Consider the following 54,664-nt stretch of genomic DNA (forward strand, 5'->3'; position numbering starts at 1 on the left):
TTCACTGCCTGTACTTTGTATTCATGGTCGTATTGCCTGTTTTCTGCCATTTTTGTTCACTCCTTATTCTCTTGATTATATCTCAAATCCTTGAGAATGGGCTGTCAACTTTTTTTATACCACATCACAGTGCATTTGTCAAAGGGGCAGAAACTAAACCGATTAAAGGAACTGTCAAAAATGTATGCCCTCTATGCACCAATCCAAGCCACCTATAAGGAGAGCCAGTCACTCAAAGGATTTGCGAAAATGAAATACGATAAGGAGCATAAGGACAGCTTATCAAAGTACCCCGAATTAAAGGAGCGTATGCAGAGCCTTTTACAGAACGGCGAGAAGATAACGCCGAAACAGTGGAAAGCAGAGATACAGTCTTTGCAGTCTGAATATGACAGTATCGGCAAAGAGCAGACCAAGACCGCCACAGAATTAGCGTATGCCGAGGTAATCAGCTATAACAGGAAGAACCTTGAGAGGGAACTTCAGAACGAGAACCGACAGCATAACAGGCAACAGAGCAGAACGAAACGGAGGGAGGAAGAAATTTAATGGAAATATGAGTGTGATTATGGTATTCTGTTAGAGGTAAAAATCAAAAGTTGCAAAGGGAGTGAAATTGAAATGTGCATGGAATGTTATATTAGTGAAAATAGAATAACACCACTATTAAATCCATTGGATTGCTTAGCAAATCATACACAATACATTTGTGGGACTTGTGGGCGGTGCATTTGTATTGAACATGACCCCAAGCGTGGGTTGCAACGGTGGAATTTCCCTTTTAAGTCGTTAGAGATTGCAAAATTATATTTGCGCACTGCTGATTACAGTATGAAGAAACCATGCGGTATTTATGAGATAAAAAGTGAAAACGGCAGACTTTCATACAAAATCTTTGCGGACAGTGAGGACTTGCTATTATATCTAAAAAAGAACAAAGGAAAAACTTGTGATAAAATGAAACCTATTTTCATTGTTGAAAAATACAAAGAATATGCAAACACGCAAGTAAGAAAACTAACATCTGATGAAATACAGAAATATATGTCAGAGAGATAAATTTCATATTCTCTAAACAACCATTATCACAATCACAACTGAATAAGTAACACAGCGTCAGAGCGTATAGAAAACAAATCTATGCGCTCTATTTTATTGTAAAGGAGCAGATTTATGAGCAAAGACAGCAATACACAGCATAGAGCCACCCGACAGCACCCACCCACAAAAATTATCGTGGAAAGGCACTATGTAGGTACTGAAAAAATGGAAACGGTATTCAAGCGGATAGCCGAGGAACAGATAACAAAAAGGGTTAAGGAGATAGCGGAAAACAGCGTAAATTAGCACTGGAAACGGAAAAGGGAATATAGTATAATAGGAGTTGAGAGGAAGTCCCTTTTCATCAAGGAGGACAAAATGAAAAGGGCAAAACTGAATAACGACAAAATCACTGCTTTATATTGCAGGCTTTCCAAAGACGACGGCACGAACAACGAGAGCATGAGCATCAGCACACAGAAAACCATGCTGAAAGATTATGCAAAGCGCAACGGTTTTCTGAACTGCCAGTTCTATGTTGATGACGGTTACAGCGGTACAAACTACGACCGCCCCGCATTCCGACAGCTTATCGAGGACATACAGGACGGGGAAGTGTCAACGCTCATCACAAAAGACCTGTCACGTTTGGGGAGGAATTACCTTGAAACAGGTACTTATATCGAGGTGTTTTTCCCCAACCATAACGTGCGGTATATTGCAATCAATGACGGCGTGGACTCCATAGACAACGCACAAATGGACATTACACCGTTCCGCAACATCATCAATGAAATGTACGCAAAGGACACGTCAAGGAAAATCAAGAGCGCACTCCACGCAAGGAAAATGCAGGGCAAGTATATGGCTACTACCGCCCCATTCGGTTATCAGAAAGACGAGAAAGACCATAACCACCTTGTCATTGATGAAGTGACCGCCCCCATTGTGGAACTGATTTTCTCAATCGCCGAGGAGGGCGTGGGGCTTCACACTATCTGTAACCGCTTGCGCAAGGCAAAGGTCATAAAGCCGAGTTTCTACAAAAAAGAAATGTTTGAGCGGTACACTGATGAGGAAAAGATGTATGACTGGGACACCGCCTATGTCAGCAAGATATTGCATGACCCCGTTTATGCAGGAAACCTTACCGTAGCGGAAAGACCGACCAAGACCATGCGTTCCAAGAAAAGACAGTATATCCCGTATGCGGAGCGTGAAGTTATCTATGGCACACATGAACCGATTATCGAGCAGAGCCGTTGGAACACCGTACAGAAGATTTTGGAGAGCAGACCGCCCGTTATCGGGGAAAGTTCAAGCGGATATGACAACATTTTCCGAGGGGTTATCAAATGCGCCGATTGTGGGAGTGCCATGCTTGCCAAAGTCGAGCAGAAAAGAAAGCGTAACAACGTACTGGACAAGACTTTCTACTGCTGTACCAAGTACCGCAAGTTTGGGAAAGAGGGTTGTTCATCACACATCATTGAGGCGAGGACGGTTCACGAAGTTGTGCTTGCAGACATTCAGAAACACGCAGGACAGGCACTGACAGACAGGAAAGCTATGGTAACGGATATTGCGGAGCGTCTTAATCTCCAAATGTCAGCGGACAGGGAACAGCAGAAAAAGGAACTAAGGCAATGTAAACAGCGTGTGTCGGAGATTGAAAACCTGTATGCCAAACTGTACGAGGACTTGACAAGGGAACTGCTGACCGAAAAGCGTTTCCAAATGTTGTCGGCACGATTTGACAGCGAGCAGGAAGAACTGACCGCCAAGATAAAGGAACTTGAAAAAAGTGCCATAGCGGACAAAGAACAGTTATCTTCCATTGAGCAGTTTGCGGAGCAGATAAGCGGTTATGCAGGAATAACAGAACTCAATTTTAAGATAATCAATCAACTTATAGAAAAAATTCTTGTTTCTGAACCCGTAGAGATAGACGGGCAGAAAACTCAACGACTTACTATCCATTACAAGTTCATAGGGGCACTGGAAACCCTTGAATAATGGATATTTTCTAAGTCACCTATTCCAACTATCCAACAGACGTCCCGCCTATGACCGTGGTGGGAGGTGTCCCGGCAAAAGTATTGAAACAAATAGATCCGAAAGAGAGGACAAAGCAGGATGAGACGATGGACTGATGGGCTGGCAGTGTTGCTTCTTGCGGTTCTGCTGTCGGGCTGCGGGAGACAACCTGAAGAAGCATATGGAGGGCAGACACAAAGCCTGAAACCGACAGAACAGACAGAAGTTTCGCAACCAGAGGCAGAGGAATCGGCAGCAGAAAACTCAGGGGTAAACGAGAAAGCAGAGGAAAACAATGTTGCAGATGGGAAAGATACAGAGATACAGGAGGGAGGCAGTTCTGTGGCAAAAGAGAATCCATTTGATTTTGAAACGAAAACGGTTACGCTGAACAGCGGATATGAAATGCCCATCTATGGGCTGGGCACCTACAGCTTAACCGGGAAGACCTGTGTGGATTCCGTTACGGCGGCATTGGACAGCGGCGTCCGGCTGATTGATACGGCTTATATGTACCACAAAGAGTAAGCGGCTATTTGTTGTATAGAACAAAAGCCGCCCCTTCTTTAGCAGAAAGCCCAGTATATAGTTACATTTCCATTCAGTACAACGACCTTTTCTATAAGGCTATGCACCAGGGCATAAAGCCCATCACCGTCCCCAGCTTCAATAATACCAGATAGGGAAGCCAGAGCCGCCGCCGCTTCCCCTTTAGACATTTTCCCGGAGCCTTCCGCTTCGGCTTCTTCCAGGCACTTCTGCGCCGCCTTGCGTTCTTCCTTAAGAGCGGATAGGCGGTCTTGTATTTCTTCCAGCCCGACAATTCCCGTCTGATAGAGATTAAGAAGCCTTGTTATTTGCTTTTCCACGTTCCCCAGCCGTTCCCGGAACGCCCCAAGGTCGGGCGGAGCTTCCCCGGCGTTTTCTTCGACCAGCGCATCCAGGGCAGCCGGATCCAGAGCGAGCTTTTTAATTTCATCCAGCACCAGGGCATCCAGATCGGACACGGTAAAGTGTTCCTTACGGTTGGAGCAGGAATCCGACTTAATCATCCGCTTACTACAGCGGCTTACAGAGTAGCATATATATTTGTTGACTTTAGAGGTTTTCCAGCCCCACTGGCGGATAGACATCCGGGCGCCGCAGTCCCCGCAGAACAGAAGACCGGAGAGCAGACCGTCCGAACCAGAGTAAGCCCGCTTATAGGCTTTTTTATTTTGGGATAAGCGGTCATTTACTTTTTGCCAGACTTCCGGGGAAACCAGCGCCTCATGCTTCCCGGAGTATTCCAGGTCATTCATAAAGACCCGGCCGGCATATACCGGATTGCGGAGAATCCGGGAGCAGGCGGAAGCAGCGTCGCAACGATTAAACTTTGTATTGATACCGTACTTTTTTGTATATAAGCACCGACTTCCCCCAGACTGCGACCGGAGCTATACAGCTTATACATATCCTTTACAGCCTGGGAGGTGAAGGGATCCACGATAAGCATCCGCTTTCCATTTTCCTGCAGTTCGGACTTGTAGCCGATAGGCGTTATGCCTGAGTAGTAGTTACCTTCCTTAAGCCCGGCTTGTTTTCCCATTACTAACCGGGCCTTTATGTTTTCCCGTTCCATTTGAGCGAAAGCCGCCAGTATTCCAACGATACACCGCCCGAAGGGCGTAGCCGTATCAAAACTTTCCATGATTGAAACGAAGTTACAGCCGTTTTGTAAAAAGACATCTTCCAGCAGGACGAGGGTGTCTTTTTGGGACCGGGAAAGCCGATCCAACTTCCAGACAATAACTTTTTTCACATAGCCGCCCTGCACGTCTTTAATAACTTGATTGATACCAGGGCGGTCGAGCGTAGCCCCAGAGTACCCCGGATCGGACTGGATACTCGCTAGTTCCCAACCCATAGCTTTACAATAAGATTTAATTTTTTCAGATTGTTCTTGTATTGAATAACCCTCTTCTGCCTGCTCCACAGTAGACACACGCACATAGCCAGCTACAAGTTCTGGTAAATTCATAATAGCACCTCCCTTATAGCATCTTCATAGGACATACCGCTTTTTAGTAAGGCATGAAGCGTTGCATGATCTTCATTTGATAGGACAATAAGGTTATCCGGAGAATTATTTGTTTTGTTTCCATCAATATGGTGGACTACCTCATCAGAACGTAAATACCTTCCGAGCTTCTTTTCGGCTACTATACGGTGTTCATACACATAACCTCTTGCATTTGTTGCGGGATGCCCAGGAACGATAATTTCAACATAACCGTTACTACATATATTGCGCCCACCAGTAAAGCATGAAGATTTTTCGTTCCTTGATCTTCTTGAAATACCATATCTTTTCAGATAGTTTAATATTGTTCTATTGCTTACACTAAGTTCTTGAGCTATGGAGTCTATGCTTCTGCGATTTTTAACATATTCTTCTATAAGAAGCTGTTTAAATTCTTTATCAGTCCTCCCGTTTTTGGTTTGATTAGTTGCTTTGGAATTTTTATTTGTGTCAAAACCATAGGCTTTTAATATTTTTGAAACTGTAATAGGAGAAGTTACACCTATTATGTTGCACATTTCTTTTAGAGTTTTTCCCTCGTCAATATAAGCTTTGTGTAGAATTTCCACAGAAATAGGATATTTTTCCCTATAAACTGCAGCATTATATTTTTCTAACATATACATCACCTTTCTAAAAACGGGCGCAAAAATAGCCCCGCCTTGTACTTGTGTTTTTGGCCGGACCATGCTATAATACATTTGCTCGGAATGTTTATAACATGGCCAACAAGCCGCCCCGTCCCCGTAAGCCACGCCAATGGCTGGGGGCGGGGTTCCTTTTTATTTCAAACTTTCAACGCCGCATTTTGCAGCAAGATAATACATATGCTTGCAAGGCACTTTCCTTTTCTTAAAATCCGGACAGGAGCAGCGACGGAGCGTTGTCCGGTATTTCCCATCAGTAGCACCAGCAAATAAACCATATTTTAATTCGGTATCTATGTAGGTCGGCGTTAATTCACCATAAGCCGCTCTTTCTTTTCGTGCCTGGGCTTTTTCACCTTCTACAAAAGCCCAGCGTTTCCAGAGCTTTTCCGCAGGAGTTTTGATATATAAAATATCTGATAGTATGGGGCTGATTGCAATTATTAAACATATAATTGCAGAGATTATAGCATTAATAAACCCATATGGATTAGGTGTAAATAAACAGCCGGGAACGCAGACAATAAATAAAGCAAATATTGCAAGTTTCCATATTTGGAAAAATCGTAAGTATTTCATTCAGTCACCATCCTAACAAAACTAATTATTTTGCGTAAATAGTCTTTTATTTACGCTTTTTCTTGTAATATTCCAGACGATACAAATTTTTTATATTTGTTTGATTGGATTAGGTCGTCAGAATAATCAACTAATTTTTCTCGCCCTTCAGCATTTAAGCCCTCATAGTTTGCACAGAGAGTTTTTAATAGCGGATCATTTTCTTGTACAACAATAGCTGAGTACGAAGAATTACTCCTTGGATTATCTGATAACCCTAAAAGCCAATCGGTAGTACATCCACACACGTCAGCGACTTTTAAAATATAATCGCTTCCAGGTTCCCTAGAACCGTTTTCGTAATTTGTAATTGTTCTATACGGAATATTGAGCATTTCAGCAAAACTTTTTCGATTATGGCCTATAAATTCTCTGGCTTTTATAAGGCGTTCAGATATAACAGCCATTCCCATATGATTACCCCTCCTTTCGCAGTCAACTTTAACACATTCAAAAAGAAAAAGCAACAATTATTTATCCAATTCGGGTAAAAAACTATTAGAAAAGGCTTGACATTTACTCATAATGGGTATATTGTAAAGATGCGAACTTACCCAAAATGAGTAAATATATAAGAAAGGAGCGAATAGTATGCGTTATAAAAACATTGAAGCAGAGCGAGCAAGGAATGGAATGACAAGAGAAAAGTTTGCCACTTCTTTAGGCGTTTCTGTTAGCACATTAAAAAACTGGCAGAACGGCAAGACGGAAATTCCGGCAAGCAAGATTATTGTAATGGCTAATCTTTTCAACGTTTCTACAGACTACCTGCTCGGACGGACTGCTAACAACTAAAGGGAGGTAGATTTACAGCATGAAGGAAAGAAACGGCTTACGCTTTGGCGGGCGGGGCGGCTTCGGCAGCTATAAACATTCACGAGCAAAAAAGGAGTAACACATGGACAAAGAAAGCATTGATATTAAAACGGCTATCCAGATAGCAAAGATTGTCGTTACGGTTCCAGAGGAACGAATGCCCATTATATGGGACATATTCAAACAGGCCGGGCTTGATATTGGTGGCATAGACGAAATGGCGGAGTGGAAGGCCCTTACAAAACAGGCTTTCCTCATTGATACAGAAAAATTCATAGCAGGCATAACGGCAGGGCTTGAACCAGTAAGCGGCGAATACCGGATCCTGGTAAGCGACTTTAACGAGTATTGCACCAAGCAGAAATTAAGCGCCCGCTGCGTAAGAAAGCATTTGGCAGAACTTGAAGCAATCCGGACAGTAAAGAGCGGCGGCAAAGTAGACTATACCTGCACCGTTTACGAGGCGGAGAAAAACGCAACCTTCCGCCGTTACGTTTGCATTTATTCAGACTGGCGGGAGCGGATTAAGGGAGGCGGGGCGGATTGATTAAACACATTTTAGCGGACGGTACGGAGCTTAAGAGCATAGAGGGGCGGACGATACCGCCCACTGGAAAAACCGAAGCCGTATATAGATTGATTGCGGAGCTTCTTATAAGCTCCAGACCCAGCCGGACGGCAGAGGAACCGAAAGCCAGCCGGGCATAGGGAAAAAGAAGCCAGGTAGACAAGGAGGGATAAGATGGAATACCAGGACTTGAAAAGCGGGATAAGGAACCACTTAAACGACGCCGCCGAAGATTTCTTTATGGTCGGTTATTTCCTTCGGCAGATCAGCGAAAACGCACTTTTCACGGAGGACGGCTATAAAAGTATATGGGACTTCGCAAAAGGGGAGTACGGCTTAAGCACTTCCAGCGCAAGCCGCTTTATGGCGATAAACGCCCGCTTTTCCATTGACGGCGGCGAACATATGGCGGAGAAGTACATCGGGATGGGCGTAAGCAAATTACAGGAAATGCTGGGGCTTCCCGACGAGGAACTGGAGAAGGTAACGCAGGAAACCACGGTAAGGGAAATAAGGGCGCTGAAAAAGAAGCAGGAGGAACCGAAGTCTTTCTTCGGGCTTCCGAAAACAGTATACCCGGAAGGATCCTTACTTTCCACAAAAGGATGCGGCGACGGGAAATACACTTGTTTCAGTTGCGTCCGCCCCTGCGGCATACGGCAGGAAGAACGCTACTGCAGAACCGCCCCACTGGGGAACCCGTTTTCTTGCACCCAGATGAGCGAAGAAAAGCGGCTGGACATTGAAGCCGGGCTTTTCAGCGAGAAATGCCAGCACCTTCACCCGGAGCTTGCACCGATACGGGAAGGAGATAAGGAGCCGACGCCCTGCTGCCTTACTTGCGAACATAAAACTTGTTATTCCCGTTGCGACGTCGCAAAGAAAAAGGACGAGGACGAGCGGAAGAAAGAGCAGGCAGAGCTGCAGAAATGGCAGAAGGAATCCGAGGGCAAAAAGCCGGACATGACGGAAAAGGAAATAGAAAGCCTTTACGGCTGGCTGGGCATTAAGCCGGGGGACAAGATCACCGGAGCATGGCTGAAAGAACAGCACGGCAGATCATACCACGGCGGCGGCTACGGCGGAGATTACTTTAACTGTACGCCCCGCGGAGTAAAGACAGACCAAAGCAAGGAAATGACCTGGGCGGAGGCGGCGAAAGCCCTTAAGGAGATTCAGGAGAAAAAGAAGGGGCTGGCGGACCTTGCAGAACGTAACGCCGCATCACAGAAGTCGCTCCGGGAAGCACTTAAGGAAAAGGAGCAGCAACGCAAGGAAGAAAAGGCGGCAGCGAGGAAAGCAGCCAGGGAGGCGGCGAGGCAGACCACGGCAGAGCCGGAGGATCCGAACATCATAGACGGCGATTTTCGGGAGGTTGAGAGCAGCGAAGAACAGCCCATCACCACCCAGGAGCCGGAGCCGGTACTTTGCGACACTTGCGAGCATGAGGGAGAGTGCGCAGGCAAAAAGACCCACGAGAACGGCTGCATGGGGTACGAGGAAAAGGCCCAGGAGCTGGAGGCCGAAGCAGAACCGAACCCGGAGGAATACGCCCGCTTTGATGTTGAGTCAATTCTTAAGAAAGAAAAAGGCTACCTTGACGGAGGCCGCGAGGCAGACTGCCCGGCGAAGTTCATTAAAGAGCATAAGATCCTGGTTGACGCCTTAACCCTTTTACTTGAAAAGATGGACGCCGAAGGAGGTGCGGAGGATTGACGCGCAGAGAATACCGCAGACGGAGAAGGCGGAGGGCGCGGCGCCGGTACTTGATAAAGCGGATAGCAATAAGCAGCGCCTTTCTATTGGCAACCGGAAGCGTGTTCTTTTCAGTATACGCTGTGACGAACCAGGAGCGCCCAGCATTGGAGGAAACGGAAGCGGTCGGGGAAATGCCCACCATAGCGCCGGAAGCGCCTACAGAGGCGCACAGCGAGGCGCAGGAGGGGAAGGACTTAGGCTGGACAGCCGCCGAGGAATACAAGGCCGCAAGGATGGCCATGGCGGAGGCGGAGGGCGAGGACACCGAAGGGAAAGCGCTTGTTATTCTTGTAATTTATAACCGGCAGCACTCCGGGAAGTTCCCGGACACCGTAGGCGGCGTTATTTCCCAGGAGAACGCCTTTACTTCCTACCATAACGGCAGGTACGACCGAGTAAAGCCGGATGCGGACTGCTGGGCGGCGCTTGACTTGATACAGATCCAGGGCTGGGACGAAAGCCAGGGGGCGCTATACTTCGAGCGGACGCCGGAGGACGAGGAAAGCACCTGGCACAGCCGGAACCTTGAACGGCTTTTCATACACGGGAACCATACATTTTATACAGAGAAGGAGGCGAAAGCAAATTGAAGATGGCCATGAAGGAAGGGCAGATCCTTATAAAAGACGCCGATAACACACAATTCACGATTATTAAAAGCTGGGGCAAGATGAAGTGGAGCAAAGCAGAGCGTATGTTTTACGGCCCGGCAGAGATTGAGCTTTTAAACAAGCTGGCCGGAATAGTACGGCTTCCGGGACCCATTGAGGCGGAGCGGCAGCGGCTTAATATTATCTCCCAGGCAGTAGACGCGGAGCGCATGAAGCCGGAGCCGGAACCGCTTTACAAGTACCCGGTAAAGTTTCCCCTTTACAAGCACCAGACCAGGGCGGCAAACATGGCTCTTATTACTTTCGGATTAGTACCGCCGCCGGAGGATAAGGAGGGCGGTCATGGAAGCATTAAACAGTAAAGAGCGCAAATTTGCGGAAGAAAACCACGGGCTTATATATTCTTTCTTGAATTACTACCGGCTTTCCGAAGCGGAGCATTACGACATATGCGCCATAGCTTACCTGCAGGCGGTAAAGGATTGGCACAGAAAGCCGGGGCTCCGGGACAAGTATAAGTTTTCAACGATTGCCTTCAAAAAGATGGAGTCCGCAAAAATAAAGAAATACCACGCGGACCGGCTGAGGGACTCTTACATATTATTCAGCCTTAACGACCTTAACGCGGAGGGTAACGAGTACCTGGGACAGATTGCGGATCAGCGCGACGCCATCCGGGAGATTGAGGACCAGCAGAACATAGAGAACCTTTTAAACGAGGTTATGCCAGCACTTACGGAGCGGCAGCGAAAGCACCTTATAAGGGCAGTAAAAGGCGAAACGCCCGTAGAGATTATGCGGGGCGGCCATACGGCAATAACGGAATTTTGGAAAGACAGAGAGCGCATAAAAAAGGCAGTATCCGCAGTTTTTGTGCGGGGGGGTATTGAGGCGTGGGGCGGGCGGGTGTTGTTGAGCTATTAAGGCTTTAAGCCTTGATATAAATAAAAAACGAAAAGGAAGGTATAAGCAGAATGAGCAAAGTAAAAGTATTGATTGAACACGAGGACGGCCACAAACAGGAGCTTAACGGCGATACGGTTATCTGCTTCACGGTAAGCAAGACCGGGGAGTTTTTGAACGGGAAGGCGCAGTTTATAGACGCGCAGGCAGCATTTATCGGCAGAGAAATCCCCGCCCCGATTTACCCGGACACAATAGGGAGCCTCGTCGCTTCCACGATTGAGAAAAGCAGCGGAAACGCCGTAAGGGCGGGCTTCAACCTTCACATGGTGGCGCAGATTTTAGAGGCGAAAAGTAAAGAGGTTAAAAGCGGACTTACGGAGCAGGAGAAAAAGGATGCCATCGACAAGACCGTGGAAGAAATTTTAAAAGCCGTCATATTTGGCAAGTAAGGAGGAAAGCGGATGGCAAAGAGGCAGCAGGCCGCCGCCCAGGGTAAAGGCTTCGGGCTTTTGTTTGAAATGGGCTGCGGCAAAACATTAACAGCGATTGCAATCGCGGGGGCAGCATACGAAAAGGGAGCCATTGAAAAGGTTTTAGTGGTTGCGCCTACTTCGGTTTGCAGCGTATGGCCGAAGGAATTTAAGGACTACGCGGACTTTAAATACAAAGTAAACGTACTTTTGGGCGACAAGAAAAAGCGCCTGCAGGAGCTGGAAGCCCTTAACAATTTTCCTTTTAAGGCGCTTAAGGTTGCGGTCATAAACTACGAAAGCACATGGCGCGAGGGATTGTTTGAGGCGCTTCTTGATTGGAAGCCGGATATGGTTATAGCGGACGAGAGCCAGCGGATCAAGACGCCCGACGCCGAACAGAGTAAGGCCATGCACCAGATCGGGGACATAGCGAAGTATAAGCTCATTCTTTCCGGTACGCCGGTACAGAATGACGCTATAGACCTTTTCAGCCAGTACAGATTTTTAAACCCTAACATTTTCGGCTATAACTTTTACGCCTTCCGGGGGCGCTACGCCATTATGGGCGGCTTTAACCGAAAGCAGATTGTAGGCTATAAGGACTTAGATCAGCTTATCCAAAAGGAGCATAGCATAGCTTACCGGGTAACGAAGGCGGAAGCCCTGGACCTGCCGGAGCAGACATTTTTAACGCGGTATATTCAGCTTGCAGGGAAGGAGAAGCAGCTTTACGACAAGATTAAAAAAGACAGCTTCGCAGAGCTGGAGAACGGCGGCATGATAACGGCCCCGACGGTACTTACAAAACTTTTGAGGCTACAGCAGTTTACCGGAGGTTTTATCCAGGCGGACGAGGGGACGAAGCCGGAGCTTGTATTTAAGGGGAAGCTAAACGCCCTGGAGGACATTTTAGAGGATTACGTTATAGGCGAAGGAAAGAAGCTGGTTATTTTCTGCCGGTTCCGCCCGGAGATTGACTTAATACAGAAGCTCCTGGAAAAGAAAAAGATACAGTACCGCAGCATATACGGCGACATCAAGATCGACGACCGGGGGCCGATTGTAGCGGACTTCCAGAAGATACCGGAAATAAAAGTATTCCTTGCACAGATTGACACCGCCGGGCTGGGGATTACCTTAACGGCAGCCGACACTTGCGTCTATTACAGCGAAAACTTTAATTACGCAGCGTACAGCCAGAGCCTAGCCCGTATTCACAGAATAGGGCAGAGGAACACCTGCACATATATCCATTTGGTAGTAGAGAAAACCGTAGACGAGATTATTTTAAAAGCACTTGCAAAAAAAGAAGATTTAGCAAAAACAGTTGTAGACAACTGGAAGGCTTATTTTTAGGAGGCGAACAAAATGCCAGCATTTAAAGATTTAACCGGAAAAAGCAACGGGGGAGTTACGGCTCTTGAAGTTGCGGAGAAGATCGAGGACCGGCTGGAGGAAAGCGAAGTAACCACGCTTTATGAATTTTTGGACGAATTATCAGAGCTTGAAGAAAAAAAGGAGGACTAAAAGTGGCAGATATTTTTTTATTGATTGACGAATACAAGGAGTTGCTGGACGAGAAGGACAGACTGAAGGACGCCACCACGAAAAACAATAAGATCCTGGAAGAAAAGCGCAAGGAGCTGGCCCAGGCCATGATCGATGCGGAAAGCCCGAGGATAAGCCGGGGCGGCTTCCTTTACAGCTTGCAGGATAAGACCAAGTACAACAAAATCGGCGGCTGCGACGAGAACGGCTTTTTTGAAACATTGGAGGAACATGGGCTGGGGGATATTATTAAGCGTACCGTAAGCGCGCAGACCTTGAACGGAGCTATGGCGGGACTTGTGGAGGAAAACGACGGGAAGCTGCCGGAGGACTTCGAGGAATTTATTAAGCCCTACCAGTATTACGACGTAGGCAAGAGGAAAGAAACCAATAAGGCGGCAAAGAACGCCAAGCAGAAAAAGGAGGGATAGGACTCATGACGGATTACGAGCAGATGGAAATTGACGTAAGACTGGAGTCAGAAAAGGACCTTAAGACCAACGTAGGGAAGGTTATTAAGTTCTTTTACGACAAGCGCCGGATGGAAGCCGAGGAAAGCGGCTGGCCGCTTAAGCAGGTAAAAGGCAAGCATGAGGGCTATGGGATTGCGGCGGAGGCTTTCAGCAAGATCGGGGCGAAGATGAAAGCCCTTGACCGGGGAATGAAGGACTACCTGGCATTATTGCAGGTAAAGGGCGAGGACGGCGTGAGCATTTGCGGCGATATTTACGCCCAGGCGCTGGAGCTTGCCATGGAAGCCATAGGGATGGCGGCGGACGCCACCCGGATATTAAACGACCTTTATTACGGCTACGACAGCCGGACACCGATAGAGCAGGCAATAGCCGAAATGAAAGCCCAGGACGACCAGGAAGGGGCGGAGTTTGAGGAAGCCGAAGAATCCCAGGGCGGGGAGGAAAACGGCGACGGTGAGCCGCAGGAGGAAGCCGAGGGGTACGACCCGGACGGAAAACCGGGAGAAGATTAAGGAGGACATGAGATGGCTTTAAAAGTAAATGAGATTGTAAAGGTTGAGGTGGAAGCCAGCGACGGCCAGGTCTTGAGAGAGGGCGACGCTATTATGCTTCGGGTAAGCAGACGGACCCCGGAGGACGTAGTCTGCAGGTTTGCCGGACTTTCAAACGGCTACTTTGTTACCACCACCCTGGACGGACAGCACGAAAACAAGTACCGCCAGGCAAGCATTGAAACCTGTTACCGCATTAAGGAAGTAGAGAAGATCCCGCCCCAGGAACTTAATGGAACGGGCAAGGAAGCAGCAGACACAGCAGCACAGAGCGCAGCCGCACCGACTATGATGCCGGGCGCATAAATAAAAGGAGGATATAACACCATGGCAGAAGCTAAAGCAAAAAACGAATTGGCAGTAGTAGACAACTTCGACCTGCAGACCATTAGCGGAGATTTGGCGCAGGCGATAGCGGAGGAAATGGACGGGCTGGGCGCCCTTCCTTTTGACCGCGTCAAGATCCCTTCCGGCGGCGGGCTTGCGTTTGAGCTTCCGGGCGAGGACGACGAGAACCCGGAAAGCGCAACGGAGATCGTAGGCGTTATTTTGGATCACCACCCGGTCAACGCATACTGGCGCGAGAAGTTCGCCGGAGGCAACGAACAGCCGGACTGCTCAAGCTACGACGGAAAGCAGGGCATAGAGAGGGAAACCGGGGAAATTAAGGACTGCGCCTCTTGCCCTTATAACCAGTTCGGCAGCGACGACAAGGGGAAGGCTTGCAAGAACGTACACCGGGTATTCATTTTGAGGGAAGGGAACCCCGTACCCCTGGTGCTTTCCTTACCGCCGACCAGCCTTAAGTATATGCGGGACTATATCGCCAAGCGGGTGATCCTTAAGGGCTTCCGTTGCTGGCAGGCAGTAACCAAGATCACGCTGAAGAAAGAAAAGAACGCCGCCGGGATTGCGTACAGCCGGGCAGTATTTACCTTCGTAGGGAAGTTAAGCCCGGAAAAGGCAAAGGAAGCCGAAGCCATGAAAGACTGCGTAAAGCAGCAGTACCGCCAGCTTGACGTAGAGGGCGCAGACTACAATACAACCGGAGGAAATACCCAGGACGGACCGACAGCACCGAAAGCCGACGAAGCGGGATTTATGAACGTGCCGGACGGGATCGACGAGGATCTGCCCTTTAATTAAAGGCAAAGGCTGGGGGCGGGGCGCTCCCCCCCAGTTAAAAAACGGTTGGAGGATAAGCGCATGGACAAGGTATATATAATTTCACGTTATAGAGCGTTCACGGAAAGCGGGATGGAATTTAACCGCAAGGTGGCGAGGTATTTCTGCAAAAAGATTGTTTTAGAGGGGAAGATCCCGGTCGCCCCGCATTTATTCTATACGCAGTTCCTGGACGAGAGCCAGGAGAAAGAGCGGCAGATCGGGCTTGAAATAGGGCTTAAGGAGCTTCGAGAGGCTGACGAGTTTCTTTTAATTATTATAGGCGGCTGGATAAGCGAAGGGATGCGGCGGGAAATACGCCAGGCTACAAGGGACAGGATGCGCGGAAGGGTAGTATATATGACCCGTAAAGAAATTAAGAAGGTGATAGGATGAACGCCGAACAGCTTAATATAGACGACTTCGTCAATTACGAAGCGGAGTACAGAAGCGTCATAAAAGGCGCGAAGCCCAGCGGCAGCAGTTTAGTCGGCCGCTGCCCCTTCCACGACGACAAAAAGAACAGTTTCAGCGCAGACCTAAAAACCGGACAGTGGCACTGCTTCTCAGAGGACCGCGGGGGAAACTTCGTAAGTTTCTGGGCGGAGCTTCACAACGTAGACACCAAGGAAGCATATAAGCAGATTTTAGAGAAGTACGGAAAGCTGACCGAGCCGGATCCGAAGAAAAACAAGCCAGCCAAGCCGAAAAATAAAAGCTACACCCTTGCAGAGTATACCTTTAATAAGCACTTGCCGGAGGACTTCTTAAAGGACACCTGCGGCATCAGCACCGCCAAAGACAAGGACGGGACGCAGTACCTTAAAACGCCATACTTCAACGAAGAAAACACAACGCCGATCTTTCGGAAGCGTTACGGAGATAAGGAGTTTAGGTGGAGCTGGGGCAGCGCCGGGAAGTTGATTTTATACGGCGACTGGCGGCTGCCGGAGATACGGAAAACCGGATGGGCGGCCCTTGTAGAAGGGGAAAGCGATACCCAAACTTTATGGTATTTGAAAGTTCCGGCACTCGGATCACCAGGGGCGGCGAACTTCAACGCCCGGATGGTTCCGAAGTTGCATGACATTAAGCTATATATACACCAGGAACCAGACCAGGGCGGCCAGACGTTCCTCGCTAAAGTTTGCCGGATATTGAAGGAGGAAGAATTTTTAGGCGAGGTTTACACCTGGAGCTGCAAGCAGTTCGGAGTCAAGGATCCGTCGGAGCTTTACTTAAGGGACGGAGCGGAAAAGGCATCCGAGAAAATACAGAAGGCCATAAAACACGCCCAGAAGCTGGACCTTGACGACCTGGCCGGAGCGATACCGGAAGCCATAAAGGGTGCGCCCGCGAACCTTCGCCAGCCGGAGGGCTGGATCTATTCAGAGAAGGGCATAAGCCACATAGACGAAAAGAAAGCGATACCGACTATGGTCTGCAGAACGCCGATCATATTAACCCAGCGGCTTAAGAGCATGGAAACGGGCGAGGAAAAAATAGAGATTGCATTTAAGCGGGACGGGCAGTGGAGCCGGGCTATATACCCGCGTTCTACTATATTCACTTCCCGGAATATAACCGCGCTTGCAGATTTGGGATGCACCGTAACCAGCGAGAACGCCAAGCAGGTCGTGAGCTTCCTGGCCGCATTGGAGGCGGAGAACATAGACATTATACAAAAGGCGGATAGTACGTCCACCTTCGGCTGGCAGACGCGGGGGCGCTTCCTTCCAGGACACGGGGACGACATAGTGCTGGACATTGAGCCGTCCTTAAGAGGTTGGGCGGCAGCTTACCACACCGCCGGAACCTTTGAGGGATGGATCGCCACCATGCAGCCGCACCGGAGCCGGGACAAGTTCCGCTTTATATTGGCGGCCAGCTTCGCCGCCCCGCTTCTAAAGATTATTCAACAGAGGATATTTTTTGTATATAACTGGGGCGGATCCAAGGGAGGAAAGACCGCAGCCCTTAAGGCGGCGCTTTCCGCCTGGGGCGACCCGGAACGCCTTATGGTAAATTTCAACGCCACCCAGGTCGCCCTGGAGAGGATGGCGGGCTTTTATAACGACTTACCGCTCGGCATTGACGAGCGGCAGCTTGCAGGGCAGAAGCAGGAGAACCTGGAAAAGATTGTTTACATGATCGCCAGCGGAACCGGAAGGGCCAGGGGAAGCAAAGGCGGCGGACTGCAGACGCTTAACACATGGCGCACCGTAGCCCTTGCCACAGGCGAGGAACCTTTAAGCACCGACACCACGCAGACCGGAGTCAGTACCCGTGTACTGGAGATATACGGCGGCCCCTTCGACGACGAGAAGTCCGCAAGCCTTATGCACCAGCAGGCGCCTACAAATTGCGGCTGGGCCGGCCCGGAGTTTATAAGCCGCCTTTTGACGACGGACGAGCGCACCATAACGGATCAATACGAAAAGATGGTAGAAGAAATTTACGCAGCAGCAAACGGAACCAGCGGCGCACATATAGCCGGGATAAGCGCGGTCGCCCTTGCGGATGCGATTATAGATACCTGGATATTTGGGAACGAAGCGGACGAAAACCGGAACGAAGCGGAACAAAACGACGATTTACCGGAGCAAAACGCCGGAAATTGTAAAAAAACGCTTGAAATACGGAACGAATCCTGGGAGAGAGCCGTCCGGATGGCAAAAGCGATTATACAGGAGCAGCTCGCTGCAGGCGTAAGCGACGTAAACGAAAACGCTACCCAGTTTATAGTAGATTGGATATTGAGCAATCGCGCCCAGTTCGGGGACAAGGCAATCGGAACGTGCCTGGGCTTTATAAGTTCAGCACAAAACAAGGCTTATATATTTCCTTCTTTGCTTAACCAGGCATTAACGAAAGCAGGGTACAGTCCCAGAAAAACCATGAAATATTTAGCAGATAAAAATATTATTGCTTCCCAGCCAAAAAAGAACGGCGGGAGAGAATACAGTATTTCAAAATGGTTTGACAACAGATCAAGCCGCTTTGTTGAATTTGATATAGGGAGATTTTCAAAAGCTATTGACCCATTAGACGAGGACGAGGCGGCAGAAGCCGCAGGGATTGAGGAAAAACCGAAAGCAGACGAGTGGCAGCAATTAGACCTTGATACAAAGTCACCTTTTGAGGAAGAAGAAACAGAGCTGCCATATTAAACTATACCTTTTCCCTATCGCCTAAAAAATAGGCGATAGGTTAGGCGATAGGTTAGGCGATATGTAAAAAATACCGAAAACAAGCGGCTTTTTAAGCCTATTATATATATTCTTACGCCCTATCGCCTATTATATAGGCTTATTGCAAAAGTAAAAAGGTAAAGAAAAAATAACCTTTTACAAAAAGTGAGGGTATATTTCCGAAAATTAGGCGATAGGCGATAGGAAATATATTAAAGCCCCATAAATAAAAGATTTTATTCATGTCGCCAAAGAAAAATAAAAAGGCGATAGGAAGAATAGGCGATAGGAGGTGAGCGGCTACGGAAAAAGCAGAAAAAGCCCTTGAAAAAGCGGCGGCAACGCTTGAAAAATACCGGAAAAATAAAACGCTTGTCCCGCCGGAGGAATTGGCCGGGAAGTATAAAAAGCCCTTCGAGAAATTAAAGCAGCAGCTTAAGGAGGAATTAGAGGAATATTTAAGGCTTTTCGTTCTGGACGGCTTGCAGGTACGAAACGACGACGAGGGGCAGCAGGTCATAGCTGAAATTAACCAGGCATTTAAGGAGGCACAGATCGGCAGGCAGGTCGGGCGGGCAGCTTTCCGGGAATTTGACTTAGAGAAAATAAAACGGATTGCCGAAGAACACCGCCGGAAAGTAGGGGGGATATATAAAGCATACTTTGACCGCCACACTTGCCTCTACGCCGCCGGGCCTTCCTGGGACCCGGACAATCCACAGCCGCCGCTTATTTACAACGATATTGTGGATAAGTTCTACGACGAGGCGGCGGGCGGGTGGATAAGCAAAGAGAAGCCCCCAGGGGCGGCAATATTGATTTTCATAAAAAGTGAAAATAAAACAACCGAGCAAAAGGAGGATAACGATGAACACACAGGAGAACGTAAAGAGGTTTGAGGGACTTTTAAACCAGGTAGAGAGGGAAGGGCTGGCGCAGCTTTTGGAGTACATCCGGGAAAAGAGCGACTTTTACACGGCCCCAGCTTCTACCCGGTTCCACTTAAGCACCGAGGGCGGCTTATTGCAGCACAGCCTCAACGTGTACGATTGCTTACAGGCAAAGAAGGAAAACAGTACCTGGGCTTGCATTTTGGAGGATGCCGGGAAAGATGCCCTTATTCTTTGCCCCTTGCTTCATGACCTTTGTAAAACGCATTTCTACAAGATCGATTATAAGAACCAAAAGACCTATGACCCGGAGAAGGTAAAGGCGGCGGAGCGTTGGCAGGTAAAGAAGGACAACGCTGGGGCTTTCATTTGGGAATCGGTTCCCTGCTACACCGTAGACGATCGGGTGCCATACGGACACGGGGAAAAGAGCGTTATGATGATTGAACAGTTTATGAGGCTTACCGGCCCGGAACGCTTCGCCATCCGCTGGCACATGGGATTTTCAGAACCGAAGGAGCTTCACTTACAGCTTACCCAGGCTATGAGCAAATACCCGCTTATACTTGCCCTTCACGAAGCAGACCAGGAAGCAAGCACACTTTTAGAGGGCGAAAAGGATAATAAGGTGCTTACCAAGGCGCAGGCAGACGCAGGAGAAAAGCCATGGGGAGGCGACGGCGGATCCGGGTGCGACTTCCAGGAGGCTGAGCCGTTAGGAGGTGCGGAAGATTGAAAGCTATAACAGTTTGGCAGCCATGGGCGCAGCTTTTAGCTGAAGGAAAGAAGCACGACGAAACAAGAAGCTGGCGGACAAATTACCGGGGCGAGATATTGATCCATGCGGCGAAGAAACCTTATTCACAGACCGAACGGCTCATGACCGCAGAAAGCCGGAAAAAGATAAGAGATACCCTCGGATTAGGTTTTATAAATTGGCGGGAGAAAATACCGACCGGAGTCATAATCGGCAAGGCGATTTTAAGGGATTGCAAGCTGATAGATCAAGCATACCACGACTTCATAAAGGAGCTTTGTCCGGAGGAATTTCTTTACGGCGACTTCACGGTCGGCAGATACGCATGGAGGCTGGAGGAACCGGAGATATTTAAGAACCCGATACCAGCCTCCGGAAAGCAAGGCTTATGGAACTTCGACGGAAGCATTTGGATCCGCAACGGAGAATTATTCATAAAGGAGGCAGAGCATGGAAGGGAAAATGGAAGGATTGACTAAAGAGCAGATCATAGAGAACCAGAAGAAAGAGCTGCAGACGCTGGCAGCCCAAAACTGCATTTTAGGAAGCCAGGCGAAAGAAGCCCAGAAGATAGCGGCGCAGCTTAAGGAAGAATTGCGGATAGCGCGGAGCGACAATGAAACCTTGAAAGAGGCCATTGTAAGCCGTTTTGTTTCAGATTGGGGAGGAAAAGCATGAACAGAAATAGAAAAGGCGTTATGCCGGAGATTACCAGGGAGATGTATAAGAGCATTAAGAAGTACGACCGCCAGCAGTTCACGGCGTTCTGTACTGACCTTTACGGCTTCGGCTTCCAGGACGGCAGAGAGAGCGTCCCAGGCGTTGACATTACGGCAATTATGAAAGCGATTGAAAATACCAAGGGGATTGGAGCCAAAAAACTGGCAGACATAAGAGCCAGCATAGAGGCGGTATTTGAGGAATCCGGAGAAGATAAGAAGGAGGGATAAAGTGGATATTGAACAGAAAGCGGAAATGCTTACTACGGCTTATATTCATTCCTACAATTTGGCATTGAAGGAAGTAAAAAATCCGAACCTTGCGGCACAGATAGCAACGGCGGTCATTATGGTAATTGACTTGAATACACCGAAGCAGCAGGCAATAAACCCCTTAGAGTTATTATTTGCACAGATGGCGGCCGCAGCCCAGGAGCGGACCAGGAAGGAAGAAAGTGAGGTAGACGACCATGACGGAGCAGAAAATGAAGCAGATTAACGCCTGGCTTAAGAAGGTAAACAAGGGCAAGCTGGAGATGCAGGAAAAGATGGTTATAGCCAACGCCACCATGGAGATGTTGGAGAAGTTGGAACCCATTTACGACAAGTACAACGGTAACAGTTGCGACGTCGCAAGAAAGTAGAGGCTTTGATGATTGATTTTGAACAGTTTAAAACCAAGGCGGAGGTCATTAAGTACCTTAAGGCTACGAAGGATATATCCTGCCAGACGACCGCACAGGCGGAGAAGTACCTGCGGGCGCACTTGCCAAAAGAAAGTTATTACCAGGATAAGATCATAAAGCACATAAGGGAACTTATACCCTCTTCCTTCGTTTGGAAAGCGGCGGCCGGACCATACAGCCGCCAGGGGATCCCGGATATTTGCGCCGTAGTAAACGGCCGGTATTATGGCTTTGAGGTAAAGCGGCCATTTATAGGCGTTCTTTCCAAGATACAGGAGCGCACCATACTGCAGATAAGGGCGGCAGGCGGGAAAGCCTACGTTGTTACATATCCGGACGAGGTAACAAGAATATTACAGAAAGAGATCGGAGGGACACCATGAGCAGAGAAGCGGAGCTTATAAAAGAGATTGACAAACATATCAAGAAAGCGGGCGGCCTTTACGGTTTGGAGCTTCCCGACAGCGACCTGCGGATCATACAGGCGGCGCTTGTTGAAAAAGAAGTCCGGATGAGCCGGATCGAGGCTGGGGACGTTGTAACAGATAACGGCTACCACCAGGAAGTCGTTATAACACGCATTGACAAGCACGGATATTTTGAAGGGTATTATGTAGCCGACGGCGTAACCGTAAAGGGGCTGGAAATTAAGAACTTTGTTAAGATTGCAGACAAAAGCGGAGAGTGGAAGTCCTGCAGGGGCGGCGTATACTTTCAGCGCAAGGGAGGCGATCCGCCAAGTGAGGAATAGCGAAGGATATAAGGATCCGACCGCCGGAGCAGCAATCGCCAGCGTGAGGCGGCAGGAGAAGCGGCGAAGGAAGGAGGAAAAGCATGAACAGAAAACAGGCGAGGGCAGCCATGCGGGGGAAAGCGAAGGGACCGAACTTAAACGACCCCAGGCAGGCGCAGGCAATGCTTGAAAATTTACCTATTGCCACATTGGTGGCCGGAATTAACAATAGCCTTGATATTCTGCAGAAAAGAGGCATACCCATTTCAGACTGGGACCAGAAAAAGCGGGAATTATACAGGCTTAAGGTTTTCGGCGGCAAGGTTTACTTTTTAGCGGCTGAGTTAGACAGATCCGAGCAAAAAACGAATAAGGAGAACGAAGCCGATGGATCAGAAAAGCAAGCAGCGGAAAAACGGACAGAGCGAGGACAAGGAAACGCTTAAGGAGTATTTAAACCAGTATTACACCGGACGCATTAAGCGGTCACAGCTTGAAAGACGGCTTAAAAATATCCGGGCGGAAATGGATGCCCCTATAGGCGGCTACGGATATTCCCCGGTAAATTACGGAGGCACAAACAAAGTCGGATCCGGCGCCGCTTCCTTCGTTTACCGCATGAGCGAGATTGAAACCCGGATAGAGGACCAAAAAAGCCGGGTAGAAAAAGCACTTTTGAAAGTCATGGATATTATGGACTTTTTGGAGGAAAACAGCACGGAGCGGATGGTATTGGAGCTTCGCTTTATTGATTGCAAAGGCTGGGCGGCCATTGAGAAGGAGATGCACTTAAGCCGAAGCTCACTTTTTTCCTACCAGGACAAAGGGCTGGATAAGCTATTGACCTATAAGAAAGTACGCCAGATTTTAAGGGAGTATAAAAAAGAGGTTTGAAATATAGCCCCCCTATGATACCCCCATATAATACCCCCGTATTTTCGCCCCATTTTTACAAGGCGAATTTTACGAGGGTATTTTATACCCCTTCATTTGGCACAGCACAGAGAAAAGCGTACATAGAAACATAACCCCATACAGCCCACAAGCCCAGCATTTACAAGGCTTCGCAAGTTTTTTAAACTTCGGACTCTTTTGGACTATTAAGTGTGCTAATATAGTAGCATGGACACGGAATAAAAAAGCATACCCCCATATAATAAGCCTATAATAAGCCCAATTTTTAAAGCTATACCCCCATATAGCAGGGCATAATATAGGCTTATTATATTGCATACATACAAGCACAGCACCACGCCACAGCGCAAGCACACAAGGGCAAGCACCACAGCCCAGGGCATAGGCGCACATAGTACCATAGCACAGCGTAGGCACAAGCACACATAGCACAAGCAAGCATTGAAGCAGAGAGGGCAAGGCATACAGCACCACACCGAAGCAATGAGAGCAAAGAGAGGAGGAGGCAGGGCAAGCCCCTGGCTACGCTGTTCGGCAAGCCTACCCACGCAAAAGACAAAAGGTACTTACCAAGCCATAAACGGCCTGCGGGGCGGGGAAGGCGCAGTATTTTCGGCGCTGAAATCGAAAAAAAATTTTGCTTTTCGTTACGCGAAGCATAGGAAGGAGGGAAAACGGAACCATGGAGCTGATAAAACGGAACCTTTCAGACCTTAAACCGGCGGAGTATAATCCGCGTAAAGCGCTGACACCCAGCGATCCGGAATACCAGCGCATAGCCGCCAGTATAGAAGAATTTGGGTACGTTGACCCGATTATTATAAATTCAGACAATACCATCATAGGCGGCCACCAGCGCCGCACGGTTATGCTTGATTTAGGCTATACGGAGGCGGACTGTATTCTTGTTGAGATGGACAAGACCAGGGAAAAGGCGCTTAATATTGCCTTGAACAAAATAACCGGCGAATGGGACGAGGCAGCCTTAAAAGATTTATTGATTGATTTAGATAAGGCAGACTATAACGTGAACCTTACCGGCTTCGACGGCGACGAGATCGAAAAGCTCTTTGCAGCCGTTGAGCTTACCCAGGAGGCAAACGACGACGGCTACGACCCGGACGAGAAGCTGAAGGAGCTTACGGAGATACGGACGCGCCCCGGCGATATTTGGCAGTTAGGCAGCCACCGGCTGATGTGCGGCGACGCTACGGACCTTTCCGACGTTGAGCGGCTTATGGAGGGCGCAGCGGCGGACCTTATCATCACCGACCCGCCCTATAACGTAGATTACGAAACCAAAGACAAGAGCCTGGAGCGTTCCTATAAACGGAATAAGACCAGGACCAGCAACGAAATCCAAAACGACAAGATGAGCGATAACGCCTTTTACAGTTTTCTGTACAAGGCGTTTTGTAATTTCAACGAAGCAGCGCGGCCCGGCTGTTCGGTTTACATTTTCCACGCCGACAGCGAGGGTATAAACTTCCGAACCGCCATGAGGGAGGCGGGCTTTTACCAGGCGCAGACGCTTATATGGGAGAAAAACCAGTTTGTTATAGGCCGCCAGGATTACCACTGGCGGCATGAGCCTATTCTTTACGGTTGGAAGGAAGGCGCCGGTCATTACTTCGGAGGCGGACGCGGGCAAGATACGGTTTTCATTGAGGACGACATAGACTTTACCGCCATGAAGAAAGCGGAGCTTGTCGCCTACATTGAGGGCATCCGGGAGAAGCTGCAGCAGGACACAACGGTCTTGTACGAGAAGAAACCGGCCCGCAGCGATAAGCACCCGACCATGAAGCCCGTCGCCCTTTTCGGGCGGCTGATTACTAACAGCAGCAAGTACGGGGATAACGTGGCTGACTTTTTCGGAGGCAGCGGGACGACGCTGATCGCTTGCGAACAGCTAAACCGGAGCGCGTACCTTATGGAGATTAACGAAAAGTATTGCGACATTATTATTGACCGTTGGGAGGAATACACCGGTCAGAAGGCCGTAAGAGTAAGGGAGGGCGGAGCGTAATGGCAGAAGAAAAGAGCAGCGGCGGCCAGTTCGTAAAGGTTGAGGTCATAGCGCAGATTTTCGGCGTTACCGTCCGGAGAGTACAGCAGCTTACCCAGGAGGGCGTAGTTAAGACTACGGAGATCCCAGGGGAGGGCAGGCGCTACGAGCTGGTGCCGACCATTAAAACATATATTCAGTATTTGAGCGATAAGGCATACGGCAAGGGAAAATCCGAAAAGGAAACGGAGCTTAGGCAGCAGAAGCTGGAGGCGGAAATCGCTTTAAAGGAGAGCCAGGGCGAGATGCACCGCATGAGGGCGGAGATCGCCGCCGGGAAATATGTTGACGTTGAGGAAGTGGCGCTGGATTACCAAAAGTTTTTCGTTACGTTTAAGCGCTTCGCGTTGAGTATTCCTTCCCGGCTTGTAAGCATGATCAGCGACAGCCTGGAGCCGTTGGAGGCCCGCCGCGTAGAAAAGGAGATGAACGCCGAAGTAAAGCGTATGCTTCGGGCTTTTGTTGTTTCCGGTTGCGTACCGGAGGAACCGGGGGAGAAAAAGGCAAGAAAGAACCGTGCAGAAGCCTAAACAGCTACGCATAAGAAAATACGATTGCAAACAGTACCAAAAAGCCGCGCTTGAATACTTGAACCCCCCGGAAGAAATGACAGTATCCGAGTGGGCGGAGCAGTACCGGATGCTTGACAGCAGGACCAGCGCGGAACCAGGCCCATGGAATAACGAGCGGACGCCGTACCTTGTAGAGATAATGAATGAGCTTCTAAACTACGAAACGGAAGAAATTATTTTTTGCAAGTGTACCCAGGTAGGGGGGACGGAGGTCGAGCTTAATATGTTAGGCTACACGATCCAGCAGGACCCGTCCCCGGTTGAAGTTGTTTACCCGACGGAAACCATGGCGAACAGCGTATCAGAAAAAAGAATAAAGCCCATGATTGAAAGCACTTCGACGCTTTATAAAAAGTACGATAAGAACAGCAGCAACCTGGAGCTTGACTTTGATGATATGTTTATAAAACTTGTTTGGAGTAACAGCCCTTCCGGCCTTGCTTCTTTTGCCATGAAGTACCTTTTTTTGGATGAGGTAGACAAGTACCCAGGAGCCAGCAAGAAAGAGGCGGATCCGATCAGCCTGGCAAAAGAGCGTACAAAGACTTTCCGAAACAGCAAAGTCTATATGACCAGCACACCGACCATAAGGACGAACCACATCTGGAAAGCCAAGGAAGGAGCCGACGCAGAAAAGCATTACTTCATACCTTGCCCGCATTGTGGGGAGTTTATAGAGCTTCACTTTGACAACCTTAAGTGGCCCGGAAAAGATAAGGATCTTGTGGACGCATACGGAGAGGATGCCATAAAGGAGAAGCTGGGGAACTTTGAGCCGATAGACGACTCGGAGGGTTTGAGCGACGCAGACCGGGCGGAGTTTGCTTTTTACGTTTGCCAGGAGTGCGGATGCGTAATCACGGATGCCCAGAAGCAGCAGGCAGTAAAGAAGGGACACTGGGAGGTCGTAAGACAAACAACCCGCTTTGTAAAAAAGGTTTGTTTCTGGATAAATACGCTTTATAGCCCCTTCGTCCGGTTTTCCGAAATTGCGAAGGAATTTATGGGCAGCAAGGCGGACCCGGAGAAACTACAAAACTTCGTAAATTCCTGGCTTGCAGAACCATGGGAAGATACCAAGCTAAAGACCAGCAAGGACCTTGTTATGGAGCGGCAGACGGAGCTTGCAGAGTTTACCGTGCCGGATTGGGCGAAGCTTCTTACCGGAGGCGTAGACGTTCAGCAAAACTGCGTATATTGGACCATAAGAGCCTGGGGCGACTTCTTGACAAGCCAGAACGTAGCACACGGCCAGGCTTACAGTTTTAAAGAGGTTGAGCAGATTATGAACCTTGAATATAAGACAGAGTCCGGAGCCGTTGCAATAGTAAACCTATGCCTCATAGACTCCGGCTACGACGCCGACAGCGCATACGATTTTTGCGCGCTAAACGCGGAGTGGGCGCTGCCGGTAAAAGGCGCCAGCAACCCCATGCAGAACCATTTTAAGATCAGTACCGTAAATAAGGACAGTTCCAAAGCTTACGGCATGAATCTAATAATAGTTGACGGCGGGAAGTACAAGGATATGATCGCCGGGAGGATGAGAAAGCCAAACGGGCGCGGGAGTTGGATGGTATACCAGGGCTGCGACGAGGAATACGCCGCGCAGGTTACGGCGGAGCATAAAATCCTCGTTAAGAACGGCAACGCGAAGCCACGCCTTGAATGGGTGCCGAAGCACAGCCACGCCGACAACCATTATTTAGATGCCGAAGTATACGCCATGGCAGCAGCCGACACCCTGGGCGTCCGGATGCTTCATTTGCAGGGCGAACAGCAGCAGGCCCAGCCAGAAAAGAAGGAGCAGTACACGCCGGAGGAAGAATGGATCAGCCAAAACGAGAGCTGGCTATAGGAAGGAGGAAACCGGGTGGAACAACAGATGACAGCGCAGGAAATGCTTACCGAAGTAAATAACGCTATTTACGCTATTTGCGTAGGAGGGCAAAGTTATAAAATCGGTTCCCGGCAGCTTAACCGGGCAGACCTTAAGACGCTTTACGACATTAAAAATGACCTTACGGCGCAGGTCGCCGGAGATACGCCGGGCTTTTTGGATGATTGCTACGTCGCAGTATTTGACCGGAGATAGGAGGGAAAGAAGTGGGAAACGTATTAGACAATATAATCGGCTTCATTTCTCCCGCAGCCGGAGCCAGGAGGGAGGCGTGGCGGCAGTATTTAGACGAACAGCGCCATTATGACGCCGGAAGCTACGACCGCCTTAACGCCGGGTGGGTGGCTTACAATCAGAGCGCGGAGCAAACGGATCGCTACAGCAGGGACACGATCCGCGCAAGGGCGCGGGACCTTGAGCGAAACAGCGACATGGCTAACAGCATAATCGGAGCTTACCGCCGGAACGTAGTAGGACACGGCTGGACGCTTCGGGCAAGGACCAGCAACGAAACCCTTAATAAGAAGATCCAGGAAGCCTGGGCGGAGTGGTGCAAGCGTAAAAATTGCGACGTAACCGAAACGCAGAGCTTTAATCAGATGCTTAGAATGGCGGAGCGCCGGAAGAAAGTAGACGGCGGAATCCTTTTTAAGAAATGCTATACCGGAGGCGGCCTGCTGCCCTTTAAGTTGCAGGCGTTGGAGGTTGACGAGCTGGACACCGGCAGAGTAGCGCCGCATAACCCGAAATGCCGCGTTATTGGAGGAATAGAGCTTAACACCTATAACAAGCCGGTCGGCTATTGGATAAGGCAGTATAACGTAGACGGCTTCGGGCAGATTGACCCCGTATATGTTCCGGCGAAGGATATTATTTATTTCTTCACGAAAGACCGCCCCTCCCAGGTTCGGGAGATGAGCGACCTGGCCCCGACCATTACCAGGGTAAGGGACGCGAATGAGTTTATGACGGCGGTAAGCGTAAAGGAGCGCATAGCCGCCTGCCTTGCGGTTTTCGTAAAAAAGATTATTCCTACAACGGGAAACTTTGCAAGGGGAATAAACCAGGACAGCAGGCCGCGTGAGGACTACGACGGGAAGCGGATCAGCCCCGGCATGATAAAAGAGCTTAACGCCGGGGACGAGATCCAGGTCGTAAACCCGACCGGGCAGGCAACGGACGCCGCCAGCTATATCAAGCTGCAGCAGCGGCTTATAGGAGCCGGGCAGGGCTTAAGCTACGAAGCCACGAGCCGCGACATGAGTCAGAGCAATTACAGCAGCGCCCGCCAGGGAATTATTGAGGATGGCCAGACCTACATAGAGGACATAGAACTGCTGCAGGAGGTTGTGATGGACGAAGTATACGAAACCTTCATAATTTCCGGCGTTCTTTCCGGCTTATTCAATATCCCCGGATTTTGGGAGGATAAGCAGAAATATTTTAAGCACGAATGGGTGGCAGCACCGAAAAAGTGGATAGACCCCAGCAAAGAGGCCATGGCAACAAAGATCGCGTTGCAGACCGGCCAAAAGACATACCCGCAGATCGCGGCGGAGAACGGCAAAGACTGGAAAGAACAGATAGACGAAACCGTCGCCGTTTTGGAATACGCCAGGGAAAAAGGCTTAGAGATGGGAGGTGTTATATTTGACAGAACAGAAGCAGACCTTACTCCTGCAGACGAAAAAGACAAGCAGGACCCGGCAGCCGTACCAGCACCTGCAGACCAGGGCGGCGGAAACCAGCCCCCAGGGCAGCCGGCAGAACAGCAGCCAGGGAACCAGCCGGCAGAGCAGCCGGCAGCCGGCGACGGACAGCAGGAGGGAAAATCAAATAAGGGCGTTTAGTACGGCAACCATACGCGCCATGGAAGGCGAAGGGAATGAGCGGAAGTTCATTCTTTCTTTTTCTTCAGAAGAACCATACGAGCGTTACTGGGGGAAGGAGATTTTAGACCACAACCCGGCAGCCGTTGACCTTACCAGGCTTAACAGTATAGGCGTCCTTCTTTTCAACCATAACCGCGATAAAGTTATCGGCAGAATAAACCGCGCCTGGATTGAAAACCAGCGGGGCATGGCTGAGGTAGAATTTGACAGCGACGAAGAAAGCGAGGTCATTTTTCAGAAGGTAAAAAGCGGGACGCTCAAGGGCGTTTCCGTTGGGTATAAGATTGGTGTGATTGAGGAAGTCATGCCGGGGAAGATATCCACCGACGGACGTTTTAACGGTCCTTGCGACGTCGCAAGGGAATGGATGCCCTACGAGATAAGCGTAGTAAGCGTCCCAGCAGACGCTACCGTGGGAGTAGGGCGGGAGCTTAAAGGGAATCCGCAGGCTCCGGAAACTTTAACTTGTTTTGAAGCACAACTTCAAATAAATAAAAACAGAAAATAGGAGGTACAGAGATGACACCGAAACAAAGACGAGAAGCCGCCATGCTGAAGCAGCAGGCCATTGTGAACGCCGCCAAGGCAGACGGCAACCGTGCGCTGACGGCGGAAGAACAGGCACAGTTTAACGCTCTCCAGAGGGAGATTGACGAAGCCCAGGCAGAGATCGACGCACAGGAGAGAGGGCTGGCAGGAGGAACCGGAGCGGCAGCAGCACCCCCGGCGGCGAATCCCCAGCAGACGACACCACCCCCGGCAACCGCACCGCAGACAGTACCTGCAGATGGACAGCGGAGCGCAACCGAGGCGGAGCGTAACCGGGTAACGGAAATTATGGCACTTTGCCGGGACTTCGATGTGGATCCGGCGGAGCATATCCGCAACGGTTCCAGTTTGGATCAGGTACGCAGTTCCATCCTTGACGGCATGAGGCAGACCGGAAGCCCTGTGGGCGTACAGGTCACCAGGGACGAAAACGAAACTTTCAGACAGAGGGCAACCGACGCGCTTATGCTTCGGGCAGGCGTACCCGTAGCCACCCCGGCAGACGGAGCGAATGAGCTTAGATCCATGAGCCTCCGCGACCTTGCTATTGAGTGTTTGAGCAGGGACGGGCGGGACACTATGCAGCTTTTGAGGATGCAGCCCGACGATATGTACGGCGAGCTTTGCCGCCAGTTCTACAACCCTACGGCAGCCTTTCCGGCGATCCTTGACAACACGATCAGAAAGAGCATTGTGCAGCTTTACAACGCAGTGCCTACGACCTTCCAGGCATGGACCACAAAGGGCAGCTTGAAGGACTTCAAGACCACAGCGGATCACGAATACGTGATCGGAGGTATGGGCGACTTCCTTCTGGTTCCCGAAAACGGCGAGCTTAAGCCGGATAAGCCCAGGACGGAGCTGCTGCCGAACCGCAAGCTGGACACCTACGGGCGGACATTCAGCATGACCCGCCAGGCGTTCATCAACGACGATATCGGCTTTTTAACGGAGGTTCCGGGGCTTTACGCAGCAGCGGCAAAGAAAACCATTGATAAGCAGGTCTATAGCTTGCTTTACAATAATGCCCCGATTTTCGACGGCGTAAACCTTTTCCATAAGAACCACGGGAACCTGATCGCAAAGGGCGGCAAGCCTACCCAGGCTTCGATCCAGGCTATTATCCTGCAGATGCAGCACCAGCGCGACCAGTTCGGGGAAGCTATTTACATTACCCCGCAGCATATTATTGTGCCTGTTGGCTATGAGTTTGAGCTGGCGGTCATTCTTCACAGCACCCAGGTAGTAGGCAGCAATAACAACGATATCAACCCGCTGTACAACTACCCGATCAATATTATTCAGACCCCGGTGCTTAACGCCCTGGCAGGGGATAAGGAAGTGCCGTGGTTTATGGTTGCAAACACCGCCAGCGCAAAACATATCCAGGTGGACTACTTGAACGGGCAGGAAACCCCGACCGTAAGAAGGATGGAAACGCCGGGTGTTTTGGGCTTCCAGTGGGATATTTACCTTGACTGGGGAATCGCCGTAAGGGACTTCCGCGGAATTGCAAAGAACCCTGGAGAAAAGATCGCAGCAGAATAAGAGATAAGGAGGATTAAAAGCCATGAGTAAAGCCGCATATTGGCAGAGAGGGGAAACCCTCGACTATAAGAACAATACGGACACAAAGATCGAGGCAAACACGGTCATTTCTTTCGGTTCCCATATTGGCGTCGCCGGGACGGATATCCTCCCCGGCGAGCTGGGATCGCTTGTAGTTACAGGCGTTTTTGAGATCGACAAGACCGCAACTGGAGCCATTGAGATGGGAACGGAGGTATATTTTGACGGGACCGGCATCACCGACACCAAGGGCGACGACACGCCGCTGGCAGGGTATGCGGCTCAGGCAGCAGCCGCAAGCGATACCGTTATCCTGGTAAAGTTGGGCGGCTGATGAAACAGCTTATAGCCGTTTTCCCCATACTTTTTGAAAGCCAGAACTATGAGCCGGGCGACGAGCTGCCGACACATAACGCCGGGCTTGTAGAAGTATGGATCGGAAACGGAACGGCGATATGGAAGGACACGGAGGAACCCAAAAAGCGGAGCGCAAAAGCGAGGCAGACAACCGCCCCCGCAGGGCTTCCCGGTGATGCTTACCCTTCCGCCGGAGCGGAGCAGGATTTAGTGGGAAAACCGCCGTCCAGGAAAACGAGGGGCGCACAGCCGGAACCGACCAAAGGAAGGAGGAAAAGCAGTGCGTAAGCCGCTGACATTTAAGGAGCTTCTGAGGCAGGACGTAAAAACGGTATTTCTTAACCCGGCAGAGTTTGGAGAGGAACACACGGTCAACGGAAAAACAATGCTGATCATTATTGACGATAACGAGCTTACGGAGAGGGAAAAGCGGATGAAAAGCAACATGGACGGCATATACAAAAAGCAAACGCTTGTATATGTCAGCGCCTTAGACTTCGGCCCGCTTCCGGGAGTAGGCAAGCCCGTCAAGATAGACGGCGCAACCTTTATCGTTACCGACAGCTTGAACGAGGGCGGCGTGTATTCCTTGCATTTGGAGGCGAATAAGAGTTGATAGAAATAAGCTACGACCGGAATATGCTGGAGCAGGTTGAGCGGAAGTTAGGGCGGATGAAAAGCGAAGCCCCGAAAGCACTGAAGAACGCACTTAACCAGACAGCCAAGCAGGCACGGAAAGACCTGGCGGACGAGGCACAGAAAACCTATACCGTAAAAACCGGGCGCTTCAATAAGGCCATGAAAATAAAGAACGCCACCCCAGCGAGGCTGGAAGCGACCATAAAGGCAACGGGCAGAGTTATGGGGCTTAAGGATTACAAAGTAAGCCCGGCCACCATGAGAACCGGAGCGAACCGTCCGGACGTAGTAAAAGCGAAGGTACTTAAGGCAAGCGGAATGAAGCCCCTGGAGATGGGAGGGCTTAAGGCTTTTGTTACCAAGTTTTCCAGCGGCCATGTAGCAGTAGCCCAGAGGCGCGGAGCCGCAAGGCTGCCTATTAAGTCCTTTTCCGCCAACTCTATCCCGGTTATGCTGGGGAACGAAAAGCGGGTATACGGCATAGTAAAGCCGCATATTAAAGACAACCTTAAGCAGAACGTAAATGCACAGGTTAGGAAGATATTAGGAGGATAGGCATGGTCGCAACATTTCTGCAGAGCGAGCTGGCGGACGAGCTTAAGAAAATTCTTTCAGATCTTCGGCTTAAGAACCCCCAGGGGGAAAGAGTCAGCATAAATATTTTTGAACAGCTTCTGCCTATGCCGGAGCCATTGGATCAAGGAGAAATAGCCCCGGAGCTTTTGGAGAACGGGCTGGCGGAAGAACAGACCGCCCCGGATCCGTACCCTTATATTTTGGTGCGGATTGCAGACGGGGAGATCGAGGACGAGAACAGCGCCCAGAAAGTAAACCTTACCCTGCTTATTGGAATTTACGAACCGGACTACGACAAGCAGGGACACAAGGACATTTTAAACATAATAGCCAAGATTTATGAGAGGTTCGCAAAGTTCCCGGTACTTAACGGAAAGTATACGATACAGTACCCCATTTTGTGGACCCTGCAGGACGAAGAATCCTACCCCTTTTATTTTGGGGGCGTAAACCTGGCTTTTGAGATTGCAGCAGTAAGAAGGGAGGATCCATATTCATGAGTGAAGCAAAGAAACCGACCGGAAAAGCGAAAGCAGCACCGGCCGCACAGGAAGCGGAAATCGTGGTTTATATTGGCCCGGACATTCCCGGAGCGAAACAGTATACCACATATAACGCCGGACTGCCGGATGCCCTTAAGGAGAAGATCGTAGAGCATCGGGTATTTGAAAGCCTGGTCGTTCCGGTTGAGCGGCTGGCAAAGGCAAGCGCAGAGCTGGCGAAGGAAGGGAGCGCATTAAACATCCTTTACCAGAAGGCCAGCGCATTAAGCAAAAAATAAAGAGAAAAGGAGAGATAAAAGATGGCTTACAACCATGGTGTAAGAATTTTAGAAAACCCTACGAGCCTTACAGCCCCGATCCTCGGTACGGCGGCTTTCCAGGTAGTAGTAGGCGTTTCCCCGGTCAATCTGGCCGAGGATCCCTATAAGGCTACCAACGTAGTGAAGCTGGCTTACAGCTTCCCGGAAGCCAGCGCAGCGGTAGGGTATTCTAACAATTTGAAAGATTACAATTTGAACCAGAGCATCAGCGCGACTTTTAAGAAGTTCGCAGTTGCGCCGATCGCATTGATCAACGTCCTTGACCCGAAGAAACATAAGGACAGCATACCGAAAACGACCTGCCAGGTGGGCGACTTGCAGGCAACCGTAAGCATTGAGGGAATACTGCTTGATACCCTTGTCGTAGAAGCCGGGGAAACGACGCTGCAGGCGGACGTAGATTATATTACAGGCTTTGACGACGACGGCTATGCGGTTATTACCCTTCTGGAGTCCGGAGCCGGGGCGGAGGCTACAACCTTAAGCGTTTCCGGGGATAAGATCGACCCGTCCAAAGTAACAAAAAATGACATTATAGGCGGCTACAACGTAAGCACCGGGAAGGAGAGCGGCCTGGAGCTTGTACGCCAGGTTTACCCGCTTTTCGGCATGACTCCGGGGCTTCTTACTTCGCCGGGATATTCCAAGGACCCGTCGGTCGCTTCGGTCATGGCGGCGAAGTGCCTTAAGATTAACGGGCTTTTCACTTGCGAGTGCATCGTTGACCTGGACAGCACCGCAGACGGGGCGACGAAGTATACGGACGTAAAGACCGTAAAGGAGAAATCCGGCTTTGTAAGCGAACATATGTCGGTGGTATGGCCGAAGGTAAGAATCGGGGACGAAGTTTACTATTTCAGCGCCCTCTATTCAGCATTGATCGCCTACGTTGACGCAAGCAACGACGACGTGCCGAACCTTTCAGCCAGCAATAAAGCAATCCCCATCACCGGGCTTTGTTTGGACGATGCCGCAGACAGCGAGATCGTAATAGACCAGGAGCAGGCGAACCTGGTAAACAGCTTCGGAGTTTCCACGGCGATCAATTTTAACGGCTTCCGTTCCTGGGGGAACAACAGCGCAGCGTACCCCATGACGACGGATCCGAAAGACCGCTGGTTTTGCTGCCGCCGCTTTTTCAGTTGGTGGGGAAACAGCTTTATTTTAAGCTATTTCCAGAAGGTAGACGACCCGACGGATCCCCGGCTTATTCAGAGCATATGCGACGCAGAGAACATCCGGGGCAATTCCTACGTTGCACAGGGCAAGTGCGCTGGCGCACGGATTACCTACAGCGAGGACGAGAACCCGATCACGGACATTTTAAACGGGAAAATCCAGTTTCACCAGTACCTGGCGCCGTACACCCCGGCGGAGGATATTCTGAACGTATTGGAGTTTGACCCGACCATGCTGGAAGCAGCTTTAGGAGGTGAATAAAATTGTATAACATTCCTTCAAAAATAAATTCTTTCAACGTATACAAGGACGGCACGAAGCTGGTCGGCATTTCCGACGAAGTAACCCTGCCGGACTTTGAGAGCTTAACGGAAACATTAAGCGGCCCCGGCATTTTGGGGGAGATTGACGACCCGACCGTCGGGCATTTCCAGAGCATGGAAATGGAGATCCCTTTCAGGACCATGGACAGAGATTTATTTATTCTTTCGGACGATATTTCCAGCGTTACGGTTACTTTGAGAGGATCGATCCAGTACACCGTAAACGACAGCGGGGCGACGGCTTTTAAGCCTATGCGTATCGTAGTCCGGGGGAAAAACAAGGGGCTTACAGGCGGTAAGGCGAAGCAGGGAACCGGAACCGCAAGCAGCATTAAGCTGGAGCTTCTTTATATTTTGATTGAGATTGACAACATTACCGAGATCGAGCTTGATAAGCTCAACTTTATTTATAAGGTTCACGGTAAAGACTTATTAGAGAAAGTGAGGAAAATGTGTTAATGGAAAAGGATAAGAATTTAACCCAGGTAAACCAGGCGGCAGAGGCAGAGGCGGCAGCAGTTGAGGCAAGGAAAAAGCAGGAGATGGAGGACAACCCTTTCCTGGTATTCTTTAAGAAGCCTTTTACCTTCGAGGGCGTAAGCTATGAAAGCGTTGATTTGAGCGGGCTGGAATCTTTGAGCGCAGCGGACATGATCGCCGTAAACAAGACCATCGAGCGCGGAGGAACGGTGAACGTATTGCCGGAGATGTCCCTGGAGTACGCCTGCCTTATTTCCGCCAGGGCTTCCGGTAAGCCCGTGGAATTTTTTAAGGCGCTTCCGCCGAAGGAGGCACTTAAGATCAAGAACCGGGTAACAAATTTTTTGTACGGCGAGGACTAAAGCCAACAGACGGCTCCAGCCTTCGGAAATTAACCATACACCTATCAATTATTCTGCGGACAGGCTTAGACGCATTGGAAAGCCTGTCCGTTTTTGAGTTGATAGAAATAGCGAAGGAGGTGACGGAGATTTATGGCAGCGGGCGGCGGTAAGGAAATGGAGATCGCTATAAAAATAGCGGGCAAGGTTGAAAGTTCGTTCAAAAGCGCATTAAGCCAGGCCACCAAGGGGCTGGGAACCATTACCAAAACGGTCGCTTCCGCCACGGCGGCGGCAGCCGCAGCCGTAGGGGCTATGGGCATAGCTGCCATAAATACCGGTCGGGAATTTGAAGGAGCCATGAGCCAGGTCGCCGCCACCATGCTGATTGACAAGACCACGGCGGAGGGGCAAAAGGCTTTTGAAACATTGGAGAACGCCGCCAGGGAGTGCGGGGCAAGCACAGCCTTCTCAGCAACGGAGGCGGCGGAAGCCTTGAACTATTTAGCCCTTGCAGGTTACGACGCGGACAAGGCGGCGACGGCACTGCCGACCGTCTTAAAACTTGCAGGGGCGGGAGCCATGGACCTGGCGGCCGCCAGCGACATGGTAACGGACAGCATGAGCGCCCTGGGCATTGAGGCGACAGAAGCGAACCTTACGCAGTTCTCCGACCAGTTGGCACAGACAGCCAGCAAGGCGAACACCAGCGTCGCCCAGTTGGGCGAGGCTATTCTGACTGTAGGAGGAACGGCAAAAGGACTCGCCGGGGGAACGACGGAGCTTAACACAGCCCTCGGAATTTTGGCAGATAACGGACTAAAAGGAGCGGAAGGAGGTACACACCTTAGAAATATTATATTGAGCCTGCAGAACCCGACGGACAAGGCGGCGGCTTCGCTTAAGTCTTTGGGTGTTGACGTATACGACGCCCAGGGGAATATGCGCGGCCTTAACGACGTATTTAAGGACTTGCAGGGAGCCATGGCCGGGATGGATAACGCCTCGAAAGATAGCATTTTATCGACGCTATTCAATAAAACCGACCTTACGGCAGCAAACGCCATGCTTTCAAATTGTACGGACCGCTTCGACGAATTAAGCGCAGCAGTGGAGAACAGCGCCGGAGCTTGCGAAAATATGTACGCTATTCAGCTTGACAACCTTAACGGAGATATTGACATTTTAAAATCCGGGCTTTCCGATTTGGGAATCAGCATATACCAGGATCTTAACGGACCTTTAAGGGAAATGACCCAGTTAGCCACCAGCATGGTCGGGGAGCTTTCCGAGGCGTACAAGAGCGGCGGCATGGAGGGCATGGTCGGAGCAGTAGGCGGCTGCATGGCCGAGGTAGTAAACACGATAGCGGACTACGCCCCGCAGGTAGTAAGCATGGGCGTGGACCTTTTGGAGAATTTCATAAGCGGGATAACGGACAACTCCGGGACATTGGCAGCAGCAGCGGCAGACGTTGGGGCTGTTTTTATTAACGGCTTATTTTCGTTGGTTCCGCAGGTTATACTTGCAGGCATTGATATAATAGTCCAGCTTGCACAGAGCATCACCGCACAGCTTCCCCAGCTTATAAACAACGGAACGCAGGCAATCGTAAACTTTGTAAGCGGCATTATACAACGGCTGCCGGAAGTTATATCGACGGCCCTTACGCTGGTGCAGACCCTTGTAAACAGTATAGGGCAGAACGCCCCCATGCTTACAAACGCAGCTATTCAGCTTATAGGGAATTTAGTTTTAGGCATAGTTTCCATGCTTCCCCAGCTTATACAGATGGGAATCCAGCTTATTTTGAGTTTGGTGCAGGGGATAATTGCGAACCTTCCCCAGCTTTTGCAGATGGGCGTCCAGATTATTATAAGCCTTGTTTCCGGCATAACGCAGATGCTACCCATGCTTATCCAGGGCGGCATACAGCTAATAATTTCACTTATCCAGGGAATTATAGCGAATTTGGGGAACATTGTGCAGGCAGCCGTCCAGATTGTAATAACGCTGGCGGCAGGATTGATCCAGGCAATACCGCAGCTTATAGCAGCAATACCGCAGCTTGTCGGGGCGATTATTGATACGATTTTAAATACAAACTGGCTTGACGTTGGAATCCAGATTATAAAGGGATTGATTGATGGAATACTCAGCACGGGAAAGAGCTTGTGGAGCGCCATAAAAAGCCTATTCACGGGCGGAGAGGTTGACATCCCGGACACTTCCAGCCAGAGCGCGGCAGTTGTAAACAGCTATGCATCCGGTATTAGCAGCAACGCCGGAACGGTAACAGCAGCGGCAAACAGCATGGCAACAAACGCTTTCAGCACCATGGACACCACGGGCGCGACAGCAGCCGGAACCCAGGCGGGGACGGCCTTCTCTACGGGCTTAACAGAGAGTATGGCGGCGGGCGGCCTTGATACGGCGGCTTTCAGTGCCAACATGACCAGTATGGGAACGGACGGAGCGGCAGCGCTAAACACCAGCCTCACCGCCGGGCTTGCTACCCCGATAGACACAAGCGGGCTTTTAGACGCGGGGGCGATCAATACAAGCATGACGGCAGCAGGAACGGACGGAGCGGCAGCCTTAACGCTCGGCCTCAATACGGGGCTTTCCGGGGCGACAATAAACACCGGAGCGCTTGCGGTTGATACTTCCGGCCTTACCACTACCATGACGGCAGCAGGAACGGACGGAGCCGCAGCGATAGGAACCGGCATGACCGGAAACAGCCAGGCAGTAACCCAGGCAGCAACGACCCTGGGGACGGATATAAACACCGCTTTAGACAGCGGATGGCAAAAAGCCAACACAAACGCACAGACGGCAATGCAGCGCCTTGCAACGACCGTCACGGATGCGGCCCGCTCCGCAGCGAGCGCGGTAAAAGCAGCATTTGAAAATATGACCATAACGATCCCGAAGCCAAGAATACCGGTTATAAGCGTTTCAACGAACTCGGTATCCTACGGGGACGGCGGAAGCGTAAGCGTACCGCAGTTTTCCGTAAATTGGAACGCGCTGGGCGGCATTATAGACCAGCCGACAATATTTAACACGTCCGCAGGAATGCAGGGCGTAGGAGAGGCGGGACCGGAGGCAATTCTGCCGCTTGATACATTATGGGCGAAGATGAAGGAAATCTTAAACGAGGCCATAGCGGCCAGCGGCGGAGCTTCCCTTATTGACGCTTTCATAGAAAAGCTGAAGGGCATAGGAACCGGAGGCGGCGGCCAGGGTACGCCGGAGCTTGCAGGAGCAGGCGGTCCGACAATTCAATACAGCCCGGTCTACAACCTTTACGGGAGCGCCGGGAAGGACGAGATCGCAGAGGCCGACAAGTTGAGCCAGGCAGAATTTAACAAGCTGATGAAGCAGTACGAGAGAGATCAGCAGAGGCGGAAATTATAGGAGGTGGCAAAGTTGGCAGCAACATATACCACGATACAAGGGGAAACCTGGGACCAGATAGCATATAAGGTATACGGCGGCGAGGAATACGCCGCTTTCCTTATGGCTAACAACTACCCTTTTTTGGATATTCTTGTATTTTCAGCGGGAACCGTTCTTAATACTCCAGGCTTGCCGGAGGACGAGGACGGGGAACTGCCACCGTGGAGGCTCGGAGCAGAGGACGACGAGGACGGGGACGAGCCGGACCCTTACGACGACTTTAACGACGAGGACGAAGCGGAGGACGACGAATGACAAAAGAAACACCCAGGCAGGCAAGCGTAAACGTAACATACCAAAAAAAGGTAAAATCCAAAAAGGCGGGCGGGGCAAAGAAACGCCCCGCTTCCGTCATGGCGGAGTATAACGAGGGCTTTTCTTATACCGATCCGGCATCCGGAGAAAGCGATACTATAAGCATAACCTTAACAAATATAGACTTGCGCTGGGCAAACAAGTGGATGCCAAAAAAAAGCGACAAGTTGACAGCTAAAATCATTGAAAAGAGCTGGGACAAGCAGGGGAAAAAGAAAACTTTCTATTGCGGCAAGTTCTGCCTTGACGATTTGAGCTACGACGGCCCGGAGTGTACCTGCACGATTGGCGGGCTTTCCGTACCGGAAGGAAACGCTTTCAGAAGCACCGGCAGGAGTAAGACCTGGAAGAAAGCGACGCTTAAGGAAGTGGGTACAGAAATAGCGAAAAAGTACCACCTTAAGCTGCACTATACCGGCGGGACAATTAAGCTCGGAACCATAGAGCAGAGCAACGAACCCGACAGCAGCTTTTTAAAAAAGGTTTGCGAAGATTACGGGATGGCCATAAAAATCTATAGCGGGAAAATTGTTATTTACGACAAGGGCGCCTTTGAGGCGAGAAAGCCCGTTGCAACCTTGAAGCCCGTAGACCTGCAGGACTGGCACTACAACACCACCCTGGTCGGGACGTATACCGGCGCCCGCATAAAGTACACTTCCGGCAAAGACGACAAGGAGATGAAATGCGTTGTCGGCAGCGGGAAGCGCATACTTAACATTAACGAAAAGGTCGAGAGCTTGCAGGAGGCGCAGCTTAAAGCCTGCGCCAAAGTAAACGCCGAGAACGAAAAGGCCGTAACGATGAGCGTTACCATCATGGCGAACAACCGGATCGCAGCGGGAAGCACGATACGGATAAAAGGGCTTTACGAGCTTTCCGGGAAATACTTTGTTGACAAGGTAACGCACAACATAGGGCCGGACGCAGCATACACCATGAGCCTGGAATTGCACCGCTGCCAGAAGCGCATAACGAAAGCGACGGTTATGAAGGAATACCAGGGGCAGAAAAAGGCAGTTGCTACAAAGAAGGCAACCGCGCCGCCAGCAGCAACGGAAGCGCTCGCCGTGGGCGATAAGGTTATCGTAAACGGCCCGGCATATTGGGGCGGAAACGGCGGCAAGGCGAACCAGTGCAGCAACATGACGATGTACATTACGCAGATTTTAGGAGGCGGCTATAAATACCAGTACGGCGTGGCAAAGCGTAAGGGCGGGACCCGGTACGGCTGGTGCGATAAAGGCAGCCTTAAGAAAGCATAAGGAGGCGGGAGGCATTGAGCGACGGAGGAAACAGAATCGGAACCGTAAGCAGCGTAGACGCGGACACGGGAATGGTAAGCGTTGTCTTTGAGGACCGGGACGGCGAGGTTACGGAGCTACTACCCTACGCCACCTTTAACGAAGAATATAAGCTGCCGCAGTTGGGCGCGAAGGTTGTCGTTATTCACTTGAGCAACGGCGGGGAGATGGGGATCATCTTAGGGACCTATTGGAACGAATACAACGCAGCAGGGAACCCCGGAACCTTCCATAAGGACCTGGGCGGCGGCGCCTATATAAATTACAAAGATGGCGTATTGACGCTGGCGTCGGAGCATACCGTCATAGCTTCTTTAGACGGCAGCGAAACACACCAGGGCGCAGACGTTGAAACAATTCTTCTGAAGCTACACGACCACGAAAAGAGGATCGCAGCTTTAGAGAAGGCCGTAGGAGTAGGGAAGGGGGTAGTTGAATGGCCATAGGACACATCGGGAAAACGGTTGTATTTGAAACCAGCGACCGGAAAATCCTTAATTTTACAAAGATGCAGCGAACCGTAAAGGGGCGCTGGGCTTCCCATTCCCGCATAGGCAAGAAGCCGAAAAAACAGTTTTTAGGCCCGGACGCCGATCAATTAACTTTCAGCATTACATTGAACGCGGAACACGGAGTGCGGCCACGAAAGACCATAGAAAACATAGAGAAGCTGATCCGGACGGGGAAGCCCCAGACCGTAGTTATTGGCAGTAAAAAAGTCGGTTCCAACAAATACGCCATAACGGAGATCAGCGAGAGCTGGGAAACGATTTTAAACCGGGGCGAAGTTGTAAAGATTACCTGCGACATTACCCTGGAGGAATATTTATAAGGGGAAGGAGGCGGGCGGATGTTTGGCACACCGGAAACAGTTATAATCGGCTTCGACTACCTTAACGCAACGGAGCTGGAAGAAATGCAGCGCAACCTTGATCTGCTTTACAGCACCAGGGCCGGCACTTGCCCCGGTGATCGTAACTTCGGATTAGAGCAGACCTTTGAGAGCTGCCCGACCAACGTGGCGAGAAATTTATTTGCGCTGGAGGTCATAGAAAAAACGGAGATTTACGAGGATAAGGCGGAAATATTAAACATTGAGTACACGCAGGCAGAGGACGGGAACCTGACCCCGAAAATCATAATCGGGCCGAAAGACCCAGAGGACACCGAGGATGCAGACACGGAAGAATCGGAGGAATAAAGGAGGTGGCAAGGATTGTCGGATATTCTGAACACGATAGATAATTTACCGGATATTTCTTTCATAGACGGATTGACGCTGGAGAACATCCAGAGCCAGATGTTAAGCGACTTCGTGGCGAAGTACCAGGAGATCACCGGGAAGAAAATACAGCTTTCCAAGTCGGACCCGAACCGCATTATTATGTTAGGTTGCGCCCAGCTTATATACCAGGGCTTGCAGAACATAGACAAGGGCGGAAAGATGAATTTTCTTAAGTACGCCTACGACGATTATTTAGAGAATATGGGGGCGCTTAAGAAGGTTACGAGGAACCCGGCAAAGTTCGCCCAGGTTCCGGTCAAGTTCACGCTTTCCGGGAAAAGGGAGGCGGCGACCAGTATCCCCCAGGGAACCAGGGTAACGGCTGCCTACGAGGTTTACTTTGCTACGATTGAATACGCAGAGATACCGCCGGGGGAAACGGAAGTCACGGTCATGGCGGAATGCACAGAGGCTGGGACGATAGGGAACGACTTCGCTGCCGGGGAGCTTACCACCCTGGTGGATCCGATAGGCTTTATTTCCAAGGTTGAGAACACGCAGAAAAGCACCGGAGGGACGGAGGTAGAGTCAGACCAGAACATGGCAGAAAGAATTTACCTGGCTCCTTCCAGCTATTCTACAGCCGGCCCGGACGACGCTTACGAGTATTGGGTGAAGGACAGCAACCCCTTTATAGGGGATGTTAAAATAACCAGCCCTACACCGGGCTTAGTTGATATCCGCTTTGTTATGACAGACGGAACCGTCCCGGACGATACCACCATAGCAGCAGTAACGGCGGCGGTAAACCAGAGAGGAAAGCGGCCGCTTACGGACCAGGTACAAGTAAAGCGTCCGGAAATTGAAGAATACGAGATAGACGTGACCTATTACATAAACACCAGCGACAGCAACGCGGCAACGGCTATCCAGGCACAGGCAGAAACCGCCGTAGAGGATTATAAGCTGTGGCAGGCTTCCAAGGTAGGCCGGGACATAAACCCGGATGAGCTTATAGCAAGGCTGAACGACGCAGGGGCAAAAAGGGCGGAAGTCCGGGCGCCAGCGTTCCGCGTTATAGGGGAAACGGCGAAAGCCCAGTGTACAGGGGTAAATATTATATACGGAGGGCTTGAAAATGATTAGTTATTACGACGGGCAACTAACAGACATCATGCCCGGAAACATAACCAAAAAGCCGGAAGTAAAGGCGTTAAGCTACGCCTTGCAGCAAGCCTGCCGTCTTCTTTACCGATACAGCCGGAGGCTCTATATTTATTCCAATTTGGACGAGCAGCCGGAGGAAGTTATAGACCTTCTGGCTTCGGAACTTCGTACCCAGTATTACCGGAGTACGCTGGACATTGACACGAAGCGGCGGCTTGTAAAAAATACGCTTATTTGGTATATGAGCGCAGGAACGCCCCAGGCAGTAGAGGAACTCGTGGGTGTAGTATTTGGGGAGGGCGAAGTAAAAGAGTGGTACGAGTACGGCGACAAGCCCTATTATTTTAAGATTGTTACCAACGCAATACTTACACTTGAAATGAACGATTTTTTTTCAATTATGATCCGGCGGGTAAAGAATACCCGGTCACACCTTCGGGCGATTGATATACACCGGATTGTAAATCACGAGCTTTTCTCTGGGGCGGCAGTTTTCCCAAACTATAAGCCGCCTGCAGTAATTGATGGTTACGCCGTAGACCGGGAAGCAAGGCAGACCATACACGCCGGGGCATTGGCATCCCAGCAGAGCCGCCCTGCGCCGATTTGGGACGGCTTTAAGACTGAGGGCGGAGAAATTACCGCCGGAGTATTTGCAGGGGCAGCAGGAGCCACCAGGACGCACCAGGCGGCCATTGTGGACGGTTTTAGCTTCGAGGGTAAGGAAGTCATAGGCCAGACGTTTATAGGGGGTGAAATGGCGGCCACAGAGAAGCAGGCAGCCATCCGGGAAGGATTGGAAGGAGCCGCCTCACCAGTAGAAGGCCATGCTTACACTGGATCCGCAGCGAGGGCGGAGGCGCACCAGAAACCGCCAGCAGTCCGGGAAGGTTTTATCGTCCAGGGCGAAACAGTAACAGAGGCTATTGTAGCCGCCACGGCTTCAAATAGTAAATACAAGAATACCGTAAAAGAAGGAGGAACCAAGAATGCCACAACCATTTAACAACGCGGTCATGACCAACGCAGGGGCGAGGCTTCTGACCAGGGCGCAGGCCGGGGAAATCAAGATAGAGTTTACCCGGATCGCAGTAGGCAACGGCAATTATACCGCAGCCGAAAAGACGCTGGATGCGCTGCAGAAGCGGACAGCCCTTAAATCGCTTAAGAACAGTTATACCCTTTCGGATATTGACGTATTCAGCGATTACAGCGTGAAGGTAACGGCGCTTATTACGAACCAGGACCCAGTAACCGGGCAGACCCTCGTAAACGCCGGGTATTACATTAACGAGATGGGCTTATTTGCCAAGGTAAAGGACGGAGCGGACAGCACGGAAATCCTTTACAGCATCACCACCACAGCCGGGGACAACGGCGACTTTATGCCGCCCTATAACGGATATAACCCGGCGCAGATCACCCAGGATTATTTTGCAACCGTAAACAACAGCGCAGAAGTTACAATCGTCAGCACCGGAGCCGCCCTGCTTGCGGAGGATGCGAACAAGATAAGGGACGACGCCACGAAGCAGAAGTATAAGCTGGGGATTGATAACGGATTGATTTATATACAGGAGGTAGACGAGTAATGGCAGGAGAAAAGATTTATATTGCAGACAAAGAAACCTTAGACAAGGTTTATAACATTTTGGCATCCGATCCGGTATACGGCTTCATTGAGCATAACGACATCTTAAGCCCGTCCGCCCGGATTGAGTACATCGGGCTTAATAAGAATTATTCCCCGCTTGCAAGGAATAAGGAAAACGGCAGCATGGTTCTGAACAGTTGGGCGGACTTCCCGGTCATTAAAGCAAACAAGCCTTATATGGTTCGGGCAGACGGCACACCGGATTACAGGCTCAAGGAAACGGACTACACCCAGAGGGAGGACGGCGGCTCTTCCGACGTTGCAAACAGCAGCTATAACGGCGGCGCTTTTTCCTGGCTTATGAAGATTTACAAGAACGAGGAAATGGTCGGCAACGACCGGATCGTGCGCTTTTCCCTTACCGCCCGCGACGGCTACGAGCCGGTGGGCTTCATTGACCCCAGCAATAACGAGCTGGGGGGCGTATGGCTGCCCATGTTCTACGGTTCCATTTTGGGAGCGGACGGAGCTACCCCGAAGATGGTAAGCCTTGCAAACTTGCAGCCGACCTATAACAACACCACGGACAAGGAAAAGACAGCTATTACCAATTTCAGCAGCCGGGCGGCGTTCCTGGGCGGGCCGATTGTGGAAACCATTATCGACCTTTTGATCATGTTCGCAAAAACAACGAACTTGCAGGAAGCCTATGGGTACGGAAACTGCAGCGGCTACGACGCCAGCCAGTCCCCGACCTACGGAGTAAAGCGGAACGCCGTAGTGGGCGGCGGGCAGTTCTACGGAACCGACGATAAGCTGAGCTTAAATAAGATTTTCCACAGCATAGTCCTGGGCAGCTACCAGCAGTGGATGCGCGACCCTTACGAAGTAGTTGTAAACGGGCGGGTGAAGGTAAGCAAAAATTACACCTACGATCCGACCGGGGCAAAGTATACGGATACAGGGATCACCGTACCGGATAACAAGACCTGGGACACGAACCACAACGCCCTGGACTACCCGGCCCATTTCAGAACCGTACCGGGATACGGCAGTATCCCGGCTTTAGGAATGGACGGAGGGAGCAGCGCGACCGGAGGCTGTGACGGGCTTTGGAGAAAAGACCCGAAGCAGACGTTTACGGGCGTCTGCCGACGGTTCGGGCATTGCAACTTTGGGCTTTCTTGCGGACCACGGGCGCGGGATTGGTACAACAGTGTCACGGCTGCGAACTGGTACTTCGGCGCCGCCGATCTTCTTTTACCACCTGTCGGCGTAGCCGTTTAGGGGGTCTGGGGGTGCGAAGCAATTCCCCCAGGAGATACCGGAGCTTTGAAGCAGCGTAAATTATAAGCAACAAAATATAAGGGGATAGGGGCGGCGTCACCTGGGGGCGTCTGCCTACGGTTCGGTAATTGCAACAATGGGCTTAATTGCGGACCACGGGCGCGGAATTGGAACAACAGTGTCACGAATGCGAACTGGAACATCGGCGCCGCCTTTTTTCTATTCATACGGTTCATTAACTTAAAGCCGCCCTTATTCCTACACCCCTGGGCGTTGAAATACGCCTTAACCGCCATTATTGGAAGGGTAAGTGGTAAATTAACTTGATACAGGGCGCACGGTAAAGCGGTCGCACCTGCCGTGCGTAGAGGATAGAAGAAAAAATATTCTTATAGGAGTATTGTTTATGCGGAAGAAGGAGCTGTGGCAGAAAGTAGAAAAAGCCGCAACGGAAAGAGGCGTTAAACAGTACAAATATTTGTATCGCCGTATGCTTGACGAAAACATAATAAGAAAAGCATACAAGAAGCTGCGGAAGGGCAAAACGAAGCGAATAGAGATACAGAAGATAGACGCCGATCTTGATAACGAAGTCGCCGCCATGCGGCGCATGATAGAGAATACGAAGCCGCCAGACGTTCCGGTGGAACACCCGGAGCTGGCATATAAGCCGAAAAAGCGCAAGCCGAAAATCATAAGGGAAAAGGGCAAAACCCGGAAGATATTTATGCCGGAGATACACGAGCAATGGCTGCACCATATAATCGTCCTTATTTTGGAGCCGATTATAACAGCCACGGCTTACCCATATTCCTGCGGCAGCTTCCCGAAGCGGGGCGCACATTACGGCAAGAAACGGCTTTTAAAAATTATCCAGGGCGGAAAGAATATCCGGAATTTTGCGAAGATTGACATCCGCCATTTTTACGACAGCATACGGCTGGACATTCTTATGCGGGAGCTTCGCATAAGAATAAAAGACGAGCTTTTTCTATACATTGTGGAGCTTTGCTTACAAGGCTTTAAGAAGGGAATACCGCTGGGCTTCTACATTTCCCAGTGGCTGGCAAATTATTTGTTGGAGCCGCTGGATCACTTCATAACGGACAAGCTGGGAATACCGAACCTTATCCGCTATATGGATGATATTGTTTTAGGACACGACAACAAAAAGAAGTTGCACCAGGCAATAGTAGAAATTAAGAAATTCATAGGGCGGAGGTTCCGGCTGAAGCTGAAGCGAAACTACCAGGTCTTTAAGTTCAACTACCAGAAGAAGAACGGGAAGGTCGTAGGGCGCGTTATTGATTTTATGGGCTTCCTTTTCTTCCGCAACCGGACAACGATGCGGAAAGCTATTATGCTTTCAGCCACCAGGCTGGCCAGCAAGCTACACGCAGCAAAGGAAGCCGGGAGGGGATATTTTAAGAAACACTTAGAGGCAATGTTAAGCTATATGGGCTGGTTCAGTTGTACGGACACTTACGACGCATACCAGGACTATATAAAGCCTTACATAAAAGTAAGACAGCTTAAGAAAATTATTTCAAAATTGACAAGGAGGGCAAACAGAAATGAAGCAGTGGACACAGGAACGAAGCGCAAGCCGGCCGGCAGAATTGCAGCTTGTGGCGCCTGATACTTTCATCCAGCGCCGGAACATTCAGCAGGAGGAACACGAAGCCACGGAGCAGGCGGCAGCCTATACGGACTTCGTATGCGAGAGCCGGGAGATCAGCGTCGGAGAGTACGAGATGCTTAAGAGCATAGAGGAAATCCGGACGGACGAGGCAGTGAGCGCAGCTATTGACGAGTACACGATGCAGCTTATGGAAGGAGGGCTTTTATAATGGCTTCGATTTTAGTAAACAGCCTTAAGAGGCTTTATGCAGCAGGCAGAGTCACCAGGGAACAGATCGGGGAACGGGTAGAGAAGGGAACCATCACCGAAGCCGATTACCAGGAGATCACGGGGGAGGAATATGGAGAATAGGAGCAGCGGCCCGCTGGAGATAGTAGAGCAGCAGAACGCCATTATAAGAATCCAGAGCGGCGTTATTGACGAGCTTTTCTTGCTTCTTATGCAACACATAAGCGCAGAAGAAGCGGACGGCCTTCCGTGTATTGCCAGGATTAACCAGGCGGCGGAAATCCGGGCGGGAATCGGCTTAGACTAATATTTCTACACTAAAAGGCAAAAGGCCCAGGAAACGGCGCAGGACGCGCCGTGGAAGGGGCTTATTTTATTGCAAGAAGGGAGGGCAAAAGCATGGACACACCCATCACCAGGGCAGAGCATCAGGAATTTGCAAAACGGCAGGACGAGGAAAACAAGCGGCAGAACAAGCGGATCGACGAGCTGGAGGAAACCGTGCGCCAGATTGGAACGCTTACCGCTTCCGTTGAAAAGCTGGCCGTAAGCATTGAGAGCATGGCGAAGGAGCAGGAGCAGCAGGGAAAACAGCTCCGGGAGCTTGAAGCAAAGGACGGCGAGATGTGGCGGAAGATTGTAGGCTACATAGCAACCGCCATTGTCGGCATTGTTATCGGCTTTGTTTTCAAGCAGATCGGGATGTAACAGGGCAACCGCGCCGGAAGGTTGGGAAACCCCGGCGCAAAAAAAATAAACCTTAAAGGAGGACAACACCATGAAACAGATTAACTGGGTAAAGAAACTTACAAGCCGGAAACTTTGGACGGCGGTCGCTTCCTTCGTTTCCATGATGATCCTGGCAACGGGCGGAGCCGAGAACACGGCGACGCAGGTAACGGCACTTATTATGGCCGGTGCTTCCGTTATTGCCTACATTATCGGGGAAGGATTGACGGATGCGGCAAACATTGAGGGCGAGGTCGGGATCGAGGTCCAGGAGGATACCGAGGAATAGGAGGCAGACCATGGGCATTATTTGGGGAGGCGTAGAGCGTGAGCTTTACGCCTTTTACAGTAGCAAGGGACTTTGTAACAATGGCATTTTCGGGCTGTTCGGCAACTTTTACGCAGAGAGCAGGATGAACCCGAAGAACCTGCAGAACAGCTTTGAAAAGAAACTCGGCTTTACAGACGAGAGCTACACGGCAGCAGTTGACAATGGAAGCTATAAGGACTTCGTACACGACGGTGCAGGCTACGGCTTACATCAATGCACATTTTGGAGCCGGAAACAGGCTATGCTTGCTTTCCACCAGGCAAAGGGCGTATCCATTGGCGACACCTTGACGCAGGCGGAATTTATTTACAAGGAGCTTTCCGAGAGCTTCCCGGCAGTCCTTAAAGTTCTTAAGACAGCCGCCAGCATCCGGGAGGCTTCCGATGCCGTACTGCTACAGTTTGAGAAACCGGGGGATCAGAGCGAAGCCGTCCAGAAGAAGCGGGCGGGCTATGGCCAGGAGTACGAAGCTCTTTACCAGAAAGAAGGAGGGAACGAAGGTATGACAGAGGCACAGGCAAGACAGAAGGTCGTAGGCATTATGCAGGGCTGGATCGGGCTTAAGCGTTCCGACAAAAGCCACGCCCCGATCATTGACACATATAACGGCGATAAGCCGCTGCCCAGGGGGTACAAGGTTACTTACACTGACGCATACTGCGCCACCACGACCAGCGCGGCGGCGATCAAGGCAGGCTATACGGATATTATCCCGGTAGAGTGTTCCTGCTATTATTTGATTGAGAAAGCCAAGGCTATGGGCATTTGGCAGGAAAACGACGCATACATCCCAGCACCGGGCGACGAAGTTCTTTACGACTGGGACGATGGGGCGAACTTTGCTACCACGGATTGCACCGGAACACCGGAACACGTCGGCATGGTTGAGGCAGTAAGCGGAAACACGATAAAAGTTATGGAGGGCAACATGAGCGGCGGAGTCGTAGGACGCAGGAACCTGCAGGTCAACGGCAGATATATCCGGGGCTTTATTTGCCCGAACTACGCCAGCAAGGCGACGGAGAAAGCTCCGGAGAAAAGCATAGACGAGATCGCCACGGAAGTCCTGGCAGGAAGATGGGGGAATAACCCGGAGCGCAAGCAGAAGCTGGAGGCGGCCGGCTACAACTACGAAGCCGTCCAGGCAGCAGTAAACCAGAAAGCGAAAAGCGGAGCTTCTGCAAAGAAAAGCGTTTCTGCAGTAGCCCAGGAGGTACTGGCAGGCAAGTGGGGCAATAACCCAGCCAGGAAGAAAGCCCTGGAGGCGGCCGGCTACGATTACAACGCCGTCCAGGCGGAAGTAAACAGGCTTTGCCAGAAGTAGTCACATTTTCACAAAGGAAAGCCCGGTATTTTGTCTATTTCAGTGAATAGATGAAATCGGGAAACAGGCGTATAATTGTGCGCCAGAGGGGGGTATAAGGGGGTAAAACCCCAGCCCCGAAAAGCGAGAAAAGCCCCGCTGCCGTTTTGGCAGTTGGGGCTTATTTTTTAATTCCAGATATGATTATTTTGTCGCCATCGAAAGAGGCTACGACGCTTCTATTATTCAGATCCACACCCAGGGCAGCCGCCCAGGGCTTCGGTACTGAGAGCTTGAAACCAACGGAACCAGAGCCGCCCTTATTGGCGATTAAGTTAAGTTCCCTTGTTTCAATTCCTTCTGTTGTTTTCTTCATTTCCTACACTTCCTTTTTGCGACGTCGCAACGAATTTTATATAAAAGAGGCTTCCCGGCCGCCCTTCGGTATAGCCCGACGGGTAGAGCTTGCATAGCTCGGCTTCACATCACCTATTAACCTTTCTTCCACGCGCCAGGCGCGGACCCTGCGGAGGTTTACAAGTAGCACCGTTTCCCCGGACGGTTTTAAGGTTTTCACATTAAAAGCCAGTAAAACTTGTTAGACGACATTCAGGCCGGGAAGCCTTGATTTATACATAGCACCCATCCCACAAGCTGGGGAGCTTGCTTTACTTCTACCCGCCGGGCTTTGGACCGGCCGTCGGTGGTTTAGTGCCGGGGCAGCAGCTACGCCGCCGCCCGTTCAATTTTGAATAACCAGTTTTCCTCGTCTTCGGTTACAAGCCCGAAGTATTCATCCGTCCGGGTAAAGTTGTATTCGATACCGAAGAACTGCAGGAGAACCATTTTATATACTTCCCATTGAGCCTGGCAGCACCGACAGGTGTTATCCCAGTACGAAAAGCCCAGGCCGGCATCCGGATCGCCCCAGCCCGGCGTTACCTTCCGCAGTTCTTCAATGGCGCTGTCCCATACCTTTATACAGTTTTCAAGCTCCGCGCCTACTTCCGTTTTTAAGAATTTTTCTTTATTCAGCTTCATAATTTACCCCTTTCATTAAGCCCTCGTAACCTCCGGGGCGGGAACAGTTTAAACCAGCTTAAAGACATTATATAAAAAGTTTCCTTCGCTATCGTGAACAGTTTCTACTTTTGTTAGTTTTTCAAGAGCTTCGCTCATAGGCGAACCGTAGGTTCCGCGAACCCATAAGCCAGACTTTTCAGCCTTATCCCAAAACAATCCGGTATAGATACCGCCGTTTTCAAAAGGGAGTTTTTTAAATTGAGCCTTGATCCAGTTTTCGCACCATTCAACTTTAATTTTCTTCATTTATTTTTACCGCCTTTCTTACTTCCGTTTTTGTTTCCGTTCCCTTAAGGTGTGTGTATGGTAACTCTGAAAAGACGGTACGTCAAGCACTTTTTGAAAGTTTTTTAACTTTTTTCTTGACGGCGGAAAAGCCCTATATTACGCTATTTTCCAGGAGAACCAGCGCACGGAAAAGCTATACAACAAATACAAGCGTACTATAATGAGGAAAGTGTGGGAGAGGCGGTCAGAAATTCCGGTATCCCCAGGGAGGAAATCTTTGTGATCACAAAGCTGTATCCCAATCAGTTTTCCGATCCGGAAGCAGCCATTGAAGAAGCGCTGGAGAAGCTGGACATCTCCTACATTGACATGATGCTGCTCCATCATCCGGGCGCAGGTGACGTGGACGCTTACCTTGCCATGGAAAAGGCTGTGGAGGAGGGAAAAATTCGTTCTATCGGTCTGTCAAACTGGTATGTGGAGGAACTGGAAACGTTTTTGCCTCAGGTAAACATCACCCCGGCGTTGGTGCAGAACGAGATACACCCCTATTACCAGGAGAATGATGTGATCCCATACATCCAGGGTCTGGGCATTGTAGTCCAGGGTTGGTATCCCCTGGGGGGCAGAGGGTATACGGCAGAGCTTTTGGGCAATGAGGTGATTTCCGAAATCGCCCAGGCGCACGGCAAATCGTCTGCCCAGGTCATCCTTCGCTGGAATCTCCAAAAGGGCGTGGTGGTAATACCAGGTTCCAGCAATCCCGACCATATTAAGGAGAATACGGAACTGTTTGATTTTGAACTGACGGAAGAAGAAATGGAACGGATTCATGATTTGGATCGAAATGAAAAGCATGACTGGTATTAAAGCAGCGAAACTGTTGCTTCCCGATTTGTGAATACAAATTGAGAAGGTTCTAATATATGAAAAGTGGAGGATACGGAATATGAAGGTTTTGGCGATTAACGGCAGTGCAAGGAAGGATGGAAATACGGCCCTTCTTATCAACACGGTGTTTGAGGAATTACATAAAGAAGGAATCGAAACAGAGATGGTACAGCTTTCCGGTAAGGTGATCGAACCCTGTAAGGCTTGCTGGGCCTGCGGTGGAAAGAAAAATTGCGTCCATAAAAAGGATCTGTTTCAGGAAATCTATGAAAAAATGATACAGGCAGACGGAATCCTTCTGGGTTCTCCGGTCTACACGGCCAATATCTCCGCAAATATGCAGGCGTTTTTGGAGCGGGCATCCGTTGTGGCAGATATGAACCGGAGCGAAAACCTGCTCCGGCATAAAGTTGGGGCGGCGGTGACGGCGGCCCGCCGCGGCGGAGCCTTGAACGCACTGGACGCAATGAATCATTTTTTCATGTTGCAGGATATGTTTATTGTCGGTTCTTCTTACTGGCCCATGGCTTACGGGAGAATGCCGGGAGAAGTGATAGAAGATCAGGAAGGTATTGAGACTATGAAAAATCTCGGTCAGAATATGGCATATTTACTGAAGACACTGGGAGAAAGGCGGGATGGATGATGAGAAGGACAGTTGGTTTTCTGCTTTCTTTTGCTATGATTTTTTCCCTGGCAGCATGCAGCCGTACAGATGCCTCAGAAAGACAGGGGGAGCAGCCCGATTCTGTATCTGAGTCAGATGGAGGGCAGGACAGCACCGGAGATAATATCGCTGATATGGCGGAACAATCCGATGAACAACAGAACATGACAGAGGATACAGAGCAGGAAACAGAAGGACAGGGAAAGGAACAGCAGGCAGACATGGATACGAAAGCGTTGGTTGTATATTTTTCGTGCACCGGAACCACAAGGTCCTTGGCAGAGTATGCGGCGGAGGTTCTGGGGGCAGATATTTATGAGATTGTAGCGGAGGAACCTTATACAGAGGAAGATCTGGCGTATTATACGGGAGGCCGTGCAGATCATGAACAAGACGATCCCAACGCGCGCCCGGCTATAGCCGGCAATGTGGAGGATATGGATGGGTATGATACAATTCTGATAGGTTATCCTATATGGCACGGGCAGGCTCCCAGAATTATCAGTACGTTTTTGGAAAGCTATGATTTTTCCGGAAAGACTATCGTTCCGTTCTGCACGTCTCATAGCAGCGGGATTGGTTCCAGCGCTGTGGATCTTCATGCACTGTGCCCGGATTCTGTGGAATGGGCCGAGGGGATGCGGTTTGAAGCAGGAACTTCCAGAGATACCATAGAGGAATGGCTTGGCAATATTGGAATCAAATAGTTTAGATTGAAATAAGGCATGCACATCTTGCTCAAAGAGAGAACACATGGTGAAGATAAAAGC

General features: G+C 50.3%; 77 protein-coding genes. 69 read left to right on the top strand and 8 right to left on the bottom strand.

Annotation, left to right across the window (positions count from 1 at the left end; genetic code table 11):
* Nucleotides 1-249 precede the first annotated feature (249 nt).
* The 5 genes from NSB25_RS12640 (at nt 250) to NSB25_RS12660 (ending at nt 3,606) form a co-directional block, all read left to right on the top strand.
* Nucleotides 250-549 (top strand): hypothetical protein, encoded by a 300-nt coding sequence (locus tag NSB25_RS12640; protein WP_103240172.1) that lies wholly within the window; start codon nt 250-252, stop codon nt 547-549.
* Nucleotides 550-621: 72 nt separating this feature from the next.
* Nucleotides 622-1,059: a hypothetical protein gene (locus NSB25_RS29665; RefSeq protein ID WP_004056026.1), complete on the top strand. Its 438-nt coding sequence runs from the start codon at nt 622-624 to the stop codon at nt 1,057-1,059.
* Nucleotides 1,060-1,173: 114 nt separating this feature from the next.
* Nucleotides 1,174-1,347 carry a hypothetical protein gene (locus NSB25_RS12650; protein WP_004056025.1) on the top strand — a complete coding sequence of 58 codons (174 nt, stop codon included), beginning with the start codon at nt 1,174-1,176 and terminating at the stop codon, nt 1,345-1,347.
* Between the two features lie 72 nt (nt 1,348-1,419).
* Nucleotides 1,420-3,057 carry a recombinase family protein gene (locus NSB25_RS12655; protein ID WP_103240155.1) on the top strand — a complete coding sequence of 546 codons (1,638 nt, stop codon included), beginning with the start codon at nt 1,420-1,422 and terminating at the stop codon, nt 3,055-3,057.
* Nucleotides 3,058-3,177: 120 nt separating this feature from the next.
* Nucleotides 3,178-3,606 (top strand): hypothetical protein, encoded by a 429-nt coding sequence (locus NSB25_RS12660; protein WP_242982442.1) that lies wholly within the window; start codon nt 3,178-3,180, stop codon nt 3,604-3,606.
* Nucleotides 3,607-3,644: 38 nt separating this feature from the next.
* Here the strand turns inward: NSB25_RS12660 and NSB25_RS12665 are convergent, their stop codons facing one another.
* From NSB25_RS12665 to NSB25_RS12685, 5 genes are all read right to left on the bottom strand, one after another.
* Nucleotides 3,645-4,463: a recombinase zinc beta ribbon domain-containing protein gene (locus tag NSB25_RS12665; protein ID WP_242982448.1), complete on the bottom strand. Its 819-nt coding sequence runs from the start codon at nt 4,461-4,463 to the stop codon at nt 3,645-3,647.
* Nucleotides 4,376-5,098: a recombinase family protein gene (locus tag NSB25_RS12670; protein ID WP_103240154.1), complete on the bottom strand. Its 723-nt coding sequence runs from the start codon at nt 5,096-5,098 to the stop codon at nt 4,376-4,378. The genes NSB25_RS12665 and NSB25_RS12670 overlap by 88 nt, the downstream gene beginning before the upstream one ends.
* Nucleotides 5,095-5,760 (bottom strand): HNH endonuclease, encoded by a 666-nt coding sequence (locus NSB25_RS12675; protein ID WP_242982441.1) that lies wholly within the window; start codon nt 5,758-5,760, stop codon nt 5,095-5,097. The genes NSB25_RS12670 and NSB25_RS12675 overlap by 4 nt, the downstream gene beginning before the upstream one ends.
* 162 nt (nt 5,761-5,922) lie before the next feature.
* Nucleotides 5,923-6,366 carry an SWIM zinc finger family protein gene (locus tag NSB25_RS12680; RefSeq protein WP_103240153.1) on the bottom strand — a complete coding sequence of 148 codons (444 nt, stop codon included), beginning with the start codon at nt 6,364-6,366 and terminating at the stop codon, nt 5,923-5,925.
* Between the two features lie 50 nt (nt 6,367-6,416).
* Nucleotides 6,417-6,818 (bottom strand): helix-turn-helix domain-containing protein, encoded by a 402-nt coding sequence (locus NSB25_RS12685; RefSeq protein ID WP_103240152.1) that lies wholly within the window; start codon nt 6,816-6,818, stop codon nt 6,417-6,419.
* 178 nt (nt 6,819-6,996) lie between these two features.
* On the opposite strand from NSB25_RS12685, the gene NSB25_RS12690 reads away from it, so the two are divergent.
* The 61 genes from NSB25_RS12690 (at nt 6,997) to NSB25_RS12990 (ending at nt 51,046) form a co-directional block, all read left to right on the top strand.
* The gene (locus NSB25_RS12690; protein ID WP_103240151.1) at nt 6,997-7,200 is read left to right on the top strand and encodes a helix-turn-helix domain-containing protein; all 204 of its coding nucleotides are present in this window, start codon (nt 6,997-6,999) and stop codon (nt 7,198-7,200) included.
* A 103-nt stretch (nt 7,201-7,303) separates the two neighbouring features.
* Nucleotides 7,304-7,768, top strand: coding sequence for a hypothetical protein (locus NSB25_RS12695; protein WP_103240150.1), 465 nt, complete (start codon nt 7,304-7,306; stop codon nt 7,766-7,768).
* A complete protein-coding gene (locus tag NSB25_RS12700; protein ID WP_172455129.1) occupies nt 7,765-7,929 on the top strand; it encodes a BOW99_gp33 family protein in 165 nt (54 codons plus the stop codon). The genes NSB25_RS12695 and NSB25_RS12700 overlap by 4 nt, the downstream gene beginning before the upstream one ends.
* A gap of 34 nt (nt 7,930-7,963) precedes the next feature.
* Nucleotides 7,964-9,505 carry a hypothetical protein gene (locus NSB25_RS12705; protein ID WP_103240149.1) on the top strand — a complete coding sequence of 514 codons (1,542 nt, stop codon included), beginning with the start codon at nt 7,964-7,966 and terminating at the stop codon, nt 9,503-9,505.
* Nucleotides 9,502-10,137 carry a cell wall hydrolase gene (locus NSB25_RS12710; protein ID WP_103240148.1) on the top strand — a complete coding sequence of 212 codons (636 nt, stop codon included), beginning with the start codon at nt 9,502-9,504 and terminating at the stop codon, nt 10,135-10,137. Before NSB25_RS12705 ends, NSB25_RS12710 begins: the two co-directional genes overlap by 4 nt.
* A gap of 2 nt (nt 10,138-10,139) precedes the next feature.
* On the top strand, nt 10,140-10,520 hold the full coding sequence (locus NSB25_RS12715) for a hypothetical protein (protein ID WP_242982447.1): 381 nt from the start codon (nt 10,140-10,142) through the stop codon (nt 10,518-10,520).
* On the top strand, nt 10,501-11,082 hold the full coding sequence (locus tag NSB25_RS12720) for a sigma-70 RNA polymerase sigma factor region 4 domain-containing protein (protein ID WP_103240146.1): 582 nt from the start codon (nt 10,501-10,503) through the stop codon (nt 11,080-11,082). The genes NSB25_RS12715 and NSB25_RS12720 overlap by 20 nt, the downstream gene beginning before the upstream one ends.
* Nucleotides 11,083-11,132: 50 nt before the next feature.
* Entirely contained in the window at nt 11,133-11,513 is a 381-nt protein-coding gene (locus NSB25_RS12725; RefSeq protein WP_103240145.1) for a hypothetical protein, read from the top strand.
* Between the two features lie 12 nt (nt 11,514-11,525).
* Nucleotides 11,526-12,893: a DEAD/DEAH box helicase gene (locus NSB25_RS12730; RefSeq protein ID WP_103240144.1), complete on the top strand. Its 1,368-nt coding sequence runs from the start codon at nt 11,526-11,528 to the stop codon at nt 12,891-12,893.
* Between the two features lie 12 nt (nt 12,894-12,905).
* Nucleotides 12,906-13,064, top strand: coding sequence for a hypothetical protein (locus tag NSB25_RS12735; RefSeq protein ID WP_172455127.1), 159 nt, complete (start codon nt 12,906-12,908; stop codon nt 13,062-13,064).
* A 2-nt stretch (nt 13,065-13,066) separates the two neighbouring features.
* Entirely contained in the window at nt 13,067-13,516 is a 450-nt protein-coding gene (locus NSB25_RS12740; protein WP_103240143.1) for a gp33 family protein, read from the top strand.
* Between the two features lie 5 nt (nt 13,517-13,521).
* Nucleotides 13,522-14,073, top strand: coding sequence for a hypothetical protein (locus tag NSB25_RS12745; protein WP_103240142.1), 552 nt, complete (start codon nt 13,522-13,524; stop codon nt 14,071-14,073).
* Between the two features lie 12 nt (nt 14,074-14,085).
* Nucleotides 14,086-14,418, top strand: a complete 333-nt coding sequence (locus NSB25_RS12750; protein WP_103240141.1) for a hypothetical protein — start codon at nt 14,086-14,088, stop codon at nt 14,416-14,418.
* A 21-nt stretch (nt 14,419-14,439) separates the two neighbouring features.
* A complete protein-coding gene (locus tag NSB25_RS12755; protein WP_103240140.1) occupies nt 14,440-15,258 on the top strand; it encodes a hypothetical protein in 819 nt (272 codons plus the stop codon).
* Nucleotides 15,259-15,318: 60 nt separating this feature from the next.
* Nucleotides 15,319-15,672 carry a DUF7768 domain-containing protein gene (locus NSB25_RS12760; RefSeq protein ID WP_103240139.1) on the top strand — a complete coding sequence of 118 codons (354 nt, stop codon included), beginning with the start codon at nt 15,319-15,321 and terminating at the stop codon, nt 15,670-15,672.
* Nucleotides 15,669-18,446 carry a DUF927 domain-containing protein gene (locus NSB25_RS12765; RefSeq protein WP_103240138.1) on the top strand — a complete coding sequence of 926 codons (2,778 nt, stop codon included), beginning with the start codon at nt 15,669-15,671 and terminating at the stop codon, nt 18,444-18,446. The genes NSB25_RS12760 and NSB25_RS12765 overlap by 4 nt, the downstream gene beginning before the upstream one ends.
* Before the next feature lie 410 nt (nt 18,447-18,856).
* A complete protein-coding gene (locus NSB25_RS12770; protein ID WP_103240137.1) occupies nt 18,857-19,366 on the top strand; it encodes a hypothetical protein in 510 nt (169 codons plus the stop codon).
* Entirely contained in the window at nt 19,335-20,093 is a 759-nt protein-coding gene (locus NSB25_RS12775; RefSeq protein WP_207656162.1) for a hydrolase, read from the top strand. The genes NSB25_RS12770 and NSB25_RS12775 overlap by 32 nt, the downstream gene beginning before the upstream one ends.
* Nucleotides 20,090-20,593, top strand: a complete 504-nt coding sequence (locus tag NSB25_RS12780; RefSeq protein WP_103240136.1) for an ASCH domain-containing protein — start codon at nt 20,090-20,092, stop codon at nt 20,591-20,593. Before NSB25_RS12775 ends, NSB25_RS12780 begins: the two co-directional genes overlap by 4 nt.
* Nucleotides 20,565-20,792 carry a hypothetical protein gene (locus NSB25_RS12785; RefSeq protein ID WP_103240135.1) on the top strand — a complete coding sequence of 76 codons (228 nt, stop codon included), beginning with the start codon at nt 20,565-20,567 and terminating at the stop codon, nt 20,790-20,792. The genes NSB25_RS12780 and NSB25_RS12785 overlap by 29 nt, the downstream gene beginning before the upstream one ends.
* Complete coding sequence (locus NSB25_RS12790; protein WP_103240134.1) at nt 20,789-21,064, top strand: glutathione peroxidase; 276 nt, start codon at nt 20,789-20,791, stop codon at nt 21,062-21,064. Before NSB25_RS12785 ends, NSB25_RS12790 begins: the two co-directional genes overlap by 4 nt.
* 1 nt (nt 21,065) lies before the next feature.
* Complete coding sequence (locus NSB25_RS12795) at nt 21,066-21,332, top strand: hypothetical protein (RefSeq protein ID WP_103240133.1); 267 nt, start codon at nt 21,066-21,068, stop codon at nt 21,330-21,332.
* Nucleotides 21,319-21,477 carry a hypothetical protein gene (locus NSB25_RS12800; protein WP_160229196.1) on the top strand — a complete coding sequence of 53 codons (159 nt, stop codon included), beginning with the start codon at nt 21,319-21,321 and terminating at the stop codon, nt 21,475-21,477. Before NSB25_RS12795 ends, NSB25_RS12800 begins: the two co-directional genes overlap by 14 nt.
* An 8-nt stretch (nt 21,478-21,485) precedes the next feature.
* Nucleotides 21,486-21,902, top strand: coding sequence for a VRR-NUC domain-containing protein (locus tag NSB25_RS12805; protein WP_172455126.1), 417 nt, complete (start codon nt 21,486-21,488; stop codon nt 21,900-21,902).
* Nucleotides 21,899-22,270 carry a hypothetical protein gene (locus tag NSB25_RS12810; protein WP_103240132.1) on the top strand — a complete coding sequence of 124 codons (372 nt, stop codon included), beginning with the start codon at nt 21,899-21,901 and terminating at the stop codon, nt 22,268-22,270. The genes NSB25_RS12805 and NSB25_RS12810 overlap by 4 nt, the downstream gene beginning before the upstream one ends.
* Nucleotides 22,260-22,442 carry a hypothetical protein gene (locus tag NSB25_RS12815; protein ID WP_146040053.1) on the top strand — a complete coding sequence of 61 codons (183 nt, stop codon included), beginning with the start codon at nt 22,260-22,262 and terminating at the stop codon, nt 22,440-22,442. Before NSB25_RS12810 ends, NSB25_RS12815 begins: the two co-directional genes overlap by 11 nt.
* Entirely contained in the window at nt 22,435-22,698 is a 264-nt protein-coding gene (locus tag NSB25_RS12820; protein WP_146040052.1) for a hypothetical protein, read from the top strand. Before NSB25_RS12815 ends, NSB25_RS12820 begins: the two co-directional genes overlap by 8 nt.
* A complete protein-coding gene (locus NSB25_RS12825; protein ID WP_103240130.1) occupies nt 22,640-23,146 on the top strand; it encodes a hypothetical protein in 507 nt (168 codons plus the stop codon). Before NSB25_RS12820 ends, NSB25_RS12825 begins: the two co-directional genes overlap by 59 nt.
* Before the next feature lie 703 nt (nt 23,147-23,849).
* Nucleotides 23,850-25,196, top strand: a complete 1,347-nt coding sequence (locus NSB25_RS12830; protein ID WP_103240129.1) for a site-specific DNA-methyltransferase — start codon at nt 23,850-23,852, stop codon at nt 25,194-25,196.
* On the top strand, nt 25,196-25,765 hold the full coding sequence (locus tag NSB25_RS12835; protein ID WP_103240128.1) for a hypothetical protein: 570 nt from the start codon (nt 25,196-25,198) through the stop codon (nt 25,763-25,765). The genes NSB25_RS12830 and NSB25_RS12835 overlap by 1 nt, the downstream gene beginning before the upstream one ends.
* On the top strand, nt 25,752-27,665 hold the full coding sequence (locus tag NSB25_RS12840) for a terminase gpA endonuclease subunit (protein WP_242982440.1): 1,914 nt from the start codon (nt 25,752-25,754) through the stop codon (nt 27,663-27,665). Before NSB25_RS12835 ends, NSB25_RS12840 begins: the two co-directional genes overlap by 14 nt.
* Nucleotides 27,666-27,680: 15 nt before the next feature.
* The gene (locus tag NSB25_RS12845; RefSeq protein WP_242982439.1) at nt 27,681-27,902 is read left to right on the top strand and encodes a peptidylprolyl isomerase; all 222 of its coding nucleotides are present in this window, start codon (nt 27,681-27,683) and stop codon (nt 27,900-27,902) included.
* Nucleotides 27,903-27,913: 11 nt separating this feature from the next.
* Entirely contained in the window at nt 27,914-29,557 is a 1,644-nt protein-coding gene (locus tag NSB25_RS12850) for a phage portal protein (RefSeq protein ID WP_103240127.1), read from the top strand.
* A 19-nt stretch (nt 29,558-29,576) separates the two neighbouring features.
* Complete coding sequence (locus NSB25_RS12855; protein WP_103240126.1) at nt 29,577-30,107, top strand: HK97 family phage prohead protease; 531 nt, start codon at nt 29,577-29,579, stop codon at nt 30,105-30,107.
* Between the two features lie 11 nt (nt 30,108-30,118).
* Complete coding sequence (locus NSB25_RS12860; protein WP_103240125.1) at nt 30,119-31,696, top strand: phage major capsid protein; 1,578 nt, start codon at nt 30,119-30,121, stop codon at nt 31,694-31,696.
* A 22-nt stretch (nt 31,697-31,718) separates the two neighbouring features.
* On the top strand, nt 31,719-32,051 hold the full coding sequence (locus tag NSB25_RS12865) for a DUF2190 family protein (RefSeq protein WP_103240124.1): 333 nt from the start codon (nt 31,719-31,721) through the stop codon (nt 32,049-32,051).
* Entirely contained in the window at nt 32,051-32,362 is a 312-nt protein-coding gene (locus NSB25_RS12870) for a hypothetical protein (RefSeq protein WP_103240123.1), read from the top strand. The genes NSB25_RS12865 and NSB25_RS12870 overlap by 1 nt, the downstream gene beginning before the upstream one ends.
* A complete protein-coding gene (locus NSB25_RS12875; RefSeq protein WP_242982438.1) occupies nt 32,355-32,690 on the top strand; it encodes a hypothetical protein in 336 nt (111 codons plus the stop codon). Before NSB25_RS12870 ends, NSB25_RS12875 begins: the two co-directional genes overlap by 8 nt.
* Nucleotides 32,691-32,713: 23 nt before the next feature.
* Nucleotides 32,714-33,268: a phage tail protein gene (locus tag NSB25_RS12880; protein ID WP_416385570.1), complete on the top strand. Its 555-nt coding sequence runs from the start codon at nt 32,714-32,716 to the stop codon at nt 33,266-33,268.
* A 2-nt stretch (nt 33,269-33,270) separates the two neighbouring features.
* A complete protein-coding gene (locus NSB25_RS12885; protein WP_103240121.1) occupies nt 33,271-33,789 on the top strand; it encodes a hypothetical protein in 519 nt (172 codons plus the stop codon).
* Nucleotides 33,786-34,070, top strand: a complete 285-nt coding sequence (locus tag NSB25_RS12890) for a hypothetical protein (protein WP_103240120.1) — start codon at nt 33,786-33,788, stop codon at nt 34,068-34,070. The genes NSB25_RS12885 and NSB25_RS12890 overlap by 4 nt, the downstream gene beginning before the upstream one ends.
* Nucleotides 34,071-34,091: 21 nt before the next feature.
* Nucleotides 34,092-35,552, top strand: coding sequence for a phage tail sheath family protein (locus NSB25_RS12895; RefSeq protein WP_103240119.1), 1,461 nt, complete (start codon nt 34,092-34,094; stop codon nt 35,550-35,552).
* Nucleotides 35,553-35,554: 2 nt separating this feature from the next.
* Nucleotides 35,555-36,073 carry a phage major tail tube protein gene (locus NSB25_RS12900; RefSeq protein WP_103240118.1) on the top strand — a complete coding sequence of 173 codons (519 nt, stop codon included), beginning with the start codon at nt 35,555-35,557 and terminating at the stop codon, nt 36,071-36,073.
* On the top strand, nt 36,073-36,456 hold the full coding sequence (locus tag NSB25_RS12905) for a phage tail assembly protein (RefSeq protein WP_103240117.1): 384 nt from the start codon (nt 36,073-36,075) through the stop codon (nt 36,454-36,456). Before NSB25_RS12900 ends, NSB25_RS12905 begins: the two co-directional genes overlap by 1 nt.
* 132 nt (nt 36,457-36,588) lie before the next feature.
* A complete protein-coding gene (locus NSB25_RS12910) occupies nt 36,589-39,858 on the top strand; it encodes a phage tail tape measure protein (protein WP_103240116.1) in 3,270 nt (1,089 codons plus the stop codon).
* Between the two features lie 3 nt (nt 39,859-39,861).
* Nucleotides 39,862-40,155, top strand: a complete 294-nt coding sequence (locus tag NSB25_RS12915) for a tail protein X (protein ID WP_257479259.1) — start codon at nt 39,862-39,864, stop codon at nt 40,153-40,155.
* Entirely contained in the window at nt 40,152-41,480 is a 1,329-nt protein-coding gene (locus NSB25_RS12920) for a phage late control D family protein (protein WP_103240114.1), read from the top strand. The genes NSB25_RS12915 and NSB25_RS12920 overlap by 4 nt, the downstream gene beginning before the upstream one ends.
* A 14-nt stretch (nt 41,481-41,494) precedes the next feature.
* On the top strand, nt 41,495-41,965 hold the full coding sequence (locus tag NSB25_RS12925; RefSeq protein WP_207656161.1) for a hypothetical protein: 471 nt from the start codon (nt 41,495-41,497) through the stop codon (nt 41,963-41,965).
* Entirely contained in the window at nt 41,956-42,351 is a 396-nt protein-coding gene (locus NSB25_RS12930) for a phage tail protein (protein WP_103240113.1), read from the top strand. Before NSB25_RS12925 ends, NSB25_RS12930 begins: the two co-directional genes overlap by 10 nt.
* An 18-nt stretch (nt 42,352-42,369) precedes the next feature.
* Nucleotides 42,370-42,720 carry a hypothetical protein gene (locus NSB25_RS12935; protein WP_103240112.1) on the top strand — a complete coding sequence of 117 codons (351 nt, stop codon included), beginning with the start codon at nt 42,370-42,372 and terminating at the stop codon, nt 42,718-42,720.
* 15 nt (nt 42,721-42,735) lie between these two features.
* Nucleotides 42,736-43,890, top strand: a complete 1,155-nt coding sequence (locus tag NSB25_RS12940; RefSeq protein WP_103240111.1) for a baseplate assembly protein — start codon at nt 42,736-42,738, stop codon at nt 43,888-43,890.
* Complete coding sequence (locus tag NSB25_RS12945) at nt 43,883-44,917, top strand: phage tail protein (RefSeq protein WP_103240110.1); 1,035 nt, start codon at nt 43,883-43,885, stop codon at nt 44,915-44,917. Before NSB25_RS12940 ends, NSB25_RS12945 begins: the two co-directional genes overlap by 8 nt.
* Nucleotides 44,901-45,503 carry a phage tail protein gene (locus NSB25_RS12950; protein ID WP_120398195.1) on the top strand — a complete coding sequence of 201 codons (603 nt, stop codon included), beginning with the start codon at nt 44,901-44,903 and terminating at the stop codon, nt 45,501-45,503. Before NSB25_RS12945 ends, NSB25_RS12950 begins: the two co-directional genes overlap by 17 nt.
* Nucleotides 45,503-46,792, top strand: coding sequence for a hypothetical protein (locus NSB25_RS12955; protein ID WP_103240108.1), 1,290 nt, complete (start codon nt 45,503-45,505; stop codon nt 46,790-46,792). Before NSB25_RS12950 ends, NSB25_RS12955 begins: the two co-directional genes overlap by 1 nt.
* Nucleotides 46,793-47,198: 406 nt before the next feature.
* Entirely contained in the window at nt 47,199-48,431 is a 1,233-nt protein-coding gene (locus NSB25_RS30030; protein WP_103240107.1) for an RNA-directed DNA polymerase, read from the top strand.
* The gene (locus tag NSB25_RS12965) at nt 48,367-48,642 is read left to right on the top strand and encodes a hypothetical protein (protein WP_146040051.1); all 276 of its coding nucleotides are present in this window, start codon (nt 48,367-48,369) and stop codon (nt 48,640-48,642) included. The genes NSB25_RS30030 and NSB25_RS12965 overlap by 65 nt, the downstream gene beginning before the upstream one ends.
* Nucleotides 48,642-48,785: an XkdX family protein gene (locus tag NSB25_RS12970; protein ID WP_103240105.1), complete on the top strand. Its 144-nt coding sequence runs from the start codon at nt 48,642-48,644 to the stop codon at nt 48,783-48,785. The genes NSB25_RS12965 and NSB25_RS12970 overlap by 1 nt, the downstream gene beginning before the upstream one ends.
* Nucleotides 48,775-48,969, top strand: a complete 195-nt coding sequence (locus NSB25_RS12975) for a hypothetical protein (protein ID WP_103240104.1) — start codon at nt 48,775-48,777, stop codon at nt 48,967-48,969. Before NSB25_RS12970 ends, NSB25_RS12975 begins: the two co-directional genes overlap by 11 nt.
* A 92-nt stretch (nt 48,970-49,061) precedes the next feature.
* On the top strand, nt 49,062-49,370 hold the full coding sequence (locus NSB25_RS12980; RefSeq protein WP_103240165.1) for a hypothetical protein: 309 nt from the start codon (nt 49,062-49,064) through the stop codon (nt 49,368-49,370).
* A 70-nt stretch (nt 49,371-49,440) separates the two neighbouring features.
* Nucleotides 49,441-49,680 carry a hypothetical protein gene (locus tag NSB25_RS12985; RefSeq protein ID WP_103240103.1) on the top strand — a complete coding sequence of 80 codons (240 nt, stop codon included), beginning with the start codon at nt 49,441-49,443 and terminating at the stop codon, nt 49,678-49,680.
* 10 nt (nt 49,681-49,690) lie between these two features.
* Nucleotides 49,691-51,046 carry a phage tail tip lysozyme gene (locus NSB25_RS12990; RefSeq protein WP_120398199.1) on the top strand — a complete coding sequence of 452 codons (1,356 nt, stop codon included), beginning with the start codon at nt 49,691-49,693 and terminating at the stop codon, nt 51,044-51,046.
* A 160-nt stretch (nt 51,047-51,206) separates the two neighbouring features.
* Here NSB25_RS12990 and NSB25_RS12995 read toward each other — a convergent pair whose 3' ends face one another.
* From NSB25_RS12995 to NSB25_RS13005, 3 genes are all read right to left on the bottom strand, one after another.
* Entirely contained in the window at nt 51,207-51,401 is a 195-nt protein-coding gene (locus NSB25_RS12995) for a PemI (protein WP_103240102.1), read from the bottom strand.
* Between the two features lie 350 nt (nt 51,402-51,751).
* Nucleotides 51,752-52,066 (bottom strand): hypothetical protein, encoded by a 315-nt coding sequence (locus NSB25_RS13000; RefSeq protein WP_103240101.1) that lies wholly within the window; start codon nt 52,064-52,066, stop codon nt 51,752-51,754.
* A 48-nt stretch (nt 52,067-52,114) separates the two neighbouring features.
* The gene (locus NSB25_RS13005) at nt 52,115-52,354 is read right to left on the bottom strand and encodes a hypothetical protein (protein ID WP_103240100.1); all 240 of its coding nucleotides are present in this window, start codon (nt 52,352-52,354) and stop codon (nt 52,115-52,117) included.
* A 186-nt stretch (nt 52,355-52,540) separates the two neighbouring features.
* Between NSB25_RS13005 and NSB25_RS13010 the strand changes: the two genes are divergently transcribed.
* The 3 genes from NSB25_RS13010 to NSB25_RS13020 all read left to right on the top strand — a co-directional run bounded on the left by NSB25_RS13010 (nt 52,541) and on the right by NSB25_RS13020 (nt 54,601).
* Nucleotides 52,541-53,206, top strand: a complete 666-nt coding sequence (locus NSB25_RS13010; RefSeq protein ID WP_257479262.1) for an aldo/keto reductase — start codon at nt 52,541-52,543, stop codon at nt 53,204-53,206.
* Between the two features lie 79 nt (nt 53,207-53,285).
* Nucleotides 53,286-53,873, top strand: coding sequence for a flavodoxin family protein (locus tag NSB25_RS13015; RefSeq protein WP_103240098.1), 588 nt, complete (start codon nt 53,286-53,288; stop codon nt 53,871-53,873).
* Nucleotides 53,870-54,601: a flavodoxin gene (locus NSB25_RS13020; protein ID WP_242982436.1), complete on the top strand. Its 732-nt coding sequence runs from the start codon at nt 53,870-53,872 to the stop codon at nt 54,599-54,601. Before NSB25_RS13015 ends, NSB25_RS13020 begins: the two co-directional genes overlap by 4 nt.
* The last annotated feature ends 63 nt before the right edge of the window (nt 54,602-54,664 follow it).

Source organism: Acetatifactor muris (genome assembly GCF_024623325.1).
Classification (GTDB): domain Bacteria; phylum Bacillota; class Clostridia; order Lachnospirales; family Lachnospiraceae; genus Acetatifactor; species Acetatifactor muris.

Coding starts and splice junctions, on each gene's coding strand:
- NSB25_RS12835 (WP_103240128.1), top strand. CDS start 25,196: ATGGCAGAAGAAAAGAGCAGCGGCGGCCAGTTCGTAAAGGTTGAGGTC.
- NSB25_RS12935 (WP_103240112.1), top strand. CDS start 42,370: ATGTTTGGCACACCGGAAACAGTTATAATCGGCTTCGACTACCTTAAC.
- NSB25_RS12715 (WP_242982447.1), top strand. CDS start 10,140: ATGGCCATGAAGGAAGGGCAGATCCTTATAAAAGACGCCGATAACACA.
- NSB25_RS12990 (WP_120398199.1), top strand. CDS start 49,691: ATGGGCATTATTTGGGGAGGCGTAGAGCGTGAGCTTTACGCCTTTTAC.
- NSB25_RS12735 (WP_172455127.1), top strand. CDS start 12,906: ATGCCAGCATTTAAAGATTTAACCGGAAAAAGCAACGGGGGAGTTACG.
- NSB25_RS12690 (WP_103240151.1), top strand. CDS start 6,997: ATGCGTTATAAAAACATTGAAGCAGAGCGAGCAAGGAATGGAATGACA.
- NSB25_RS12750 (WP_103240141.1), top strand. CDS start 14,086: ATGGCTTTAAAAGTAAATGAGATTGTAAAGGTTGAGGTGGAAGCCAGC.
- NSB25_RS12805 (WP_172455126.1), top strand. CDS start 21,486: ATGATTGATTTTGAACAGTTTAAAACCAAGGCGGAGGTCATTAAGTAC.
- NSB25_RS13015 (WP_103240098.1), top strand. CDS start 53,286: ATGAAGGTTTTGGCGATTAACGGCAGTGCAAGGAAGGATGGAAATACG.
- NSB25_RS12705 (WP_103240149.1), top strand. CDS start 7,964: ATGGAATACCAGGACTTGAAAAGCGGGATAAGGAACCACTTAAACGAC.
- NSB25_RS12970 (WP_103240105.1), top strand. CDS start 48,642: ATGGCTTCGATTTTAGTAAACAGCCTTAAGAGGCTTTATGCAGCAGGC.
- NSB25_RS12810 (WP_103240132.1), top strand. CDS start 21,899: ATGAGCAGAGAAGCGGAGCTTATAAAAGAGATTGACAAACATATCAAG.
- NSB25_RS12675 (WP_242982441.1), bottom strand. CDS start 5,760: ATGTTAGAAAAATATAATGCTGCAGTTTATAGGGAAAAATATCCTATT.
- NSB25_RS12870 (WP_103240123.1), top strand. CDS start 32,051: ATGAAACAGCTTATAGCCGTTTTCCCCATACTTTTTGAAAGCCAGAAC.
- NSB25_RS12910 (WP_103240116.1), top strand. CDS start 36,589: ATGGCAGCGGGCGGCGGTAAGGAAATGGAGATCGCTATAAAAATAGCG.
- NSB25_RS12945 (WP_103240110.1), top strand. CDS start 43,883: ATGATTAGTTATTACGACGGGCAACTAACAGACATCATGCCCGGAAAC.
- NSB25_RS12755 (WP_103240140.1), top strand. CDS start 14,440: ATGGCAGAAGCTAAAGCAAAAAACGAATTGGCAGTAGTAGACAACTTC.
- NSB25_RS12825 (WP_103240130.1), top strand. CDS start 22,640: ATGGATCAGAAAAGCAAGCAGCGGAAAAACGGACAGAGCGAGGACAAG.
- NSB25_RS12720 (WP_103240146.1), top strand. CDS start 10,501: ATGGAAGCATTAAACAGTAAAGAGCGCAAATTTGCGGAAGAAAACCAC.
- NSB25_RS12790 (WP_103240134.1), top strand. CDS start 20,789: ATGAACAGAAATAGAAAAGGCGTTATGCCGGAGATTACCAGGGAGATG.
- NSB25_RS12785 (WP_103240135.1), top strand. CDS start 20,565: ATGGAAGGGAAAATGGAAGGATTGACTAAAGAGCAGATCATAGAGAAC.
- NSB25_RS12905 (WP_103240117.1), top strand. CDS start 36,073: ATGGAAAAGGATAAGAATTTAACCCAGGTAAACCAGGCGGCAGAGGCA.
- NSB25_RS12775 (WP_207656162.1), top strand. CDS start 19,335: ATGAACACACAGGAGAACGTAAAGAGGTTTGAGGGACTTTTAAACCAG.
- NSB25_RS12895 (WP_103240119.1), top strand. CDS start 34,092: ATGGCTTACAACCATGGTGTAAGAATTTTAGAAAACCCTACGAGCCTT.
- NSB25_RS13020 (WP_242982436.1), top strand. CDS start 53,870: ATGATGAGAAGGACAGTTGGTTTTCTGCTTTCTTTTGCTATGATTTTT.
- NSB25_RS12890 (WP_103240120.1), top strand. CDS start 33,786: ATGAGTGAAGCAAAGAAACCGACCGGAAAAGCGAAAGCAGCACCGGCC.
- NSB25_RS12760 (WP_103240139.1), top strand. CDS start 15,319: ATGGACAAGGTATATATAATTTCACGTTATAGAGCGTTCACGGAAAGC.
- NSB25_RS12830 (WP_103240129.1), top strand. CDS start 23,850: ATGGAGCTGATAAAACGGAACCTTTCAGACCTTAAACCGGCGGAGTAT.
- NSB25_RS12655 (WP_103240155.1), top strand. CDS start 1,420: ATGAAAAGGGCAAAACTGAATAACGACAAAATCACTGCTTTATATTGC.
- NSB25_RS12930 (WP_103240113.1), top strand. CDS start 41,956: ATGGCCATAGGACACATCGGGAAAACGGTTGTATTTGAAACCAGCGAC.
- NSB25_RS12685 (WP_103240152.1), bottom strand. CDS start 6,818: ATGGGAATGGCTGTTATATCTGAACGCCTTATAAAAGCCAGAGAATTT.
- NSB25_RS12885 (WP_103240121.1), top strand. CDS start 33,271: ATGGTCGCAACATTTCTGCAGAGCGAGCTGGCGGACGAGCTTAAGAAA.
- NSB25_RS13005 (WP_103240100.1), bottom strand. CDS start 52,354: ATGAAGAAAATTAAAGTTGAATGGTGCGAAAACTGGATCAAGGCTCAA.
- NSB25_RS12975 (WP_103240104.1), top strand. CDS start 48,775: ATGGAGAATAGGAGCAGCGGCCCGCTGGAGATAGTAGAGCAGCAGAAC.
- NSB25_RS12920 (WP_103240114.1), top strand. CDS start 40,152: ATGACAAAAGAAACACCCAGGCAGGCAAGCGTAAACGTAACATACCAA.
- NSB25_RS12980 (WP_103240165.1), top strand. CDS start 49,062: ATGGACACACCCATCACCAGGGCAGAGCATCAGGAATTTGCAAAACGG.
- NSB25_RS12865 (WP_103240124.1), top strand. CDS start 31,719: ATGAGTAAAGCCGCATATTGGCAGAGAGGGGAAACCCTCGACTATAAG.
- NSB25_RS12820 (WP_146040052.1), top strand. CDS start 22,435: ATGCTTGAAAATTTACCTATTGCCACATTGGTGGCCGGAATTAACAAT.
- NSB25_RS12670 (WP_103240154.1), bottom strand. CDS start 5,098: ATGAATTTACCAGAACTTGTAGCTGGCTATGTGCGTGTGTCTACTGTG.
- NSB25_RS12955 (WP_103240108.1), top strand. CDS start 45,503: ATGGCAGGAGAAAAGATTTATATTGCAGACAAAGAAACCTTAGACAAG.
- NSB25_RS29665 (WP_004056026.1), top strand. CDS start 622: ATGTGCATGGAATGTTATATTAGTGAAAATAGAATAACACCACTATTA.
- NSB25_RS12695 (WP_103240150.1), top strand. CDS start 7,304: ATGGACAAAGAAAGCATTGATATTAAAACGGCTATCCAGATAGCAAAG.
- NSB25_RS12765 (WP_103240138.1), top strand. CDS start 15,669: ATGAACGCCGAACAGCTTAATATAGACGACTTCGTCAATTACGAAGCG.
- NSB25_RS12745 (WP_103240142.1), top strand. CDS start 13,522: ATGACGGATTACGAGCAGATGGAAATTGACGTAAGACTGGAGTCAGAA.
- NSB25_RS12880 (WP_416385570.1), top strand. CDS start 32,714: ATGCTGGAGCAGGTTGAGCGGAAGTTAGGGCGGATGAAAAGCGAAGCC.
- NSB25_RS12950 (WP_120398195.1), top strand. CDS start 44,901: ATGCCACAACCATTTAACAACGCGGTCATGACCAACGCAGGGGCGAGG.
- NSB25_RS12660 (WP_242982442.1), top strand. CDS start 3,178: ATGAGACGATGGACTGATGGGCTGGCAGTGTTGCTTCTTGCGGTTCTG.
- NSB25_RS12995 (WP_103240102.1), bottom strand. CDS start 51,401: ATGAAGAAAACAACAGAAGGAATTGAAACAAGGGAACTTAACTTAATC.
- NSB25_RS12730 (WP_103240144.1), top strand. CDS start 11,526: ATGGCAAAGAGGCAGCAGGCCGCCGCCCAGGGTAAAGGCTTCGGGCTT.
- NSB25_RS12965 (WP_146040051.1), top strand. CDS start 48,367: ATGAAGCAGTGGACACAGGAACGAAGCGCAAGCCGGCCGGCAGAATTG.
- NSB25_RS12800 (WP_160229196.1), top strand. CDS start 21,319: ATGAAGCAGATTAACGCCTGGCTTAAGAAGGTAAACAAGGGCAAGCTG.
- NSB25_RS12725 (WP_103240145.1), top strand. CDS start 11,133: ATGAGCAAAGTAAAAGTATTGATTGAACACGAGGACGGCCACAAACAG.
- NSB25_RS12855 (WP_103240126.1), top strand. CDS start 29,577: ATGGAAGGCGAAGGGAATGAGCGGAAGTTCATTCTTTCTTTTTCTTCA.
- NSB25_RS12650 (WP_004056025.1), top strand. CDS start 1,174: ATGAGCAAAGACAGCAATACACAGCATAGAGCCACCCGACAGCACCCA.
- NSB25_RS12680 (WP_103240153.1), bottom strand. CDS start 6,366: ATGAAATACTTACGATTTTTCCAAATATGGAAACTTGCAATATTTGCT.
- NSB25_RS12985 (WP_103240103.1), top strand. CDS start 49,441: ATGAAACAGATTAACTGGGTAAAGAAACTTACAAGCCGGAAACTTTGG.
- NSB25_RS13000 (WP_103240101.1), bottom strand. CDS start 52,066: ATGAAGCTGAATAAAGAAAAATTCTTAAAAACGGAAGTAGGCGCGGAG.
- NSB25_RS12860 (WP_103240125.1), top strand. CDS start 30,119: ATGACACCGAAACAAAGACGAGAAGCCGCCATGCTGAAGCAGCAGGCC.
- NSB25_RS12640 (WP_103240172.1), top strand. CDS start 250: ATGAAATACGATAAGGAGCATAAGGACAGCTTATCAAAGTACCCCGAA.
- NSB25_RS30030 (WP_103240107.1), top strand. CDS start 47,199: ATGCGGAAGAAGGAGCTGTGGCAGAAAGTAGAAAAAGCCGCAACGGAA.